Source organism: Klebsiella sp. C283 (assembly GCF_048822555.1).
Lineage (GTDB): Bacteria > Pseudomonadota > Gammaproteobacteria > Enterobacterales > Enterobacteriaceae > Klebsiella > Klebsiella quasipneumoniae.
Genome location: NZ_JBMEZS010000010.1, coordinates 1 through 54,925 on the forward strand (window position 1 = coordinate 1; position 54,925 = coordinate 54,925).

At 58.6% G+C, this 54,925-nt stretch carries 57 protein-coding genes, 1 tRNA gene and 1 other annotated feature (1 of these 59 cut by a window edge); of the genes, 33 read left to right on the forward strand and 25 right to left on the reverse strand.

Going from position 1 to position 54,925, the window contains the following annotated elements:
* From ACOI7Z_RS19390 to ACOI7Z_RS19405, 4 genes are all read left to right on the forward strand, one after another.
* Positions 1–197: TraR/DksA C4-type zinc finger protein (locus tag ACOI7Z_RS19390; RefSeq protein WP_420702434.1), on the forward strand; the 197-nt coding region annotated here is incomplete at its 5' end.
* The gene (locus ACOI7Z_RS19395; protein WP_042935469.1) at positions 197–436 is read left to right on the forward strand and encodes a DUF4222 domain-containing protein; all 240 of its coding nucleotides are present in this window, start codon (positions 197–199) and stop codon (positions 434–436) included. The genes ACOI7Z_RS19390 and ACOI7Z_RS19395, both read left to right, overlap by 1 nt.
* Before the next feature lie 12 nt (positions 437–448).
* The gene (locus tag ACOI7Z_RS19400) at positions 449–784 is read left to right on the forward strand and encodes a helix-turn-helix domain-containing protein (RefSeq protein WP_074428891.1); all 336 of its coding nucleotides are present in this window, start codon (positions 449–451) and stop codon (positions 782–784) included.
* The gene (locus tag ACOI7Z_RS19405) at positions 667–1,824 is read left to right on the forward strand and encodes a tyrosine-type recombinase/integrase (protein WP_223168401.1); all 1,158 of its coding nucleotides are present in this window, start codon (positions 667–669) and stop codon (positions 1,822–1,824) included. Before ACOI7Z_RS19400 ends, ACOI7Z_RS19405 begins: the two co-directional genes overlap by 118 nt.
* A gap of 15 nt (positions 1,825–1,839) precedes the next feature.
* Here ACOI7Z_RS19405 and ACOI7Z_RS19410 read toward each other — a convergent pair.
* Positions 1,840–1,916, reverse strand: a tRNA-Arg gene (locus ACOI7Z_RS19410).
* A 340-nt stretch (positions 1,917–2,256) separates the two neighbouring features.
* On the opposite strand from ACOI7Z_RS19410, the gene folD reads away from it, so the two are divergent.
* Positions 2,257–3,123 carry a bifunctional methylenetetrahydrofolate dehydrogenase/methenyltetrahydrofolate cyclohydrolase FolD gene (gene folD, locus ACOI7Z_RS19415; protein ID WP_004143017.1) on the forward strand — a complete coding sequence of 289 codons (867 nt, stop codon included), beginning with the start codon at positions 2,257–2,259 and terminating at the stop codon, positions 3,121–3,123.
* 1 nt (position 3,124) lies between these two features.
* Complete coding sequence (ybcJ, locus tag ACOI7Z_RS19420; protein WP_004143016.1) at positions 3,125–3,337, forward strand: ribosome-associated protein YbcJ; 213 nt, start codon at positions 3,125–3,127, stop codon at positions 3,335–3,337.
* 45 nt (positions 3,338–3,382) lie between these two features.
* Here the strand turns inward: ybcJ and cysS are convergent, their stop codons facing one another.
* Positions 3,383–4,768, reverse strand: coding sequence for a cysteine--tRNA ligase (gene cysS / locus ACOI7Z_RS19425; RefSeq protein ID WP_004204706.1), 1,386 nt, complete (start codon positions 4,766–4,768; stop codon positions 3,383–3,385).
* Between the two features lie 175 nt (positions 4,769–4,943).
* On the opposite strand from cysS, the gene ppiB reads away from it, so the two are divergent.
* The 6 genes from ppiB (at position 4,944) to mnmH (ending at position 9,468) form a co-directional block, all read left to right on the forward strand.
* The gene (gene ppiB / locus ACOI7Z_RS19430) at positions 4,944–5,438 is read left to right on the forward strand and encodes a peptidylprolyl isomerase B (RefSeq protein ID WP_004151319.1); all 495 of its coding nucleotides are present in this window, start codon (positions 4,944–4,946) and stop codon (positions 5,436–5,438) included.
* Positions 5,439–5,441: 3 nt separating this feature from the next.
* Positions 5,442–6,164 (forward strand): UDP-2,3-diacylglucosamine diphosphatase, encoded by a 723-nt coding sequence (gene lpxH / locus ACOI7Z_RS19435; protein ID WP_087849739.1) that lies wholly within the window; start codon positions 5,442–5,444, stop codon positions 6,162–6,164.
* Between the two features lie 107 nt (positions 6,165–6,271).
* On the forward strand, positions 6,272–6,610 hold the full coding sequence (locus tag ACOI7Z_RS19440) for a hypothetical protein (protein WP_087849738.1): 339 nt from the start codon (positions 6,272–6,274) through the stop codon (positions 6,608–6,610).
* Positions 6,611–6,706: 96 nt separating this feature from the next.
* A complete protein-coding gene (gene purE, locus ACOI7Z_RS19445; protein ID WP_004151322.1) occupies positions 6,707–7,216 on the forward strand; it encodes a 5-(carboxyamino)imidazole ribonucleotide mutase in 510 nt (169 codons plus the stop codon).
* Positions 7,213–8,280, forward strand: a complete 1,068-nt coding sequence (gene purK / locus ACOI7Z_RS19450; protein ID WP_087849737.1) for a 5-(carboxyamino)imidazole ribonucleotide synthase — start codon at positions 7,213–7,215, stop codon at positions 8,278–8,280. Before purE ends, purK begins: the two co-directional genes overlap by 4 nt.
* Before the next feature lie 111 nt (positions 8,281–8,391).
* Positions 8,392–9,468: a tRNA 2-selenouridine(34) synthase MnmH gene (gene mnmH, locus ACOI7Z_RS19455; protein WP_087849736.1), complete on the forward strand. Its 1,077-nt coding sequence runs from the start codon at positions 8,392–8,394 to the stop codon at positions 9,466–9,468.
* 117 nt (positions 9,469–9,585) lie between these two features.
* On the opposite strand, the gene ACOI7Z_RS19460 is transcribed toward mnmH, so the two are convergent.
* Positions 9,586–10,731, reverse strand: a complete 1,146-nt coding sequence (locus ACOI7Z_RS19460; RefSeq protein WP_087849735.1) for a porin — start codon at positions 10,729–10,731, stop codon at positions 9,586–9,588.
* Positions 10,732–10,822: 91 nt separating this feature from the next.
* Between ACOI7Z_RS19460 and ACOI7Z_RS19465 the strand changes: the two genes are divergently transcribed.
* Positions 10,823–10,936 (forward strand): hypothetical protein, encoded by a 114-nt coding sequence (locus ACOI7Z_RS19465; RefSeq protein WP_032428640.1) that lies wholly within the window; start codon positions 10,823–10,825, stop codon positions 10,934–10,936.
* Here the strand turns inward: ACOI7Z_RS19465 and ybbP are convergent.
* Positions 10,913–13,327, reverse strand: a complete 2,415-nt coding sequence (gene ybbP, locus ACOI7Z_RS19470; protein ID WP_087849734.1) for a putative ABC transporter permease subunit YbbP — start codon at positions 13,325–13,327, stop codon at positions 10,913–10,915. The genes ACOI7Z_RS19465 and ybbP overlap by 24 nt on opposite strands.
* The gene (gene ybbA / locus ACOI7Z_RS19475; RefSeq protein WP_032454210.1) at positions 13,324–14,010 is read right to left on the reverse strand and encodes a putative ABC transporter ATP-binding protein YbbA; all 687 of its coding nucleotides are present in this window, start codon (positions 14,008–14,010) and stop codon (positions 13,324–13,326) included. The genes ybbP and ybbA overlap by 4 nt, the downstream gene beginning before the upstream one ends.
* On the opposite strand from ybbA, the gene tesA reads away from it, so the two are divergent.
* The 3 genes from tesA to ACOI7Z_RS19490 are packed head-to-tail and all read left to right on the forward strand — an operon-like array spanning position 13,981 to position 16,316.
* Entirely contained in the window at positions 13,981–14,604 is a 624-nt protein-coding gene (gene tesA / locus ACOI7Z_RS19480) for a multifunctional acyl-CoA thioesterase I/protease I/lysophospholipase L1 (RefSeq protein ID WP_170927865.1), read from the forward strand. The genes ybbA and tesA overlap by 30 nt on opposite strands.
* Positions 14,594–15,403 carry an SDR family oxidoreductase gene (locus ACOI7Z_RS19485; RefSeq protein WP_009484702.1) on the forward strand — a complete coding sequence of 270 codons (810 nt, stop codon included), beginning with the start codon at positions 14,594–14,596 and terminating at the stop codon, positions 15,401–15,403. Before tesA ends, ACOI7Z_RS19485 begins: the two co-directional genes overlap by 11 nt.
* 58 nt (positions 15,404–15,461) lie before the next feature.
* Positions 15,462–16,316 (forward strand): co-chaperone YbbN, encoded by an 855-nt coding sequence (locus tag ACOI7Z_RS19490; RefSeq protein WP_023288662.1) that lies wholly within the window; start codon positions 15,462–15,464, stop codon positions 16,314–16,316.
* Positions 16,317–16,397: 81 nt separating this feature from the next.
* Here the strand turns inward: ACOI7Z_RS19490 and fetB are convergent, their stop codons facing one another.
* Complete coding sequence (fetB, locus tag ACOI7Z_RS19495; protein ID WP_004204721.1) at positions 16,398–17,180, reverse strand: iron efflux ABC transporter permease subunit FetB; 783 nt, start codon at positions 17,178–17,180, stop codon at positions 16,398–16,400.
* Positions 17,167–17,844 carry an iron efflux ABC transporter ATP-binding subunit FetA gene (gene fetA, locus ACOI7Z_RS19500; protein ID WP_086075287.1) on the reverse strand — a complete coding sequence of 226 codons (678 nt, stop codon included), beginning with the start codon at positions 17,842–17,844 and terminating at the stop codon, positions 17,167–17,169. Before fetA ends, fetB begins: the two co-directional genes overlap by 14 nt.
* A gap of 140 nt (positions 17,845–17,984) precedes the next feature.
* Here fetA and ACOI7Z_RS19505 point away from each other — a divergent pair, with 140 nt between their 5' ends.
* Positions 17,985–18,902, forward strand: a complete 918-nt coding sequence (locus tag ACOI7Z_RS19505) for an SPFH domain-containing protein (protein ID WP_004204723.1) — start codon at positions 17,985–17,987, stop codon at positions 18,900–18,902.
* Complete coding sequence (locus ACOI7Z_RS19510; RefSeq protein WP_087849732.1) at positions 18,899–19,357, forward strand: NfeD family protein; 459 nt, start codon at positions 18,899–18,901, stop codon at positions 19,355–19,357. The genes ACOI7Z_RS19505 and ACOI7Z_RS19510 overlap by 4 nt, the downstream gene beginning before the upstream one ends.
* On the opposite strand, the gene cueR is transcribed toward ACOI7Z_RS19510, so the two are convergent.
* Positions 19,354–19,764 carry a Cu(I)-responsive transcriptional regulator gene (gene cueR, locus ACOI7Z_RS19515; protein ID WP_004204725.1) on the reverse strand — a complete coding sequence of 137 codons (411 nt, stop codon included), beginning with the start codon at positions 19,762–19,764 and terminating at the stop codon, positions 19,354–19,356. The two genes, ACOI7Z_RS19510 and cueR, sit on opposite strands and share 4 nt — an antisense overlap.
* A gap of 106 nt (positions 19,765–19,870) precedes the next feature.
* Here cueR and copA point away from each other — a divergent pair, with 106 nt between their 5' ends.
* The 3 genes from copA to ybaK all read left to right on the forward strand — a co-directional run bounded on the left by copA (position 19,871) and on the right by ybaK (position 23,978).
* The gene (copA, locus tag ACOI7Z_RS19520) at positions 19,871–22,372 is read left to right on the forward strand and encodes a copper-exporting P-type ATPase CopA (RefSeq protein WP_044521405.1); all 2,502 of its coding nucleotides are present in this window, start codon (positions 19,871–19,873) and stop codon (positions 22,370–22,372) included.
* Between the two features lie 130 nt (positions 22,373–22,502).
* Positions 22,503–23,297 (forward strand): TraB/GumN family protein, encoded by a 795-nt coding sequence (locus tag ACOI7Z_RS19525; RefSeq protein ID WP_023288658.1) that lies wholly within the window; start codon positions 22,503–22,505, stop codon positions 23,295–23,297.
* Between the two features lie 201 nt (positions 23,298–23,498).
* Positions 23,499–23,978, forward strand: a complete 480-nt coding sequence (ybaK, locus tag ACOI7Z_RS19530) for a Cys-tRNA(Pro)/Cys-tRNA(Cys) deacylase YbaK (protein ID WP_004204728.1) — start codon at positions 23,499–23,501, stop codon at positions 23,976–23,978.
* A gap of 89 nt (positions 23,979–24,067) precedes the next feature.
* Here ybaK and ushA read toward each other — a convergent pair whose 3' ends face one another.
* Positions 24,068–25,720 (reverse strand): bifunctional UDP-sugar hydrolase/5'-nucleotidase UshA, encoded by a 1,653-nt coding sequence (gene ushA, locus ACOI7Z_RS19535; protein ID WP_087849731.1) that lies wholly within the window; start codon positions 25,718–25,720, stop codon positions 24,068–24,070.
* A gap of 369 nt (positions 25,721–26,089) precedes the next feature.
* On the opposite strand from ushA, the gene ACOI7Z_RS19540 reads away from it, so the two are divergent.
* Positions 26,090–27,310, forward strand: coding sequence for an MFS transporter (locus tag ACOI7Z_RS19540; RefSeq protein ID WP_023288656.1), 1,221 nt, complete (start codon positions 26,090–26,092; stop codon positions 27,308–27,310).
* A gap of 224 nt (positions 27,311–27,534) precedes the next feature.
* Entirely contained in the window at positions 27,535–29,211 is a 1,677-nt protein-coding gene (ybaL, locus tag ACOI7Z_RS19545; RefSeq protein ID WP_023288655.1) for a YbaL family putative K(+) efflux transporter, read from the forward strand.
* Between the two features lie 34 nt (positions 29,212–29,245).
* Here ybaL and ACOI7Z_RS19550 read toward each other — a convergent pair whose 3' ends face one another.
* From ACOI7Z_RS19550 to ACOI7Z_RS19590, 9 genes are all read right to left on the reverse strand, one after another.
* Positions 29,246–30,550 (reverse strand): inosine/guanosine kinase, encoded by a 1,305-nt coding sequence (locus ACOI7Z_RS19550; protein WP_087849730.1) that lies wholly within the window; start codon positions 30,548–30,550, stop codon positions 29,246–29,248.
* A 63-nt stretch (positions 30,551–30,613) separates the two neighbouring features.
* Positions 30,614–31,576, reverse strand: a complete 963-nt coding sequence (gene hemH / locus ACOI7Z_RS19555) for a ferrochelatase (RefSeq protein WP_023288653.1) — start codon at positions 31,574–31,576, stop codon at positions 30,614–30,616.
* Between the two features lie 128 nt (positions 31,577–31,704).
* Positions 31,705–32,349, reverse strand: coding sequence for an adenylate kinase (gene adk / locus ACOI7Z_RS19560; protein ID WP_002892184.1), 645 nt, complete (start codon positions 32,347–32,349; stop codon positions 31,705–31,707).
* Between the two features lie 222 nt (positions 32,350–32,571).
* On the reverse strand, positions 32,572–34,446 hold the full coding sequence (htpG, locus tag ACOI7Z_RS19565; protein ID WP_023288652.1) for a molecular chaperone HtpG: 1,875 nt from the start codon (positions 34,444–34,446) through the stop codon (positions 32,572–32,574).
* 111 nt (positions 34,447–34,557) lie between these two features.
* On the reverse strand, positions 34,558–35,163 hold the full coding sequence (gene recR / locus ACOI7Z_RS19570; protein WP_002892177.1) for a recombination mediator RecR: 606 nt from the start codon (positions 35,161–35,163) through the stop codon (positions 34,558–34,560).
* Complete coding sequence (locus ACOI7Z_RS19575) at positions 35,163–35,495, reverse strand: YbaB/EbfC family nucleoid-associated protein (RefSeq protein ID WP_008805448.1); 333 nt, start codon at positions 35,493–35,495, stop codon at positions 35,163–35,165. The genes recR and ACOI7Z_RS19575 overlap by 1 nt, the downstream gene beginning before the upstream one ends.
* 57 nt (positions 35,496–35,552) lie before the next feature.
* Positions 35,553–37,460, reverse strand: a complete 1,908-nt coding sequence (dnaX, locus tag ACOI7Z_RS19580; protein ID WP_087849729.1) for a DNA polymerase III subunit gamma/tau — start codon at positions 37,458–37,460, stop codon at positions 35,553–35,555.
* Positions 36,156–36,220, reverse strand: a sequence feature (DnaX frameshifting element). It overlaps the preceding gene by 65 nt.
* 92 nt (positions 37,461–37,552) lie before the next feature.
* Positions 37,553–38,104, reverse strand: a complete 552-nt coding sequence (gene apt / locus ACOI7Z_RS19585) for an adenine phosphoribosyltransferase (protein ID WP_023288650.1) — start codon at positions 38,102–38,104, stop codon at positions 37,553–37,555.
* Between the two features lie 150 nt (positions 38,105–38,254).
* On the reverse strand, positions 38,255–38,632 hold the full coding sequence (locus ACOI7Z_RS19590) for a DUF454 family protein (RefSeq protein ID WP_004204740.1): 378 nt from the start codon (positions 38,630–38,632) through the stop codon (positions 38,255–38,257).
* A gap of 68 nt (positions 38,633–38,700) precedes the next feature.
* Here ACOI7Z_RS19590 and priC point away from each other — a divergent pair, with 68 nt between their 5' ends.
* From priC to ACOI7Z_RS19605, 3 genes are all read left to right on the forward strand, one after another.
* Positions 38,701–39,228 (forward strand): primosomal replication protein N'', encoded by a 528-nt coding sequence (gene priC / locus ACOI7Z_RS19595; protein ID WP_048296890.1) that lies wholly within the window; start codon positions 38,701–38,703, stop codon positions 39,226–39,228.
* A 12-nt stretch (positions 39,229–39,240) separates the two neighbouring features.
* Positions 39,241–39,414: a pleiotropic regulatory protein RsmS gene (gene rsmS, locus ACOI7Z_RS19600; protein WP_086075279.1), complete on the forward strand. Its 174-nt coding sequence runs from the start codon at positions 39,241–39,243 to the stop codon at positions 39,412–39,414.
* Positions 39,415–39,481: 67 nt separating this feature from the next.
* A complete protein-coding gene (locus ACOI7Z_RS19605; protein WP_087849728.1) occupies positions 39,482–40,381 on the forward strand; it encodes an Rpn family recombination-promoting nuclease/putative transposase in 900 nt (299 codons plus the stop codon).
* Positions 40,382–40,416: 35 nt separating this feature from the next.
* Here the strand turns inward: ACOI7Z_RS19605 and mscK are convergent, their stop codons facing one another.
* Positions 40,417–43,764 carry a mechanosensitive channel MscK gene (mscK, locus tag ACOI7Z_RS19610; protein ID WP_087849727.1) on the reverse strand — a complete coding sequence of 1,116 codons (3,348 nt, stop codon included), beginning with the start codon at positions 43,762–43,764 and terminating at the stop codon, positions 40,417–40,419.
* A gap of 129 nt (positions 43,765–43,893) precedes the next feature.
* Entirely contained in the window at positions 43,894–44,544 is a 651-nt protein-coding gene (acrR, locus tag ACOI7Z_RS19615) for a multidrug efflux transporter transcriptional repressor AcrR (protein ID WP_023288646.1), read from the reverse strand.
* A gap of 142 nt (positions 44,545–44,686) precedes the next feature.
* Between acrR and acrA the strand changes: the two genes are divergently transcribed.
* The 5 genes from acrA to maa all read left to right on the forward strand — a co-directional run bounded on the left by acrA (position 44,687) and on the right by maa (position 50,874).
* Entirely contained in the window at positions 44,687–45,880 is a 1,194-nt protein-coding gene (gene acrA / locus ACOI7Z_RS19620; RefSeq protein WP_023288645.1) for a multidrug efflux RND transporter periplasmic adaptor subunit AcrA, read from the forward strand.
* 22 nt (positions 45,881–45,902) lie between these two features.
* Positions 45,903–49,049, forward strand: coding sequence for a multidrug efflux RND transporter permease subunit AcrB (acrB, locus tag ACOI7Z_RS19625; protein WP_023288644.1), 3,147 nt, complete (start codon positions 45,903–45,905; stop codon positions 49,047–49,049).
* Positions 49,050–49,529: 480 nt separating this feature from the next.
* Positions 49,530–49,904: an Hha toxicity modulator TomB gene (tomB, locus tag ACOI7Z_RS19630; RefSeq protein WP_002892066.1), complete on the forward strand. Its 375-nt coding sequence runs from the start codon at positions 49,530–49,532 to the stop codon at positions 49,902–49,904.
* Between the two features lie 26 nt (positions 49,905–49,930).
* Complete coding sequence (locus ACOI7Z_RS19635; RefSeq protein WP_002892050.1) at positions 49,931–50,149, forward strand: HHA domain-containing protein; 219 nt, start codon at positions 49,931–49,933, stop codon at positions 50,147–50,149.
* Positions 50,150–50,307: 158 nt separating this feature from the next.
* Complete coding sequence (gene maa / locus ACOI7Z_RS19640; protein ID WP_023288643.1) at positions 50,308–50,874, forward strand: maltose O-acetyltransferase; 567 nt, start codon at positions 50,308–50,310, stop codon at positions 50,872–50,874.
* On the opposite strand, the gene ACOI7Z_RS19645 is transcribed toward maa, so the two are convergent.
* Complete coding sequence (locus ACOI7Z_RS19645) at positions 50,846–50,977, reverse strand: hypothetical protein (RefSeq protein WP_032428629.1); 132 nt, start codon at positions 50,975–50,977, stop codon at positions 50,846–50,848. The genes maa and ACOI7Z_RS19645 overlap by 29 nt on opposite strands.
* A 33-nt stretch (positions 50,978–51,010) precedes the next feature.
* Here ACOI7Z_RS19645 and ACOI7Z_RS19650 point away from each other — a divergent pair, with 33 nt between their 5' ends.
* A complete protein-coding gene (locus ACOI7Z_RS19650) occupies positions 51,011–51,481 on the forward strand; it encodes a YlaC family protein (protein WP_023288642.1) in 471 nt (156 codons plus the stop codon).
* Here ACOI7Z_RS19650 and ACOI7Z_RS19655 read toward each other — a convergent pair.
* On the reverse strand, positions 51,450–52,907 hold the full coding sequence (locus ACOI7Z_RS19655; protein WP_087824767.1) for a PLP-dependent aminotransferase family protein: 1,458 nt from the start codon (positions 52,905–52,907) through the stop codon (positions 51,450–51,452). The two genes, ACOI7Z_RS19650 and ACOI7Z_RS19655, sit on opposite strands and share 32 nt — an antisense overlap.
* Positions 52,908–53,007: 100 nt before the next feature.
* On the opposite strand from ACOI7Z_RS19655, the gene ACOI7Z_RS19660 reads away from it, so the two are divergent.
* A complete protein-coding gene (locus ACOI7Z_RS19660) occupies positions 53,008–53,706 on the forward strand; it encodes a GNAT family N-acetyltransferase (RefSeq protein WP_087849726.1) in 699 nt (232 codons plus the stop codon).
* Here ACOI7Z_RS19660 and ykgO read toward each other — a convergent pair.
* The 3 genes from ykgO to ACOI7Z_RS19675 all read right to left on the reverse strand — a co-directional run.
* Entirely contained in the window at positions 53,703–53,843 is a 141-nt protein-coding gene (ykgO, locus tag ACOI7Z_RS19665) for a type B 50S ribosomal protein L36 (RefSeq protein WP_002892018.1), read from the reverse strand. The genes ACOI7Z_RS19660 and ykgO overlap by 4 nt on opposite strands.
* A complete protein-coding gene (locus tag ACOI7Z_RS19670) occupies positions 53,843–54,106 on the reverse strand; it encodes a type B 50S ribosomal protein L31 (RefSeq protein ID WP_004204754.1) in 264 nt (87 codons plus the stop codon). Before ACOI7Z_RS19670 ends, ykgO begins: the two co-directional genes overlap by 1 nt.
* A gap of 116 nt (positions 54,107–54,222) precedes the next feature.
* Positions 54,223–54,925, reverse strand: the 3' portion of a protein-coding gene (locus ACOI7Z_RS19675; protein WP_023288639.1) for a LacI family DNA-binding transcriptional regulator. 368 nt of this gene lie beyond the right edge of the window; 703 of the gene's 1,071 nt are visible here — the last part of the coding sequence; the start codon falls outside the window, past its right edge; the stop codon is at positions 54,223–54,225.

Sequence of the window (54,925 nt, forward strand, 5' to 3'; positions counted from 1 at the left end):
CCAACGAGCTGGCAGAGCGCCGGCTGGAAATGACCATCCAGAACATGCGCATCAACCATAACGCAGTTTCAGCTACTCACTGCCGCGACTGCGGGGAAGAGATACCCGAGCGGCGCCGGGAACTGGTGGCGGGCTGTCAGCGCTGCGCTGATTGTCAGGAAGATGAGGAATTACGCGGTAAACACCGGAGGCCGTGATGTTCAAACTAATTCAGAGAGGTCAGCTCTTTGCCGATTGCCACGGATGGCCGGTAATTATCGCCAGCAGCGACGACAAGACGGTTCGCTACTGGCGCCAGGGGCGGGTCAACACCGCAAGCATAGACCGCTTTAACAATGACTTCGAGCCGCTCTCTCACGAAGAGGCCCAGCAGATAAAGGCAGAGCTGGAGCAGAGCGAACACATTAAGAAACTGCGCGCCCAGCGGGCGGCGTAACCGGGAGGAAATATGGCGTCTGACAAACCGATAACAGCACAGCAGGCCGCCGATTTGCTCATCGTGTCGGCGCGGGTGATCTATCGTCTCATTGAATCTGGGGAGCTCGCCGGCCGCAAGGTCGGCAACAAGTACAGAACGACCGAGGCGGCGTGTATTGCATATTTGAAAACCCCGCGCGATCCTGTCATCGCGAACGCGGGTGAACATAAAGGAGAAGTTTTATGTCAATCACCCTCAGGGGCGGCGTGTGGCACTGTCATTTCTTTACGCCGTCAGGAAAAAGAGTTAGGCGATCTCTTGGCACGGGGGACAAAAAGCAGGCTCAGGAGCTCCACGACAAACTGAAGGCGGAAGCGTGGCGGGTTGACCAGATCGGCGACCTTCCCGTCAGAACCTTCGAAGAGTGCTGTATCCGGTGGTTGCGGGAGAAAGACCATAAGCGATCGCTGGATGATGACAAAACCAAGATTGAGTTTTGGCTGCAGCATTTTTCCGGCCGTGATGTCTCGAAGATAACAGCTGAGGAAGTCCACGAAGCCGTTAACGGGATGATCAACCGTAAACACCTGCAGGTGTGGGAGAGTAAGCGTGATGCCGCGCTGAGGAAGGGTAAGCCTGTTCCGGAGTACAAACCACGGCAGGTTTCGCAGGCGACGAAGGCGCAACACCTTTCCTTCATTCGTTCCCTTCTCAGGGCCGCGGCGAATGACTGGGGCTGGATAAAAACAGCTCCTGTTATCAAAACCCGCAAGCCGATCAGTAAGCGGATACGGTGGCTGACCAGAGAAGAAGCTGAGCGGCTGATCGAGTGCATGCCGGAGAGCATTAAGCCAGTGGTGATATTTGCACTGGCAACCGGCCTGCGCCGCTCAAACATCATCGGGCTTGAGTGGCAGCAGGTCGATATGCAGAGAAAGGTTGCATGGGTAAATCCGGAGAACGCAAAAGCGGGCAAGGCGATTGGCGTAGCTCTGAATGATACCGCATGCAGGGTATTAAGGGATCAGATAGGGAAGCACTCCCGGTGGGTGTTCGTTCACACGACGGCAAAGCATCGCCCTGATGGGACACTGACGCCCGCGGTTAGAAAAATGCGGGTGGATGACAATAACGCCTGGCGCGCCGGGTTGAAAAAAGCGGGTATTGAGGATTTCCGTTTTCATGACCTCCGGCACACCTGGGCGAGCTGGCTGATCCAGTCCGGCGTCCCGCTTTCTGTTTTACAGGAAATGGGAGGATGGGAGAGCATCGAGATGGTACGTCGCTATGCTCACCTGGCACCGAACCACCTGACCGAACACGCACGGAAAATTGACGCCATTTTTGGCGCTAGCGACACAAATACGACACAAGGAGGAAATCAGGCTGGTTTAAAACTGGCGTAAGTGCTTGTTTCTTAATGGCACGCCCTACAGGATTCGAACCTGTGACCTACGGCTTAGAAGGCCGTTGCTCTATCCAGCTGAGCTAAGGGCGCCCTGAGAAGCGAGTGCTTCGCGGAGTGAAACGCCTGGAATTATACGGTCCACGTCGGTTGAGTCAATCCATTTTGCCAGGAAACTGCGGGGCTTATACGACGCTGGCGAAATATCCTCCGCCAACTGTACAAGAAGCATACCACCGGGGCTCTTACGCCAGTAAATCGACTGAGTGGCCAGGCGCAATACACCAATAACCATGCAATGAAAAGGGTCAAAAACTGGCTAAATTTGCCCCAGACAGGATAAAACAGCAAACGAGGACTGACAGCGAGGCCGGCTTCTGACAAAATATCCTCATCCCCCTTTCGTAAAGATACAGATGGAATCCTCTCTCTGATGGCAGCAAAAATTATTGACGGTAAAACGATTGCGCAGCAGGTACGCTCTGAGGTTGCGGAAAAAGTGAAGGCTCGCGTTGCGGCCGGAAAACGCGCCCCTGGGCTGGCCGTCGTGCTGGTCGGCAGCAACCCGGCCTCGCAGATTTATGTCGGCAGCAAGCGCAAAGCATGTGAAGAAGTGGGCTTCGTCTCCCGCTCTTACGATCTCCCGGAAACCACCAGCGAAGCCGAGCTGCTGGAGCTTATCGACACCCTGAATGCCGATAAGACCATCGACGGTATTCTGGTTCAGCTGCCCCTGCCGGCAGGGATCGATAACGTCAAAGTTCTCGAGCGCATCGCGCCGGATAAAGACGTCGATGGCTTCCATCCTTACAACGTTGGCCGCCTGTGCCAGCGGGCGCCGCGCCTGCGTCCGTGCACCCCGCGCGGTATCGTGACGCTGCTGGAGCGCTACAATATCGACACCTACGGCCTGAATGCGGTGGTCATTGGCGCGTCCAATATCGTCGGCCGCCCGATGAGCATGGAGCTGCTGCTGGCCGGCTGCACCACCACCGTCACCCACCGCTTTACCAAAAACCTGCGCCATCATGTCGAAAACGCCGACCTGCTGATCGTCGCGGTGGGTAAACCGGGCTTTATTCCTGGCGAATGGATCAAAGAAGGGGCGATTGTGGTCGATGTCGGCATTAACCGTCTGGAAAGCGGCAAAGTGGTCGGCGACGTGGTGTATGAAGATGCCGCTGAACGCGCATCCTACATCACCCCGGTTCCCGGCGGCGTTGGCCCGATGACCGTCGCCACCCTGATTCAGAACACGCTGCAGGCGTGCGAAGAGTACCACGACGTTGAGGAGGCCTGAGATGGCGACATTTTCCTTAGGAAAACACCCGCACGTTGAGCTGTGCGATCTGCTGAAGCTGGAAGGCTGGAGCGAAAGCGGCGCCCAGGCGAAGATTGCCATCGCCGACGGGCTGGTAAAAGTCGACGGCGCGGTGGAAACCCGCAAACGCTGCAAAATCGTCGCCGGTCAGACGGTGAGCTTTGAAGGCCAGAGCGTAACCGTCACGGCCTGACCGCGAAAAGGAAAACGCCCGCTTAAGCGGGCGTTTTTTTATGACTTACTTCCGGCGCCAGGTGGTGCCCTGCGGGCCATCTTCCAGCACGATCCCCATCTCGTTAAGACGATCGCGCGCCGCATCCGCCGCCGCCCAGTCTTTCGCTTTACGCGCGTCCAGACGCTGCTGGATAAGCGATTCAATTTCCGCTACTTCCGCGTCGTCAGCCTGCGCGCCGCTCTGCAGGAAGGCGTCCGGCTCCTGCTCCAGCAGCCCCAGCACCGACGCAAGCTTACGCAGGTGGGCCGCCATGGCGTTCGCCGCGGCCGCGTCCTCGGTTTTCAGGCGGTTTACTTCGCGCGCCATATCGAACAGCACCGAGTAGGCTTCCGGGGTGTTGAAGTCATCGTCCATCGCCTCGATAAAGCGTGCTTCGAAGGCTTCGCCGCCCGCCGCGTCGACGGATTTGTCGGTACCGCGCAGCGCGGTGTACAGACGCTCCAGCGCCGAGCGCGCCTGCTTGAGGTTCTCTTCGCTGTAGTTCAGCTGGCTGCGATAGTGGCCGGACATCAGGAAGTAGCGAATGGTCTCCGCATCGTAATACTTCAGCACGTCGCGGACGGTAAAGAAGTTGCCCAGCGATTTCGACATCTTCTCGCGGTCGACCATCACCATGCCGGAGTGCATCCAGTAGTTAACGTACTCGCCGTCATGGGCGCAGGTGGACTGAGCGATTTCGTTTTCGTGATGCGGGAACATCAGATCGGAACCGCCGCCGTGGATGTCAAAATGGTTGCCCAGCTGTTTGCAGTTCATCGCCGAGCACTCGATATGCCAGCCCGGACGGCCCGCGCCCCACGGCGACGGCCAGCTTGGCTCGCCCTCTTTCGACATCTTCCACAGAACGAAGTCCATCGGGTTACGCTTGACGTCAACCACGTCGACGCGCGCCCCCGCCTGCAGCTGATCGAGATCCTGACGCGACAGCAAACCGTAGTTCGGGTCCGTCGGCACATCGAACATCACGTCGCCGTTATCCGCCACATAGGCATGGCCTTTGGCGATCAGCTGCTCGGTAATCTCGATGATTTCCGCAATATGATGCGTCGCGCGCGGCTCGCTGTCGGGACGCAAAATATTCAGGGCGTCAAAATCCTTGTGCATTTCGGCGATCATCCGATCGACCAGCGCGACAAAGCTTTCACCGTTTTCATTAGCGCGCTTAATGATTTTGTCATCGATATCGGTGATATTGCGCACGTACTTCAGCTTATAGCCGAGAAAACGCAGATAACGCGCCACAACGTCAAAGGAGACGAAGGTACGCCCATGGCCGATGTGACAGAGATCGTAAACGGTAATACCACACACGTACATGCCGACTTCCCCGGCATGGATAGGTTTAAATTCCTCTTTCTGGCGCGTCAGTGTATTAAAAATTTTTAACATCGAAGATTCCGTGTAGACGTGTGTGGGTAATGAAGCCTCTATAATACCCATAATTCACACAGGACGCAGCACACATTGCAAGGTGCATCGACCCCCGCGGTTATGCTATAACACCCCCCTATATCTCACCCGACACCGGGTGCTGGCACCACACTCATCGGAACAGGATGCAAAAATGGTTACTTTCCACACCAATCATGGCGATATCGTAATCAAAACGTTTGACGACAAAGCGCCGGAAACAGTTAAAAACTTCCTGGACTACTGCCGCGAAGGTTTCTACGACAACACCATTTTCCACCGTGTTATCAACGGCTTCATGATTCAGGGCGGCGGTTTTGAACCTGGCATGAAACAAAAAGCGACCAAATCTCCGATTCAGAACGAAGCGAACAACGGTCTGAAAAACACCCGCGGCACGCTGGCGATGGCCCGTACTCAGGCGCCGCACTCTGCAACCGCGCAGTTCTTCATCAACGTGGTTGACAACGACTTCCTGAACTTCTCCGGCGAAAGCCTGCAGGGCTGGGGCTACTGCGTCTTCGCGGAAGTGGTTGAAGGCATGGACGTGGTTGACAAAATCAAAGCGGTTGCCACCGGCCGCAGCGGCATGCACCAGGATGTGCCGAAAGACGATGTGATCATCAAAAGCGTCACCGTCAGCGAGTAATTCGTGGCGACACTTTTTATTGCAGATTTGCACCTGCAAACAGAAGAACCGGCGATCACCGCCGGTTTTCTGCGTTTTTTACAGGGGGAAGCCCGTCAGGCGGACGCCCTGTATATCCTTGGCGATCTGTTCGAGGCATGGATCGGCGATGACGATCCGAACCCGTTGCATCAGCAAATCGCTACGGCAATCAAAGCCGTCGTCGACGCCGGCGTGCCCTGCTACTTCATTCACGGCAACCGCGATTTTCTCGTCGGCCAGCGCTTCGCCCGCCAGAGCGGGATGATCCTGCTCGCCGAAGAAGAGCGACTGGACCTCTATGGCCGTGAAGTCTTGATTATGCATGGCGACACGCTGTGCACCGATGACCCGGGCTATCTGGCGTTTCGCGCGAAAGTCCACATCCCGTGGATCCAGCGCCTGTTCCTGGCCCTGCCGCTGTTTATCCGCCGCCGTATTGCCGCCCGCATGCGCGCCGACAGCAAAGCCGCCAACAGCAGCAAATCAATGGAAATTATGGATGTGAATCCGCAGGCGGTGGTTGACGCGATGGAGCGGCATCACGTGCAGTGGCTGATCCACGGCCATACCCATCGCCCGGCGGTCCATGACCTGATGGCCAACGGCCAGCCCGCATGGCGCGTGGTGCTTGGCGCCTGGCACAGCGAAGGATCGATGGTCAAGGTGACACCGGACGACGTCGAACTGATCCACTTCCCGTTCTAATTCCTGCGCGAGCATAATTCCGAAACCGCCTTTTGCCCGGGCGGAGGTATGCGCCTCCCGGCATTCCGCATGCTAGTCTTCCTCGACATCACTCTCAAGGAACGAGCATGAACAGGAAAAAGTGGAGCCAGCCGCTGATCTGGGGAATGATCATCGCACTCCTCAATCCGTTAGGGATAAGCTATATCGCCTTAATCGGCGTCGCTCTCGGCAACACGCTGACGTTTGTCTGGTGTGCGATGCTGGCGTGGGCTATTTATTTCTATGCCATTTATTTGCTCTGTACCCGCCCTCACGAGAGCCGGTCAGTACAAATCTATTTACTGATGATGGGCACCCTGATGCTCCCCTGGGGGTTAGTACTGCTTATCACTTGTTGCATGAATGAGATCAAGGCCAATAAGCCGCGATCGTCGTCATCGCAGAGCGAGACAAAAGACGGCTAACCATGCACACGCAACCGTTTTCCTTGCCGGCAGTTCATGCTATTCTCTGTGCCCTCTAAAGCAGTGTGAAACACACCCACAGGAGTTTTAAGACGCATGTCTTCCCGCAATAATTCGGCGCGTATCGCCATCGTGATGGGGTCCAAAAGCGACTGGGCTACCATGCAGTTTACCGCAGAAATCCTTGATGCCCTGAACGTTCCGTACCATGTCGAAGTGGTCTCCGCCCATCGCACGCCCGATAAGCTGTTCAGCTTCGCTGAAAGCGCCGAAAGCCACGGTTATCAGGTGATTATTGCAGGGGCAGGCGGCGCGGCGCATCTGCCGGGCATGATTGCGGCGAAAACCCTGGTGCCGGTGCTCGGCGTACCGGTTCAGAGCGCGGCCTTAAGCGGTGTCGACAGCCTCTACTCCATTGTGCAGATGCCGCGCGGTATTCCGGTCGGTACCCTGGCCATCGGCAAAGCCGGGGCTGCAAACGCCGGTCTGCTCGCCGCGCAGATCCTCGCCCAGCATGATGCTGAACTCCACCAGCGCCTGAGCGCCTGGCGTCAGGCGCAAACCGATGAAGTGCTGGATAACCCGGACCCGCGGGGTGCGGCATGAAACAGGTATGCGTGCTCGGTAACGGCCAGTTAGGCCGTATGCTGCGCCAGGCCGGCGAGCCGCTGGGTATCGCCGTCTGGCCGGTGGGGCTGGAAGCCGATCCGGAAGCGGTGCCGTTCCAGCAGAGCGTCATCACCGCAGAAATTGAACGCTGGCCGGAAACCGCCCTCACCCGCGAGCTGGCCCGCCACCCGGCGTTCGTCAACCGCGACGTCTTCCCGATTATCGCCGATCGCCTGACGCAAAAGCAGCTGTTCGATAAGCTGGGCCTCGCCACTGCCCCGTGGCAGCTGCTGGCGGATAAAAGCGAGTGGCCGGCGGTGTTTGCCCGCCTTGGCAAACTGGCGATCGTTAAGCGTCGCGTCGGCGGCTACGACGGCCGCGGCCAGTGGCGTCTGCGGGAAAACGAGATCGATCAGCTACCGGACGATAACTACGGCGAGTGCATCGTCGAGCAGGGGATTAACTTCTCCGGCGAAGTGTCGCTGGTAGGCGCCCGCGCCCAGGACGGCAGCACCGTCTTCTACCCGCTGACCCGCAACCTGCATCAGGACGGTATTCTGCGCGCCAGCGTCGCCTTCCCGCAGGCCAATGCCCGCCAGCAGGAGCAAGCGGAAAGCATGCTGACGGCGATCATGAACGAGCTGAACTACGTCGGCGTGATGGCGATGGAGTGCTTCGTCACCGCCGAGGGGCTGCTGATTAACGAGCTGGCGCCGCGCGTACACAACAGCGGCCACTGGACGCAAAATGGCGCCTCCATCAGCCAGTTTGAGCTGCATCTGCGAGCGATGACCGGCCTGCCGCTGCCGCCGCCGGTGGTTAACAGCCCGTCGGTGATGATCAACCTGATCGGCACCGATCTCAATTACGACTGGCTGAAGCTGCCGCTGGTCCACCTGCACTGGTACGATAAAGAAGTGCGCCAGGGTCGTAAAGTCGGCCACCTGAACCTGACCGACAGCGATACAGACCGTCTGAGCGCGACGCTGGAAGCGTTGAAGCCGCTGCTGCCAGCGGAATACGCCAGCGGTATCGTCTGGGCGCAGGCGCAGCTCAGCTAAGCCCTTCGTGCCGGGGATTTGATCTATCCCCTTCCCCGGCACACCTTGAGGCGCGTACAATCCCCCCCTTGCTGTAAAGCCCATTTCTGTTTTGACTTCAGAGGATACCCCATGACCAATGGGACGGATTATCGCGCCATTCTCGCCAGCGATACGCCACTGATTGACGTGCGCGCCCCGGTGGAGTTTAGCCAAAGCGCGATGCCGGCGGCGATCAACCTGCCGCTGATGAATGATGAAGAACGCGCCGCGGTCGGCACCTGCTACAAGCGCCAGGGGCCGGAAGCGGCGCTGGCGCTCGGCCATAAGCTGGTCCAGGGCGACCTGCGCGCCAGCCGGATCCAGGCCTGGCTGGAAGCGTGCGCCCGTTACCCGCACGGTTTCCTGTGCTGCGCTCGCGGCGGCCAGCGCTCGCATATCGTCCAGCAGTGGCTGAAAGAAGCTGGTGTGGATTACCCCCTGATCGTCGGCGGCTATAAAGCGCTGCGCCAGGCGGCGATCCAGGCCATCGACGCGCTGGTACAGCGACCGATCGTGCTGATTGGCGGCTGCACCGGCAACGGCAAAACCCAGCTGGTTTGCTCGCGACCGGACGGTATCGATCTGGAGGGCCATGCCCACCACCGCGGCTCTTCGTTTGGCCGCACGCTACAGCCGCAGCATCCGCAAGCCACCTTTGAAAACCACCTTGCGGTCAGCCTGCTCAAAAAAGCCGAACAGCAGACGCGCTGGGTGCTGGAAGATGAAGGCCATATGATCGGCGCCAACCATCTGCCGGAGTGCCTGCGCATCCGCATGGCGCAATCGCCGCTGGCGGTGGTGGAAGATCCGTTTGACGTTCGCCTCGAACGGCTGCGCGAGGAGTATTTCGATCGCATGTATCGCGACTTTATCGCCGCCTATGGCGAAGAGAAAGGCTGGCAGGCATACGGCGAGTATCTGCATCACGGCCTGTTTGCCATCCGCCGTCGCCTGGGGCTGCAGCGTTTTGCCCAGCTCACTGAACGCCTCGATGAGGCGCTGGCGCAGCAGCAGCGCACCGCCAGCACCGAGGCGCACTTCGCCTGGCTGGTGCCGCTACTGGAAGAATACTACGACCCGATGTATCGCTATCAGTTGGGGAAAAAAGCCGGGAAGATTATTTTTCGCGGCAACTGGCAGGAGGTCGCTGCCTGGCTGGCGGAGTAATCACACCCTCTCTTGTCCCGGCTTGCGGCGTAAACGCCTTAGCCGGGCTACGGGTCCGCAGACGGCGGTGAACCTGTAGCCCCGGTAAGCGCTGCGTCACCGGGGAATGGTTACCGCTTAGAAGTCGTAGCGCAGACGCACCAGGTTCATATCGCCCAGGTTGTCGGTGCTGGAGGTAAACACGTGCTCGTAGTCAACGCGGAAACCATAATCCAGCTGGAAGCTGATCCCCAGACCGTTATCAATACGCTGGTAGTTACGGCCGTTCACATATTCCAGGCGGTCGCCCATAAAGTACGGCTGAATAGATTTAACGGCATATTGATTGATCGGGAATTTATAGCCCGCAAAATATTCAATCCCCCAGGCGTCGCCGGCGAAGTAATTATGGACATCGGTTTTTTTGGTAGTGAGGAAGTTCTGATACCAGCCGCCGCCGAAGGAGAAAGTCCAGTTATCCGGGGTCCAGCTCAGCGCGGTACCGACGATGTTCTGGTCATAGGTTTTGCTGTCGGAACTTGACGGGTCGCGCATTTCGGCGCGGGTGTAGTTCCACGCGGTCCCCCAGGTCAGATCCTTCATGATGTGGTAGTCCGCGCCAATAGAACCGCCGCCTTTACGTTTATAGCGCAGACCATTACCCGGCAGGTATTCGCTGTCTTCGAACAGATAGGAGCCGTAAAGATCGACATCGCCAACGGTTTTCTTATATTTCAGCATATTACGTGAACGATAAGAACCATCATAATCGCCGTTAATACCGTTGCCCGGCGCCTGGGCAATCATATCGTAGTCCCAGATATCGGTTTTCACCCCGACCACATCATAGTAAATACTGTTTTGCTGACCGTAGGTTAACGTCCCCCAGGTATCGCTTTTCAGGCCGGTATACAGCATGCGGCGGGTGGTATTGTTCGCCCCTTCCGCGTAGTGATTATCCCAGTCGAACAGCGCCGGAATATTCACCCCCAGTTCGTAGTAGCTGATCCAGCTAATATCATCGAACAGATAGTAGTCCGCGGCGAAACGAAAGCGGGTGCCGCCGTCGAAACCGTTGCGCTTATAGGAGCCTTTATCCCCGTCGCCGGTCATCATATTGAACTGCGGGCGGATACTTCCGCCGACGGTAAAGTTAAGCCGGCTTAACGGATCCCCCGCCTGCGGATCCTGTTTTAGCAGGGTGATTTCCGCGTGGGCAGCCAATGACGTTAACGCTAATGTTGCGCCGATCGAGATCGCCAGCGTTTTTATTGTGTGTGCCATAGTTTTTCCTTGATTAATAAGCAACCTTATATTTTCCAGTTGAATATTAACCGCGAATCAGCACAGCGTGTTGCTGGGTTTTTAATGTTTCGTGCGCTTAAAAATCAATGGTTTATCAATTTGTGCGCTTAAAATAAAAGCGCCGCCAAAAACGGCGGCGCATCATCAACATGTAATATTCTTACTGGCTAAACTGACGGAATAGCGCTTTCCCTTTTAATAAACGCAGCCCCAGCCCGCCGCCGCACAAGGATAACAACACCGCTCCCGTCAGCGGCAGCATCACCCACAGCCGCCAGTCCGGCGCCCAGGGAAAATCAAAGACTTTAGTCTGCAGCATCGCCAGCGCCACTTCGGCGCCTATCGCCGCCACCAGGCCGGAGACCAGCCCCAACAGGGCAAACTCCGCCCACAGCGTGGCGCGCAGCAGCGATTTCCCGGCCCCCAGCGTGCGCCAGACCACCAGCTCCTGATGACGCTGACGCATACCGACCTGCACCTGCGCCAGCAACAGCAGCACGCCGCAGGCCGTCACCAGGCCTACCATCACCTCCAGCGCCCGGCTGACCTGGGAGAGCACCTGGCCGACCTGACGCAGGATAGCGCCAATATCCAGCAGACTGACGGTGGGAAACTCGCGGTTCAGCTGGGTCAACATCGCAGGACCATTATCCCAGCGGAAGCTGGTGAGCCAGCTCTGCGGCTGCCCGTCCAGCGCCCCGGTGGGGAAAATAAAGAAGAAGTTTGGCCGCAGGCTCTCCCAGTCGACTTTGCGCACGCTGCTCACCTTCGCGCTGAACTCCTGCGTATCGCCGGTAAAGGTCACCGTATCGCCGATTGTCACTCCCAATCGCTGCGCCAGCCCCTCCTCAATCGATACCTCGCCCTGCTTCGGCGGCCAGCTGCCGGCCACCAGCGGATTATGATCCGGACGCTGTTCGCTCCAGGTGAGATTAAGCTCGCGATTCAGCGCTTCGTCTTTATTCCCGTCCGTGGACTGGCCGTTGATCTGCGTCAGACGAGCCCGGACGATCGGATAGAATTCCGCCGCCCGCGTCTGATGTTCGGCGAGGAAGGTCTTCACCGGCATTATCTGCTCAGGGGCGATATTGATCAGGAAGTAGTTCGGGCTCTCCGGGGGCAGCTGCTGCTGCCAGCGGTCGAGCAGATCGCCGCGCAGCACCAGCAGGAGCGCCAGCAGCATAAACGACAGGGAAAACGCCGCCAGCTGGCTGAGGGTCGACCACGGCTGGCGAAGCAGGCGATTCACCGCCAGACGCAGCGGCAAGGCTCTGAGCGTCAGGCGTTTGAGCAGCCACAGCAATCCCCAGCCCACCAGGCCGCACAGCAGCGCCAGCACCACCGCCCCGGCCAGCACTGACCACAGCAGCGGACTGCCGCCCATCAGCCACGCCAGCAGGCCCACCACCACGGCGCTGACCGTCGGGATCCAGATTTTTAACGGCCAGACGCTGGCCACCACGTCCTGGCGCAGCACTCGCAGCGGCAGGGTCGCCAGCAGCAGCCGATACGGCCGCAGGCCCACCAGCAGGGAAATCACGCCGGTCGCGCCCACCGCCCACAGCCACGGCCAGCCGCTGGCCGGCGGGAGCGCGGCGGGAAGAACCGGTTTGAGCACCAGCAGCAGCAGGCGCTCCAGCGCCAGCCCCGCCACCCCGCCGGTTATCACCGACAGCGCCAGCAGCAGCAGCCACTGACCGACAATCAGCTTGCGCAGCTGCGCCCGTCCGGCGCCCAGCGTCTTGAGTATGGCGACCAGATCGTAGCGGCTGCGGCAGTAGTGGCCCATCGCCACGGCCACCGCCGCGACGGCCAGCAGCAGCGTCAACAGCGCGGATAACAACAAGAATTGCTGCGAGCGTTCGAGGGATTTGCCCAGCGCGCTGTCGTCTTGTTCAAGACCAATCCAGCGATGCTCCGGGCCGAGTTTCGGCAGCAGCCACTGCTCATAACGGGCCAGCTGTTCAGCGTCGCCGGCGAACTTATAACGCCATGCGACGCGACTGCCGGGCTGCACGGCGCCGGTCTTTGCCACGTCGGCCATATTCATCATCAGCCGCGGCGCCATCTGGAAGGGGTTAAACCCCGCATCCGGCTCCTGAATCACTTCCCCGGCAATGCGCAGCGTGGCGTCGCCAACGTCAATCGTATCGCCGGTTTTCAGGTTCAGCAGCGCCATCAGCCTTGGCGCCAGCAGGACGCTGCCCGCCCGGGGCTTCAGCCCCGGCGGCTGCGTCTCGAGAGTGCCATACAGCGGATAGCGGTCATCCACTGCCTTGACGTCCGCCAGCTGCGGCGTATCGCCCGCAAAGGTCATGGTGGCGAAGCTCAACTGTTCGCCGACGCTCAGCCCTGAATTCCGCGCTTGCGCGATCCACTCAGCGGGCACCTCGCGCGAACTGCGCAGCGTCCGGTCGCCCGCCATAAACTCACGGCTTTGCTGGCTGAGGCCTTTCTCCATTCGATCGCTTATCGACCCCAGGGCCAGCACGCAGGCCACGGCGAGGCTTAACGCCAGCCAGACGATCAGCAGCGACGGCGAGCGCCATTCGCGCCAGAACCAGCGGGCGATCATGCTTCCTCCCGCAGCTGGCCATCCACCAGGCGCAGACGGCGGTCGCAGCGCGCCGCCAGCAGCGGATCGTGAGTGACGAGGATCAGGGTGGTGCCGTGTTCGCGATTAAGCGAGAACAGCAGATCGGCAATTTTGTCCCCGGTCTGGCGATCGAGGTTGCCGGTGGGCTCATCGGCGAACAGAATGGCCGGACGCCCATTGAAGGCCCGGGCCAGCGCCACCCGCTGCTGTTCGCCGCCGGAGAGCTGCGCCGGCAGGTGGTGCAGGCGTTTGCCAAGCCCCAGCTGCTCAAGCAGCGCCCGGGCATCGCCCCGGCTCTGGCTATCGCTGGCGCCGCGCAGCAGCGCCGGCAGCTCGACGTTCTCCAGGGCGTTGAGCGTTGGGATCAGCATAAACGACTGAAATACAAAACCGACGTGCTGCGCCCGCAGCGCCGCCCGCGCCTCCTCATCCATCCGATGCAGCGGTTTGCCCAGCATCGATACTTCCCCGCTGCTGCCATCGTCCAGGCCGGCGAGGATCGCCAACAGGGTCGATTTACCGGAGCCCGACTCGCCGATCAGGGCGATGGTCTGCCGCGGTTTGACAACCAGCTCAACTCCGGTAAGGATGGTGAGCTGATGCTCCCCCTGACCGACGGACTTCTTAAGATGATGAACTTCAAGTATGTTTTCCGCTGGCATGTGCCTTTCCTGTTTTTGTTCCTGTTTACCTGCCGCGCGATGGCGGCGGACACGCTGCTGATCCTCGGCGACAGCCTGAGCGCTGGCTATCGGATGGCGGCCAACGCCGCGTGGCCTGCGCTGCTCAATGATAAGTGGCAGGCGAAAACGCCGGTGGTGAACGCCAGCATCAGCGGCGATACCTCCCAGCAGGGACTGGCCCGTCTGCCAGCGCTGCTTAAGCAGCATCAGCCGCGCTGGGTGCTGGTTGAGCTCGGCGGCAACGACGGGCTGCGCGGCTTTCCGCCGCAGCAGACCGAGCAGACGCTGCGCACCATCATTCAGACGATCAAAGCGGCCAACGCCGAGCCGCTGCTGATGCAAATTCACCTGCCGGCGAACTATGGCCGCCGCTATAATGAAGCCTTCGGCGCGATTTACCCGGCCCTGGCCAAAGAGTTCGCTATTCCTCTCCTGCCCTTTTTTATGGAGGAGGTGTATCTGAAACCCCAGTGGATGCAGGACGACGGCATTCACCCGAATCGCGACGCGCAGCCGTTTATCGCCGACTGGATGGCGAACCGGCTGGCTCCCTTAGTTAATCATGACTCCTGAACGCCAGGGGTCGCTGACAGGTAAAGTTATGCAAAAAACGGTTTTAGTGACAGGCTGTTCCAGCGGAATTGGTCTGGAAAGCGCGCTGGATTTAACCCGCCAGGGCTTTCGCGTGCTGGCGGCCTGCCGCAAAGCGGAGGACGTGGCGCGAATGCAGGAGCTGGGGCTAACCGGTATTTTGCTCGATCTGGACGACCCGCAGAGCGTGGAGCGCGCGGCGGCGGAGGTGATTGCGCTGACCGATAATCGTCTCTACGGCCTGTTCAATAACGCCGGATACGGCGTCTATGGCCCGCTGAACACCATCAGCCGCCAGCAGATGGAACAGCAGTTTTCCGCCAACTTTTTTGGCGCCCATCAGCTCACCATGCTGCTGCTGCCGGCGATGACCCCGCACGGCGAAGGGCGCATCGTGATGACCTCCTCGGTGATGGGGCTTATCGCCAGCCCCGGCCGCGGCGCCTACGCCGCCAGCAAATATGCCCTTGAGGCATGGTCCGATGCGCTGCGCATGGAGCTGCGCCACAGCGGTATTCAGGTCAGCCTGATTGAACCGGGCCCGATCCGCACCCGCTTTACCGATAACGTCAACCAGACGCAAAGCGACAAGCCCGTTGAAAACCCGGGCATCGCCGCCCGTTTTACCCTCGGGCCGGAGGCGGTGGTGGAAAAAGTGCGCCACGCTTTTACCAGCGATAAGCCGAAGCTACGCTACCCGGTCACCCTGGTCACCCACGCGGTGGCGCTGCTCAAGCGCCTGCTGCCAGCTCGCGCGATGGACAAAATTATCCACGGCTGAGTTGAAGCGCGGAATGCCGCCCCCATGTAAAACAGAAATCGACTAACGAGAAATGCCCATGTCCGAACAGAATATTGTCAACATTAGCGAAGCGAACCTGCAGCAGACGCTACAGCAGTCTATGAACGTCCCGGTGCTTTTTTACTTCTGGTCTGCCCGCAGCCAGCACTGCGAACAGCTGACCCCGGTTCTTGAGCGTCTGGCCGCGCAATACAATGGCCAGTTTACGCTGGCGAAGGTCGATTGCGACGCTGAGCAGATGCTCGCTTCACAGTTTGGTCTGCGCGCCATCCCTACGGTTTATCTGTTCCAGAACGGCCAGCCGGTGGACGGTTTTGAAGGCCCGCAGCCGGAAGAAGCGATCCGCGCCCTGCTGGATAAAGTCCTGCCCCGCGAAGAGGAGCTGAAAGCTCAGCAGGCGCTGGCCCTGATGCAGGAAGAAAAATACGCCGATGCCCTGCCGCTGCTGAAGGAAGCCTGGCAGCTGTCGAATCAGGAGAGCCAGATTGGCCTGCTGCTGGCGGAAACGCTGATTGCCCTGCACCGTTCCGATGAAGCGGAAAGCGTGCTGAAAACCATCCCGCTGCAGGATCAGGATACCCACTATCAGGGTCTGGTGGCGCAGATTGAGCTGCTCAAACAGGCCGCCGACACGCCGGAAATCCAGCAGCTGCAGCAGCAGGTGGAACAGAATCCGGAGGATGCGCTGCTGGCCTCCCAGCTGGCGCTACAGCTGCATCAGGTCGGGCGTAACGAAGAAGCGCTGGCGCTGCTGTTCAGCCATCTGCAGAAGGATTTAGGCGCCGGCGACGGCCAGGCGCGCAAGATGCTGCAGGAGATCCTCGCCGCCCTCGGTACCGGCGATGCGCTGGCCGCCAAATACCGCCGTCAGCTCTATTCGCTGCTGTACTAATTCGTTGCCTGCCCCGGATAGCGCTGCGCTATCCGGGCTATGCGAACGAGGCGCAACGTAGCCTTAGCAACCCGGGATCGTTCACGGGCGTTTTTTCAGCTGCGTCACCACCAGCTGATGGCGGGCGTTGAAGAACTTCCGGTAGGTCAAATAGCCGGCGATAATCGTCGACAGGCTGGCGGTCGACAGCAGCATAAAAGTTACCATGATCTGGTACTTAATCGCCTTCACCGGGTCAATACCGGCAAAAATTAGTCCCGACATCATCCCTGGCAAACTCACCAGGCCGACCGTTTTCGCTGAATCGACGGTGGGAATCAATGACGCGCGGATGCTGTCGCGGATCAGCCGCGCCGAGGCCATCTTCGGCGTCGCGCCGAGGCTGAGCTTCTCCTGAATCTGCTGCTGCTCGCTGCTGAAGCGCTGGCCCATATTGTTGTAGCACAGCCCCACCGCCACCATGGCGTTCCCGGCCACCATCCCGGCAATCGGGATCACCTGCATCGGCACGAAGGCTATCGAGCCAGAGAACACCAGCACCGCCAGCGTCAGCCCGGCGCCGGTGGTGATGGCGATAAATGACGAGACAAACGCCTTATCGATATATTTACTGCGCTTTTTGGCATTCCACGCCGCGTTAAAGCAGATAAACAGCACCATCAACAGCGTCAGAACCGCATGGTTGACGTTAAAGATATATTTCAGCACATAGCCGACGATAATCAGCTGCACGATCGCCCGGCAGATGCTCCAGAGAATATCTTTTTCCAGCGCCAGCTTTTCCCGATAGCTCACCAGAATAGCGATCAGCACCAGCACCATCGACAGCGCCAGCGATTCGTTCGTAATGTTATGCCCGTTCATGCTGTGCCTCCCGCATGTTTCCGCCGGCAGGTTGCAGCGTAATTACTTCATCGGCATGCGAAATTTCATTGCGATCGTGGGTGACCCAGAGAACAGCGACCTGTTTTTCCGTCGCGTAGCCATGAATAATGTCATTCACATTCTGTTTATTACTGTCATCCAGCGCGCTGGTAATTTCGTCCAGCAGCAGCACGCGCGGCAGAAATTGTAAATTGCGGATCAGCGATACGCGCTGCTTTTCACCGCCCGACAGTTCGTTAATCGATTTTTCCAGCATATTTTCGCCAAGACCAAAGCGCTGCAGATCGGCCACCAGCGCCTGCGGATCCGGTTGTTTATTACGGATCTGCCACGGAAAAATCAGGTTATCGTAAACCGAATCCCCGAACAGCGCCGGCGTCTGCGCACAATAAGAGACCTGCTGGCGATACCTTTCCGGCGACAGCGTCGCGACATCGGCATCATCGAAAAACAGACGTCCGGAGGTCGGGCTGAGCAGCGAGGCGATAATTTTCAGCAAGGTGCTTTTCCCGCAGCCGGAAGGCCCGGTAATCAACTTGAATTCCCCGGGTCTGAGCTGAAGGTTGATATTATGTAAAATAACTGCGTCGTCGGTCTTAAATCCCACATCCTCGAGACGCAAAAGCGCGTTATTTTCCTTCATGAGTCTTCCTGATTATTTTCTGAAACACCGCTAGTTTACCCCACTTTCCTTTCTCCAGGATGAGGAGAAAGATATACTCAATTTAAACATGCGCTATTTCCTTGTAGCGCCCCACCAGGCAACAAGACAGGAGGTTTTTGATGCTGATTTTTATTCCTATCCTTATTTTCGTCGCGCTGGTCATTGTGGCCGCGGCGGTGAAAATCGTCCCGCAGGGCTACCAGTGGACGGTGGAGCGCTTCGGGCGTTTTACCCAGACGCTGCAGCCGGGATTAAGCTTAGTCGTGCCGTTTATGGACCGCATCGGCCGCAAAGTGAACATGATGGAGCAGGTGCTCGACATCCCGTCACAGGAGGTGATCTCCCGGGATAACGCCAACGTCACTATCGACGCCGTTTGCTTTATTCAGGTGGTTGACGCGCCGAAGGCCGCCTACGAGGTCAGCAATCTTGAGCAGGCGATCGTCAACCTGACGATGACCAACATCCGTACCGTGCTCGGCTCGATGGAGCTGGACGAAATGCTCTCCCAGCGCGACAGCATTAACACCCGCCTGCTGCATATCGTTGACGACGCCACCAACCCGTGGGGGGTGAAAATCACCCGCGTCGAAATTCGCGACGTTCGCCCACCGGCGGAACTTATCGCCTCGATGAACGCCCAGATGAAAGCCGAACGAACCAAGCGCGCTTATATTCTCGAGGCCGAAGGGGTGCGTCAGGCGGAAATACTGAAAGCGGAAGGGGAAAAGCAGTCGCAGATCCTCAAGGCGGAGGGCGAGCGGCAGTCCGCGTTCCTGCAGGCGGAGGCCCGCGAGCGTTCCGCTGAAGCGGAAGCCCGCGCCACCCAGATGGTCTCCTCGGCGATCGCCTCAGGCGATATTCAGGCGATCAACTACTTCGTGGCGCAGAAATACACCGATGCGCTGCAGCAGATTGGCGCCGCCAACAACAGTAAAGTGGTGCTGATGCCGCTGGATGCCAGCAGCCTGATGGGATCGATCGCCGGGATCAGCGAGCTGATCAAAGAAGGCGCTGGCGATCGGAAAAAATCATGATCGACATGATCCTCGCCCACCCCCATCTGTTCTGGCTAAGCCTCGGCGGGCTGCTGCTGGCGGCCGAGATGCTGGGCGGCAGCGGATACCTGCTATGGAGCGGCGTCGCCGGCGTGGTGACCGGCGCCCTGACCTGGCTCCTGCCGCTGAGCTGGGAATGGCAAGGCACGCTGTTTGCCGTCCTCACTCTGCTGGCGGCGTGGCTGTGGTCGAAGTGGCTGCGCAAGCGCGTCAAACTGCAGCGTCCTGCCGATGCTCAACTCAACCAGCGCGGGCTACAGCTGATTGGCCGCCGTCTGACGCTGGATGCCCCGCTGGTAAACGGCCGCGGCCACGTGCGCGTGGGCGACAGCTCCTGGCCGGTAATTGCTGACGAAGACCTCGCGGCGGGCAGCAAGGTCGAAGTGGTCGCCGTGGAAGGGATTACGCTGCGGATCAGACCCGTTGTTCGTTAAGCCTGCGCCTTGCGATGACAACAGCCGGAAAGATTATCGATAATCGGGCACTCCGCGCTGTCGTCGCCGGGGCAGGATTCAGCCAGCGCCAGCAGGTGCGCGCGCATATTTTGCAGCTCGCGGATATGGTTCTCGATATCCGCCACTTTCTCCAGCGTGCGTTTTTTCACATCGGCGCTGTGCCGTGACGGGTCGTTGAATAGCGCCACCAGCTCGCGGCACTCTTCCAGATTAAACCCCACCTGCCGCGCCTGACGCAGCAGCGTGAGCTCATCGAGATGCTGCTGACCGTAGGTGCGGTAACCGTTTTCGCTCCGCAACGGCGGCGTCACCAGCCCCTTCTCTTCGTAAAAACGAATCGCTTTGCTGGTTAAACCGGTTTTTTTCGCCACATCGCTGATATTCATTTTTTCTCCTTGACCTTCCCCTTGCTGGAAGGTTTAACCTTCTTAATACTCGATGAAAGAGTGGTTCTGGTCAATCGTTGACCGGAAAATTATTCAGGAGTTATTTATGTCTAACACTATCGACCTGACGCTGGATGGCCTCTCCTGCGGCCACTGCGTTAAACGCGTGAAAGAGAGTCTGGAGCAGCGTCCTGACGTTGAGCAAGCGGAAGTCACCCTCACTGAAGCCCATGTGACGGGCAGCGCCAGCGCACAAGCGCTGATTGAAACCGTTAAACAAGCCGGATACGGCGCGGAGCTCAGCCACCCAAAGGCTAAACCGCTGGCAGAATCATCAATCCCGTCGGAAGCACTGACAGCGGCCACTCCTGAGCTTCCGGCAGCCCATGACGAAGATGACAGTCAACAGCTGCTGATCAACGGCATGAGCTGCGCCAGCTGCGTCTCCCGGGTACAGAACGCGCTTGCCGCGGTGCCGGGCGTCTCACAGGCGCGGGTTAACCTGGCGGAACGCACGGCGCTGGTGATGGGCAGTGCGTCCGCCGCAGAATTAGTGCAGGCGGTGGAGAAAGCGGGCTACGGCGCGGAGGCGATCGAGGACGATCTGGAACGCCGCGAACGGCAGCAGGAAACCGCCATCGCCACCATGAAACGTTTTCGCTGGCAGGCGATTGTCGCCCTGCTGGTCGGCGTGCCGGTGATGGTCTGGGGCATGATCGGCGATAACATGATGGTCAGCGACGACAACCGTTCGCTGTGGCTGGTCATCGGCCTCGTCACCCTGGCGGTGATGGTCTTCGCCGGCGGCCACTTCTACCGCAGCGCGTGGAAAAGCCTGAAAAACGGCACTGCCACCATGGATACGCTGGTGGCGCTCGGTACCGGCGTCGCCTGGCTGTACTCGATGAGCGTCAACCTGTGGCCACAGTGGTTCCCGATGGAAGCCCGCCATCTCTATTACGAAGCCAGCGCAATGATTATCGGCCTGATTAACCTCGGCCATATGCTGGAGGCCCGCGCCCGCCAGCGCTCCTCAAAAGCGCTGGAAAAACTGCTCGACCTGACGCCGCCTTCGGCGCGGGTCGTTACGCCCGAGGGCGAGAAAGATCTGCCGCTCGCTGAAGTTCAGGCCGGCATGACGCTGCGCCTGACGACCGGCGACCGCGTCCCGGTCGACGGCGTGATAAGCCAGGGGGAAGCCTGGTTTGATGAAGCGATGCTCACCGGCGAACCGGTACCGCAGCAAAAAGGCGACGGCGACGCCATTCACGCCGGCACCGTAGTGCAGGACGGCAGCGTGCTGTTCACCGCCAGCGCCGTCGGCAGCCAGACCACGCTGGCGCGTATTATCCGCATGGTGCGCCAGGCGCAGAGCAGCAAGCCGGAGATCGGCCAGCTGGCGGATAAAATCTCCGCGGTGTTTGTCCCGGCGGTGGTCGCCATTGCGCTGATTAGCGCTGCGATCTGGTACTTCTTCGGCCCGGCGCCGCAGATCGTCTATACCCTGGTGATCGCCACCACGGTACTGATTATCGCCTGTCCGTGCGCCTTAGGCCTGGCGACGCCGATGTCGATTATCTCCGGCGTTGGCCGGGCGGCGGAATACGGCGTGCTGGTGCGCGACGCCGATGCTCTGCAGCGCGCCAGTGAACTCGACACCCTGGTGTTCGATAAAACCGGCACCCTGACCGAAGGCAAGCCGCAGGTGGTGGCGGTGAAAACTTTCGCAGACGTTGATGAGATGACCGCGCTGCGTCTTGCCGCCGCGCTTGAGCAGGGTTCAAGCCATCCGCTGGCGCGAGCGATCCTTGATAAAGCCGGAGACAGCCCGTTGCCGGAAGTGAGCGGCTTCCGCACCCTGCGCGGCCTGGGCGTCAGCGGCGAAGCGGAAGGCCATCGCCTGCTGCTCGGTAACCAGGCGCTGCTCAACGAGCAACATATCGCCACCGGCGATATAGAAAGCGAGATGATGGCGCAGGCCTCGCGCGGGGCTACGCCGGTGCTGCTGGCGGTAGATGGTCAGGCGGCCGCGCTGTTCGCCATCCGTGACCCGCTACGCGAAGACAGCGTCGACGCTCTGGCGCGCCTGCATCGTCAGGGCTACCGCCTGGTGATGCTCACCGGGGATAACCCCACTACCGCGAATGCTATCGCCAAAGAAGCCGGCATTGATGAGGTGATTGCCGGCGTGCTGCCGGACGGTAAAGCCGACGCCATTAAGCGTCTGCAGAGCCAGGGGCACAAAGTGGCGATGGTGGGCGATGGGATTAACGACGCCCCGGCGCTGGCGCAGGCGGATGTCGGGATCGCCATGGGCGGCGGCAGCGATGTCGCCATTGAAACGGCGGCGATCACCCTGATGCGCCATAGTCTTCACGGCGTGGCCGATGCGCTGGCGATTTCGAAGGCGACCTTACGCAATATGAAGCAGAATCTGCTGGGGGCCTTTGTCTACAACTCGCTGGGCATCCCGATTGCCGCCGGGATCCTCTGGCCGCTGACCGGCACGTTGCTCAATCCGGTGGTCGCCGGCGCGGCGATGGCGCTGTCGTCGATTACCGTGGTGAGTAACGCTAACCGCCTGCTGCGCTTTAAACCAAAAGCGTAAGCGTTGTCGAGGAAAGCGGGCGCTGACAGGGTCGGCGCCCGCTTTTTTACCGGGACAAGAAAAGCCCGCCGGAAGGGTGACGTGTATCACCATATGCGCTAGCATGAATGCCTCACACTTCGGAGCGCGTATGGGCCTGTTAAACCGGATAAAAATGCTGTGGCGAGCCGCCGTCGGCTCGTCTTATTCCTGGCCTGCGATGGATATCGTCCTGCCCGGCGAACGCTATCTGCACCTCGTCGGCAGCATCCATATGGGCACCCGCGATATGGCGCCGCCGCCAGCGAAGCTGCTGAAAAAAATACGCCAGGCCGATGCGTTAATCGTCGAGGCCGATATCAGCGGCAATGAAACCCCGTTTAGCCATCTCCCCGCTTATCCGCCGCTGGCGGAGCGCCTGAGCGACGCGCAGCTGAGCGAGCTACAGACGCGAGCCGGTGAACTCGGCCTGTCGGTCGCGCTATTCGACAGCCAGCCGCTGTGGCAGGTGGCGATGGTTCTGCAGGCCACCCAGGCGCAGAAGCTGGGGCTGCGGCCGGATTACGGTATCGATTATCAGTTGCTGATGGCCGCCCGCGAGAGCAACATAGCGGTGATGGAGCTGGAAGGCGCCGACAGCCAGATCGCGCTGCTGCGCGACCTGCCCGATGGCGGAATGGCGCTGCTGGAGGATACGCTGACCCACTGGCGCACCAACGCCCGTTTACTGCAGGTCATGATCGGCTGGTGGCTGGAGCAACCGCCGTCGCGCGGCGCGGTATCGCTGCCGACGACCTTCAGCCAGTCTTTATATGATGTGCTGATGCACCAGCGCAATCTCGCCTGGCGCGAGACGCTGCTGGCCCTGCCGCCGGGGCGCTACGTGGTCGCCGTCGGCGCGCTGCATCTGTATGGCGAAGGGAATCTGCCGGATATGCTGACATAAAAAAATGGCCAATATTGCTATTGGCCCGTCAAAGAGGAATTTCATCATTATTATTATCCCGGGATTTGCATCCCGGATCGTCTGATTGTCGCTCAAAGTGACCATCACTGCCAACACTATTGCGCAAGATGGTACTATTTTTTAGACAACCTGCGGGCGTATTCTGACGTCACGCAAAACCGGTTGGTAAGAAGGATAGCTATGACTCCCGCCGTTAAATTACTCGAAAAAAACAAAATCCCCTTTCAGATCCACAGTTACGATCACGATCCCAATGAGACCAACTTCGGTGATGAAGTGGTGCGCAAGCTCGGCCTCAATGCCGACCAGGTTTACAAGACCCTGCTGGTCGCCGTAAATGGCGATATGAAGCATCTGGCGGTCGCCGTCACCCCGGTCGCCGGGCAGCTGGATTTGAAGAAAGTGGCGAAAGCGCTGGGCGCCAAGAAAGTCGACATGGCCGACCCGATGGTGGCGCAGCGTATCACCGGCTATCTGGTGGGCGGTATCAGTCCGCTGGGGCAGAAGAAGCGCCTGCCGACGGTGATTGACGCCCCGGCGCAGGAATTTGCCACCATTTACATTTCCGGCGGCAAACGCGGGCTGGATATTGAGCTGGCGGCCAGCGATCTGGCGCAGCTGCTGGATGCGAAGTTCGCCGATATCGCCCGCCGCGATTGATGACGCGCCCCGTGCCCGGTGAGCGCAGCGCCACCGGGAAAGCGCCCGGATAGCGACGCAGCGCGCTTTATCCGGGCTTCCCCTCAGGGTTACTGCCAGCTCACCTCGCCTTTCGGCTCATAGGCGGCGGCATCCAGCGGCGAGTTCTTCTCGATATACTCTTTCAGCACTTCGGCATCGATAAAGCCGGTATTCACATACCCGGGTTTATCGGCGATGTTCGGATAGCCATCGCCGCCGGTGGCGTTAAAGCTCAGCGTCGCCATCCTGTAGGTCTTCGCCGGATCCACCGGTTCGCCTTTGATTTTCAGATCGTTCAACTTGCCGTCTTTGGCCACAAAGCTGACGTTCGCAAACTGCGGATAGGCGCCGGAATCCGGCTTCATCTGCGCGACGGCGGTCAGGTAATCCACCACCTCTTTGCCGCTCATATCGACATAGGTCAGCACATTGCCGAACGGCTGGACCTTCATCACATCCTTGTAGGTGATATCGCCCGCCTCGATGGAGTCGCGGATCCCGCCGCCGCTCATCACCGCGAAATCCGCGTTACTGCGCGCCATCTGCGCCGCCAGCAGCAGGTGGCCCATATTGGTCTGTACGAAGCGCACTTTACTGCGATCGCCCTCCAGATGACCATTCACGCTGCCGATCTTGACCTGCAGTTGCGCCTTACCTTTGTTCTGGAACGGCGTCAGCAGCGACATCATCTGCGGGTTCTCCGCGATCTGCGGCGTATACAGCACCCGCTCGCTTTGGCCGTTATCGTATGTCACTTTTTTCTTCAGGTTGACCGGGATCAGCTGATAGTGCACCAGCTTCATCTCACCGTTGCGGAACTCAAAATCGGCGCGGCCGACGTATTTGCCCCACTCATGCGCCTGGACGATCCAGATACCGTTCTGACGATCCGGGGCGCACGGCGTCCCCGGCACATAGTCGACCTGTTTTTTATTTTCCGACGCCATGCACACCGGATCCTGCGAGTGACCGCCGACGATCAACGCCAGCGAGCCCGCGGGTAAACTGCGTGCCATCTCGACATCCCCCGGCGCGTTAGACCCGTGGTTGCCGTTGTCATAGTGGCCCATATGGGTGGTGGCCAGGATCACGTCCGGCTTTTCATTCTGCTGCAGCTCCTGGATCACCAGCTTCGCCTCTTCCGCCGGTTTGCGGAATTCGATATCGGTGAAATATTCCGGATTGCCAATCTTGGCCGTATCGTCAGTGGTTAAGCCAATTACCGCGATTTTTAACCCGCCGCGTTTAAACAGCGCCCAGGGTTTGAACAGCCGTTCGCCGGTGCTTTTCTGATAAATATTGGCCGACAGGAACGGAAACTTCGCCCACTTTTCCTGCTGGCGCAGCACGCTCAGCGGATTATCAAACTCATGGTTCCCCACCGCCATCGCGTCGTAGCCGATCAAGTTCATGCCGCGAAAATCGGGCTCTGCATCCTGTAAATCAGACTCCGGCACCCCGGTATTGATATCCCCGCCGGACAGCAGCAGAACGCTACCGCCTTCGGCCGCCACCTCTTTACGAATACCGTCCACCAGCGTTTTTTGCGCCGCCAGGCCATATTCGCCGTAGTCATTGCGCCAGAAATGGCCGTGGTGATCGTTGGTGTGCAGGATGGTAATTTTATAGGTTTTATCCTGCTCATAGGCCTGCGCGGACAGGCTGCCCAGCGATAAAGCGGCGAATAACGCCAGCGCCACGCTGTGTTTGAAATAATGCATGCTTCACTCCCTGACTTAATCCCAAGTGCCGAAAGTATAGCGAGTTAGCCGCGTTGACAAATATGTTTTCAGAATTGCGACTTCCTTCAAACCTTATCAACAGGTATGTTAGTCGGATAATAATTCTACCCGTCATACTTCAAGTTGCATGTGCGTTGGCAATAACTCGGCCCATCCCTGGGCCTCGCCCTTACGGGCGCAGTGAACTGCGTTCAAATTCGTTCCTGACGAATTTGTCCTCGCTCACCCCAGTCACTTACGAGAGTAAGCTCCTGGGGATTCGCTGCGTCGCCGCCTGCCTGCAACTCGAATTATTTAGGGTAACAACCTGCATTCTCTACAACAAATCGAACTCGCTGAAGTGAACCTATGACAACCAACCAATCCGCTCAGACCTTACCCAGTACCGACGCGCCGCCGCAAAAAGCGCGCACCTCGTTTGGCATCTTAGGCGCGATCAGCCTGTCCCATTTGCTTAACGATATGATCCAGTCGCTCATACTCGCTATCTACCCGCTGCTGCAAGCCGAGTTCTCCCTTACCTTCGTGCAGATTGGGATGATCACCCTCACCTTCCAGCTCACCTCATCGCTGTTCCAGCCGGTGATTGGCTACATCACCGATAAACGATCGATGCCGTGGTCGCTGCCGGTGGGCATGTGCTTTACCCTCTGCGGTTTGATCCTGCTGGCGCTGGCCGGTAGCTTCGGTATGGTGCTGCTGGCCGCCGCGCTGGTGGGTACCGGCTCCTCGGTTTTCCATCCGGAATCATCCCGCGTGGCACGGATGGCCTCCGGCGGCCGTCACGGCCTGGCCCAGTCGCTGTTCCAGGTCGGCGGCAACTTCGGCAGTTCGCTTGGCCCGCTGCTGGCGGCGGTGATCATCGCCCCGTATGGTAAAGGCAACGTCGCCTGGTTCGTGCTGGCCGCCCTGCTGGCTATCGTCGTGCTGTCGCAAATCAGCCGCTGGTACGCCGCGCAGCACCGGATGAATAAGGGCAAACCGAAGCCGGCGATCGTCAATCCGCTGCCGCGCAATAAGGTGATTCTGGCGGTAGGTATTCTGCTGATGCTGATTTTCTCGAAATACTTCTATATGGCGAGCATCAGCAGCTATTACACCTTTTATCTGATGCATAAGTTCGGCTTATCGGTGCAAAATGCCCAGCTGCACCTGTTTGCCTTCCTGTTCGCGGTGGCCGCCGGGACGGTGATTGGCGGGCCCGTTGGCGATAAGATTGGACGAAAATATGTTATTTGGGGCTCTATCCTCGGCGTGGCGCCTTTCACCCTTGTTTTACCCTATGCCAGCCTGGAATGGACCGGAATTTTAACGGTGATCATTGGTTTTATCCTCGCCTCGGCCTTCTCCGCTATCCTGGTCTATGCCCAGGAGCTGCTGCCGGGACGTATCGGCATGGTTTCTGGCCTGTTTTTCGGCTTCGCCTTTGGTATGGGCGGTCTTGGCGCCGCGGTCCTGGGCCTGCTGGCGGACCATACTAGCATCGACCTGGTGTACAAAATCTGCGCCTTCCTGCCGCTGCTGGGATTCCTGACGATATTTCTTCCTGATAACCGGCAAAAAGCCTGATTAACCGGCGGCCAAAGTGTAACGCTGGCCGCCGTTACCCCTTGCGCCATCGGCCTGATGCGCGCATTCCTACCTCGATTTTCCCTTCTGTGCCTTTTTATCCCCTAATTGCATTTTTTTGCACAATTCAAGAATTATTCATAAACAAAGTGAACGTTTTTGTCATAAACTATTACGCGGACAGGGTAGAAAATGGACCGATTCACCACTGGAAAGGAGACGGAATGCACCACGCAACACCGCTAATCACCACCATTGTCGGCGGCCTCGTGCTCGCCTTTATTCTCGGCATGATTGCCAATAAGCTACGTATTTCTCCTCTGGTGGGATATCTCTTAGCGGGCGTGCTGTCCGGACCTTTCACCCCTGGCTTTGTTGCTGACACCAAACTGGCTCCGGAACTGGCGGAGCTCGGCGTGATCCTGCTGATGTTCGGCGTCGGCCTGCATTTCTCCCTCAAGGATCTGATGGCGGTAAAGTCGATCGCCATTCCCGGGGCCATCGCCCAGATAGCCGTGGCGACGCTGTTGGGTATGGCGCTCTCCGCCGCCCTTGGCTGGTCGCTGATGACCGGCATCGTCTTTGGTCTGTGCCTCTCCACCGCCAGTACCGTGGTGCTGCTGCGCGCCCTGGAGGAACGACAGCTGATTGACAGTCAGCGCGGGCAGATCGCCATCGGCTGGCTGATTGTGGAAGACCTGGTGATGGTCCTGACGCTGGTCCTGCTGCCGGCGGTGGCCGGTATGGCGGAGAAAGGCAACCTCGGCTTCGCTTCCCTGGCCCTCGACCTCGGGATCACCATTGGCAAAGTGGTGGCCTTTATCGCCATCATGATGCTGGTCGGCCGGCGGCTGGTGCCGTGGATCATGTCGCGCAGCGCGGCCACCGGCTCGCGCGAGCTGTTCACCCTGTCGGTGCTGGCCCTGGCGCTGGGCATCGCCTTCGGCGCCGTGGAGCTGTTTGATGTCTCCTTCGCCCTCGGCGCCTTCTTTGCCGGCATGGTGCTTAACGAATCCGAGCTGAGCCACCGTGCCGCTCATGACACCCTGCCGCTGCGCGACGCCTTCGCGGTGCTGTTCTTTGTCTCCGTCGGCATGCTGTTTGACCCGATGGTGCTGGTCCAGCAGCCGCTGGCGGTGCTGGCGACGCTGGCGATCATTATCTTTGGTAAATCCGCAGCCGCCTTTTTCCTCGTGCGTATGTTTGGCCACTCGCCGCGTACCGCACTGACCATTGCCGCCAGCCTGGCGCAGATTGGTGAATTTGCCTTTATTCTCGCCGGCCTGGGGATGGCGCTTAACCTGCTGCCGCAGGCCGGGCAAAACCTGGTGCTGGCCGGAGCGATCATCTCGATTATGCTCAACCCGGTACTGTTCACTCTGCTGGAGAAATATCTCGATAAAACCGAAACCCTCGACGAGCAGACCCTGGAAGAGGTGCTGGAAGACGAGAAGCAGGTGCCGGTCGATATCTGCAACCACGCGCTGCTGGTCGGTTTCGGCCGCGTCGGCAGCCTGCTGGGCGAGAAGCTGATGGCCCAGGGGATCCCGCTGGTGGTGGTTGAAACCTCGCGCACCCGCGTGGATGAGCTACGCGAGCGCGGGATCAGCGCGGTGCTGGGCAATGCCGCCAATGAAGAGATCATGGAGCTGGCGCATCTCGACTGCGCCCGCTGGCTGCTGCTGACCATTCCCAACGGCTATGAGGCCGGCGAGATTGTCGCTTCCGCACGGGAAAAATGTCCGCATATCGAGATTATCGCCCGCGCCCATTATGATGACGAAGTGGATTACATTATCGACCGTGGGGCCAATCAGGTGGTGATGGGCGAGCGGGAAATTGCCCGCGCCATGCTGCAGCTTCTGGAAACGCCACCCGCCGGTGAAGTGGTCACCGGCTGATGTTCTGCCCTCTCCCGTCGGGAGAGGGACTCGCTTACCGATCCCAGTACGCCTCTTCCAGGCTGTCCTCACGTTCCGGCAGGCCGCGGGTTAAGCGCGGCGAGTGCTGGTTCAGCACCTGATAGCTCACGCGGTTGGCATATTTACACACCTGCGCCAACGAGGAGTAGGTCAGCCATTTGCATTTGTGTTTGCTGGAGTTGGGGACGTTATTGCGATGGTAGTTATTGGCGGTGATGTCATGCAGCAGCGCCGCCAGCGCGCCGTCCCCTGCGCCGTTGGTGTTCATGATCTTCTCCGGGCCGCCCATATACGGCGCAATGTGCGAATAAATCCGCAGCGGATTGACGCAGTCCTGGTGACGCATCGCGCGACTGAATTCGAACTGGTTAAATTCCGGGATCGCCCCCGGCAGCAGCGGATGCTGGGTCTTACGCTTCGCCTCTTCTTCAGTGAAGCCCGCCATATACAGCCCCGCCGGTCCGGCGGTGCACAGCACCAGGTCGACCCAGTCCAGCGCTTTATCCGCCGCCGTCAGCGGATCGGCAAATCCGGTCAGTGCTTCCCCTTCCTCTTCATTCATCGCCAGAATCGAGACATGCTCCTGCAGGAACTGCTGCCACCACGCCGGGTTATCGGCAATCACGTATTTGGTTCCAAGAGTTAACACCACCGGCACATCATGCTTTTTGGCATACTCGATGGCTTTCATCGTCGCGTCCGGCATCGGCTCGCCCGGCTTGCAGCGTACCAGGTAGGAGGTCAGCACCAGCGCCGAGGCGCCGGCGATCACCGCTTCCGGAATGCTTTCCGGGCGCAGCTTGTTCATATGACCCGGGCTGATGGCGAAGGTGCGCTCGCCGCTGTCGCTGATCAGGGTGAAGCAGCGGCCAATGGCGCCGTCGACGCCCTGCAGATAGTTCAGATCGGTACGGCTGGAGGTATTGCACAGGTAGCGATAGGCATAGCCGCCGATTTCGATATTGCTGCACATGACGCCAAGCAGCACCGAGCGATCGTCCGCCAGCACCGAGTAGTTGTGCATGGTATTGCCGATCGTGCCGCCGGCAAACTGATGGGTAATAAGATTATTGCGCACCAGCTCCTGGTACAGCGCCTCGGCGACGTCATCTTCAATCACCAGCGAGTGGCCCGCGCTCAGGCCGTAGCGCACGATAAACGACTCATCCACTTTCGCTTCGATATCCACCAGCGTCTGGTCGATACCCACCACCCAGGAGACGCTGGATTCATTCTCCGGCTGAATTTGCTGCAGCAGCGGGTCGCGGGCGTTAACGGGAAAATAGTGTTTGGATTTGCGTTTACCGGGAAATTTCATAGTGGCGCTTAAATAACAGGGAACAAGCGGGAAATAGTAGCATATTCCCCGCCCTGCGCGCGATCAGCGATAAGGCGCCGTCAGGTTGACCATCATCTCAATATGCGCGGCGTCCGCGTTAAGCGCCGGAATGTATTCATATTGCTTTCCGCCCGCTTCGAGGAATATTTCCCGGTTCTGGACGGCGATCTCTTCCAGCGTTTCGAGACAGTCGGCGGCAAACCCCGGGCACAGCACCTGAATATGCTTCGTCCCTTTCTCGCCGAGCATCTTCAGCGTCTCATCGGTGTACGGCGTCAGCCAGGGTTCCCGACCAAAGCGCGACTGGAAGGTCATCATCACCCGCTCCGGCGGCAGCCCCAGCGCGGAGACCAGTTCCCGCGTGGTATCGCGACAGCGCTGAGGATAATCATCCCCCTGATTGGCATAGCGCTGCGGGATCCCATGATAGGAGAGCAGCAGCAGATCCGGTTCCCCATGAACGGCAAACGAGGCGCGCACGCTGGCCGCCAGGGCATGGATATAGTCCGGGTGCCCGGCGTAATCGCGAATAAACGAGATACCGGGAATGGCGCGTTTCTTCGCGAGGATCCGCGCCAGCTCATCCCAGACGGCAGCCACCGTCGAGCAGGAATATTGCGGATACAGCGGCAGCACTACGATGTGCCCCACCCCCTGCGCCAGTAAATCATCCACCGCGCTGGCCAGCGACGGCGATCCATAGCTCATGCCCAGCGCCACCGGGGTATCCGGCAGTCTGGCGGCCAGCGCCTGCTGCTGGCGACGGCTGTATACCATCAGCGGCGACCCCTCTTCCATCCAGACGGACTGATAGAGTTTAGCCACGCGGGGAGAGCGAATCGGCAGTATGACGCCGCGCAGCAGCGGCCACCATAGCAGACGAGACGTATCCACCACCCGTTTGTCGCTGAGGAATTGTCGCAGATAGCGCTTCACCGCACCGGGGGTGGGCGCATCGGGAGTGCCTAAATTGGCCAGCAAGATACCTGTTTTCGTCTGATGCATTACCGCCTCTTAACCATTTGAATCGCAGCCAATTGTAGCTGAAATGGCGCTAAACGGAACCAATCATAGCAAAAGGTAGGAATGAGAGAAGTTCTCATCCTGCCGCAGCAGGATGAGAAAAGGCTTTATCAGCCGAGGATTTTTTCCAGTTCGGCGCGCACGTCAGCCACCGCTTTGGTGCCGTCGACTTTGGCGTATTTGGTGTTGCCCGCCTGCGCTTCTTTGGTGTAGTAGCCGATCAGCGGCGCCGTCATCTGATGATATTCCACCAGACGCTTACGCACGGTCTCTTCCTGGTCGTCTTTACGGGTGGTCAGCTCTTCGCCGGTCACGTCGTCTTTGCCTTCCACCTTCGGCGGATTAAATTTGATGTGGTATACGCGACCGGATGCCGCGTGAACGCGACGGCCAACGATGCGGTCGACAATCAGTTCGTCCGGCACATCGAATTCCAGCACGTAATCAACGGTAATGCCCGCTTCTTTCATGGCGTCAGCCTGCGGAATAGTGCGCGGGAAGCCGTCCAGCAGGAAGCCGTTACGGCAATCTTCCTGGGCGATACGCTCTTTAACCAGCGCGATAACCAGCTCATCGGTCACCAGCTTGCCGGCGTCCATGATGTCTTTCGCTTGCTTACCGAGCTCGGAGCCGGATTTTACCGCAGCGCGCAGCATATCGCCGGTGGAGATTTGCGGAATACCGTATTTCTCCATGATGAACTGAGCCTGAGTTCCTTTACCCGCGCCCGGAGCGCCAAGCAGAATAATACGCATTACGAAAATCCCCTCAAAAGTCGATTCAATTTTTCAAAAACGCTAAACCATACCACCAGAACGGCGATGGCTCAAGGAAGGCGGTGCGGCTGAAACGGTTAATGGTGAGATATTTTATGCCATCCAATGTGAAATGCCCCGCCGGAGCAAATCGCTCAGACGGGGCATTTATACCGTTCCCGGCGTCGCGTCGCTCGGCCGGGCTACTCGTTCAGGTTCGCGTCAGGAAGCCAGCAGCTGGTTCATACGGCGGATAAACTGGTTCGGATCTTCCAGCGTGCCGCGCTCGGCCAGCAGCGCCTGATCCAGCAGCAGTTCCACCCATTCGCCGAACTGCGCGTCATCCTGGGTATCGGCTGCGCGTTTCACCAGCTGATGCGCCGGGTTCAGTTCGAAGATGTATTTCACTTCCGGCGCCGCCTGGCCCGCAGCCGCGAACAGCTTCGCCATCTGGGTGCTCATCTCGTCGGCATCGGTGGTGACAATCGCCGGGGTGTCGGTCAGACGATGGGTCAGACGCACCTCTTTGACCCGGTCGCCAAGCAGGTTTTTCACACGCTCAACGAACGGCTCCAGCGCTTTTTCGGCTTCTTTGGTGGACTCGTCCACTTCGTCCGCCAGTTTGTCCAGCGACTCGTCGGCTTTAGCGACAGACTGGAACGCTTTGCCGTCGAATTCGGTCAGGTAGCTCATCATCCACTCGTCGATGCGATCGGAGAGCAGCAGCACTTCGATCCCTTTCTTACGCAGCAGTTCGAGGTGTGGGCTGCTTTTCGCCGCCGCATAGCTGTCGGCTGTGATGTAGTAGATCTTCTCCTGACCGTCTTTCATACGCGAGACGTACTCTTCCAGCGACACGGTCTGCGCGGAGGAGTCGGTATGGGTGGTCGCGAAGCGCAGCAGTTTGGCGATCGCCTCCTGGTTGCTCGGATCTTCCGCCGGGCCCTCTTTCAACACTAGGCCGAACTGTTTCCAGAAAGTCTGATATTTTTCGGCGTCGTCTTTCGCCAGCTTATCCAGCATCTGCAGCGCGCGTTTGGTCAGCGCGGTGCGCAGGTTACGGGTCACGCTGCTGTCCTGCAGGATTTCACGGGAGACGTTCAGCGGCAGATCGTTGGAGTCTATCAGGCCGCGTACGAAGCGCAGGTAGTTCGGCATAAACTGCTCGGCGTCGTCCATAATGAACACGCGCTGGACGTACAGCTTCAGGCCGTGTTTATGATCGCGGTTCCACATATCCCACGGCGCCTGCGACGGGATATACAGCAGGCTGGTGTACTCCTGCTTACCTTCCACGCGGTTGTGGCTCCAGGTCAGCGGGTCGCTGTAGTCATGGGCAATGTGCTTGTAGAACTCTTTGTACTCGTCGTCGTTAACTTCAGACTTGCTGCGGGTCCACAGGGCCTGCGCCTTGTTGATTTTTTCCCAGCTGATAACGGTTTCGCCGTCTTTCTCTTCCTGTTTTTCAATCTCAACCGGCAGCGCGATGTGGTCGGAATACTTGCTGATGATGGAGCGCACGCGCCAGTCGTTGAGGAAATCGTCCTCACCTTCGCGCAGATGCAGGGTGATTTCGGTCCCGCGATCGGCTTTGGTGATGTCGGCCACGGTATATTCCCCTTCGCCGGCGGATTCCCAGAACACGCCGTTTTCAGGTTTATCGCCTGCCGCACGGGTGCGCACGGTCACTTTGTCCGCCACGATGAAGGCCGAATAGAAGCCGACGCCGAACTGGCCAATCAGCTGGCTATCTTTTGCCTGGTCGGAACCCATGGATTCCAGGAACGCTTTGGTGCCGGATTTGGCGATGGTGCCGAGATGATCGATAACCTCTTCCCGGTTCATGCCGATACCGTTATCGGCGATGGTCAGGGTACGGTTGTCTTTATCAAACGAAACCCGCACGCGCAGCTCGCCGTCTCCCTCATACAAATCCGGCTGCGACAGCGCGCGGAAACGCAGCTTATCGGCCGCATCAGAGGCGTTGGAAATCAGCTCACGCAGAAAGATTTCTTTGTTGGAATAGAGGGAATGGATCATCAGGTGCAGAAGCTGTTTTACTTCTGACTGAAAACCACGAGTTTCTTGTCCTTTCATCTGATTCAACCTCAACAATGCCATTTTAAATGGGTAAAAAACCGTTGAGTGGGAGATGGGGACAGCGGGGAAATTTTTCAAGCGGAGGCGGCGATGGCCGCCTCCATTTGTTCAGAAAGTAATCTTGTGGCGACCGGCCAGCGAGTGGGACAGCGTAGTGCCGTCGACCATCTCCAGCTCGCCGCCCACCGGCACGCCGTGGGCGATTCGGCTGGCGTCGACGCCATACTGCGCGCACAGCTCTGCGATGTAGTTGGCCGTCGCCTCGCCCTCAACGGTCGGGTTAGTGGCAAGGATCACCTCGGTGATCGACTCCGCCTCCAGCCGTTGTTCCAGGCGATCGAGCCCGATGTCGTCAGGCCCGATGCCGTCGAGCGGCGACAGGTGCCCCATCAGCACGAAGTAGCGGCCGGAATACTGCCCGGTCTGCTCAATGGCGTAGATGTCCGCCGGACTCTCCACCACGCAGATTTGGCCGTTTTCCTGGCGACGCGGGTTGCTGCAGATATTGCACACCTCCTGCTCGGTGAAGGTGCGGCAATCGGCGCAGTGGCCGATCTCCGACATCGCGCGCGTCAGCGCCTGCGCCAGACGCATCCCGCCGCTGCGATCGCGCTGCAGCAGGGTAAACGCCATGCGCTGCGCGGACTTAGGGCCGACGCCCGGCAGACAGCGCAGCGCTTCCATAAGCTGAGTTAACAGCGGGCTGGTTTGCATCAGAACGGCATCTTGAAGCCTGGCGGCAGCTGCATACCGGCAGAGACGGAAGCCATCTTCTCTTTCTGGGTCTCTTCGATACGGCGCGCGGCGTCGTTGAACGCGGCAGCCACCAGATCTTCCAGCATCTCTTTGTCATCTTCCAGCAGGCTTGGGTCGATCTCCACGCGGCGGCAGTTGTGCGCGCCGTTGATGGTCACTTTCACCAGACCCGCGCCGGACTCGCCGGTCACTTCCAGCTGAGCGATCTCTTCCTGCATCTTCTGCATTTTGTCTTGCATCTGCTGGGCCTGCTTCATCAGGTTACCCAGGCCGCCTTTTCCACCAAACATAGGCTTCTCTCTCAGTCAGTCATCATTAAAGGTACTGACTGCAAGTCAAACTTGCAGTCAAATGGGGCGGATACTCTCTTCATCCAGATCGGCGTCGAAGAAACGACGCAGGGTCTGAATGTTATTATCCGCAATAATCGCGTCGCGCGCCTGCGCGAGCTTCTCTTCATAAATAGCCTGCCGCCACTCCAGCGGCGTGCGCATCGCGGGATTATCGTCTTCCACGATGGTCAATTCAACCGGCGTACCGTACAACACCCCCAGCGCTTCAGCCAGCTTTTGCTGCGCGCCGGCGGAATTGAGGTGGCGCTGACTGGGGCGCAGATGCAGACAGACGCGATTGCCCTCCTGCTCTTTCCACGCGTTGAGCGCCACCTGCTCGACCAGCTTCGGTACCGCCAGCTGGCTCACTTCCGCCGCCCAGCTGTCGCGCTCGACCGCTTCAACGGCAAGTTTAGCCGCCAGCTCCGGCGTTTTTTCATGCTCCAGCGCTTTTTTCAGCGCTTTAGGCGTGGCGACTTCGACTTTGGTCTCTTCAACCACCGTCGTCGCCTTCCAGCGATAGGCCTCTTTCTTCGCCGGGGCCTGCTCCAGCGCCGCCGCGGCCGGACGAGCCTGGACGCGCTCGGTAATCGAACTCAGTCGCTCCAGCGCAGCGTTATTCACCGGCCGCGCGCGGGAAGCGGCTGCCGGTTCACTCTTTTTTGGGGTGGTTGCTCCCTGGCTGCGCTGCAGGTGGCTGCGGGCCGCCAGCACCTGGCTGGTGGTCGGCGGCAAACTCTGCGACGGCTGCGGCGGCGTCGCTGCGGGGGAAACCGGCTGGCGCGGCGCGGGCGCGGCGGCCAGTGCCGGCTGCACCTCCGGCTCGGGCAGCGGCTTACGCGGATGAAACGCCAGGGCGCGCAGCAGCGTCATTTCGACGCCCATCCGCCGGTCCGGGGTATAGGGCAGCTCTTTGCGGCCAATCAGCAGCGTTTGGTAGTAGAGCTGAACGTCGCCCGGCGGTACGGTGCGCGCCAGTTCGCGCATTCGCACTTCGACCGCGGCCATGTCGGCGCCCAGCGCCGAAGGGGACAGCTGAACCATGGCGATGCGGTGCAGCAGGCTCTGCATCTCCACCAGCAGCGCCTCCCATTCAACGCCGCGCGCGGCGGCGTCATTGACGCCCGCCATGACCCGCTCGCCATCGGCGGCGACCAGGGCTTCAATCAGCGACAGCGCCTGATCGTCATCGAGGGTGCCGAGCATGGCGCTCACCGACGCCGCCGTCAGTTGCCCTTCTCCACTGGCAATAGCCTGATCGGTCAGACTTAATGCATCACGCAGACTGCCGTCGGCGGCGCGCGACAGAAGCTGCAGCGCGCGGGGCTCGAAGGCAATCTGCTCTTCGCCAAGAATATGCTCCAGCTGATGGCGGATCTGTTCAACGTCCAGCGCCTTCAGGTGGAACTGCAGGCAGCGGGATAAGATCGTCACCGGCAGCTTCTGCGGATCCGTCGTCGCCAGCAGGAATTTGACGTGCGCCGGCGGCTCCTCCAGCGTCTTTAATAACGCGTTGAAGCTGTGGCGCGACAGCATATGGACTTCGTCGATGAGATAGACCTTAAAGCGGCCGCGGGCCGGCGCGTACTGGACGTTATCCAGCAGGTCGCGAGTATCTTCGACTTTGGTTCGCGAGGCGGCGTCAATCTCAATCAGATCGACAAAGCGCCCCTGTTCTATTTCCCGGCAGTTATCGCACACGCCGCAGGGGGTGGCGGTGATGCCGGTTTCACAGTTTAACCCTTTCGCCAGCAGGCGGGCGATGGAAGTCTTACCGACACCGCGGGTACCGGAAAAGAGATAAGCGTGATGAATGCGCCCTAACGACAAGCCGTTCGCCAGTGCGGTCAGCACATGTTCCTGGCCGACGACGTCAGCAAAGGTTTGTGGGCGCCATTTACGGGCTAAGACCTGATAACTCATGGGCTGGCTCTGAAACGCTGGAAGGTGAAATCACGAAGGGGTCATGCTATCACAGCCCCGCCCGATCGGCGAGGCTATGTGGAGGGATTTGCTTAGTGGCCCGGGAACGGCACCAGACTGTAGCAGTGGACCCCCAGCTTCTCCAGGCGCTGTTCGCCGCCCAGATCGAAGAGATTGATAATGAAAGCGGCATCCTGTACTTCGCCGCCGAGACGGCGGATCAGTTTGACCGTCGCGTCGATGGTTCCGCCGGTCGCCAGCAGATCGTCCACCACCAGCACTTTGTCGCCCGGTTTGATGGCGTCAACGTGGATCTCCAGCTGATCGGTGCCGTACTCCAGCTCATAGCTCTCAGCGATGGTTTCACGCGGCAACTTACGCGGCTTGCGTACCGGAACAAAGCCCACGCCCAGCGCCAGCGCAACCGGTGCGCCGAAAAGGAAGCCACGCGCCTCAGTCCCTACCACTTTGGTAATTCCCGCGTCTTTGTAGCGCTCGGTCAGCAGTTCAATGCTGAGCGCGTAAGCTTTCGGGTCTTCCAGTAAACTGGTGACATCGCGGAAAAGAATGCCAGGTTTTGGATAATCCTCGATACTCTGGATGCTGTTCTTCAGATATTCAAGCTGCTGTGCAGTTGCGGTCATAAGTGTATGCCTGATTGAAACGGTGTTACCCACGGGCGTGCAAAAGGGGCCAAAGAAACATTTGTTTAACCTTTGACCAGGCTTACCCGCGCTCGAAAACGCCAGAATTTACTGGCTGTCAGCAACAATTGCAACAGGCATTATTGCGCATCAGTGCTTTTGTTGCTTTGCGTCAACCACCGGAATGCGCCACATAAAGATCAGCAGACAGGCCAGAATGACCAACAGCATGATGCGCACCCACGTAAGCTTAACCAGCCACAGCGAAATAGCAAAAGTCGCCACGATCATGGCAATGGCGCGCGGTTTGGCGCCGCGGGGCATGGCGCGGTACTGCTGCCAGTGGCGAAGATAGCCGCCGAACCATGAGCGATACAGCAGCCACTGGTGAAAGCGTGGCGATGAGCGGGCAAAGCACCAGGCGGCGAGCAGAATAAACGGCGTCGTCGGCAGCAACGGTAAGAAGACGCCCAGCGTACCCAGCGCTACCGCCAGCCAGCCGATAATGGTTAAAATAACAGGTGGCATAATGCGAATCGTTATCAACAGATACGGCTACTGTAGCACAGTTGGCTGATGGAAAATGGAGGGGGTGGGTGAAAACAGCTCAACTTTTACAAACGCTGAACAATCAGCTCAGCGAGCTGGCCGCGCTGGTGGCGCCGCTGGCGGAGCACGCGACCCTCAGCCCGCGCTTTGACCGCCAGCTCTTCCACACCCGCAGCACGCTGATGCAGGCCTATCTGGCGGAAGCCCAACACAACTTCAGCCAGCTCCGCCAGGCCGTCGAGCGCCAGCAGCTGCCGCAGGTAGCCTGGATCGCCGAGCGGCTGGCGGCGCAAATCGCCGCGCTGCGTCGCGAAACCGCCACCTGGTCGCTGCGCAGTTGGGACCATGCCTCGCCAACGCTGAGCCGCTGGCAGCGCCGTCGCCTGCAGCATCAGGAGTATGAGCGCCGCCTGCTGGCGATGCGCGACCAACGCCAGCGCCAGCTGACGCAGGCTACCAGCCTTGACGAGCAGCAGCGGCTGGCCAGCGAAGTCGAGGTCTACAGCGGACGGCTGGCGCGCTGTAGACAGGCGCTGGACAAGATTGAAAACGTACTGGCGCGGCTGACGCGCTAACAGGAGAGTCCGATGTCGCTGGAAAATGCCCCCGATGAGGTCAAACTGGCCGTCGATTTAATCATGTTGCTGGAGTCGCATCAGATCCCGGCGCAAACGGTGCTGGACGCGCTGGAAATTGTCAGGCGGGATTATGCAAACAAGTTAAAAAACGCGGAAAGCGCCTCGCAAACGCCGGAGAAGTAAGATGTTGCCCACGACGACGTGCTGGCAGAGTGCTCCTCTGCGCATAACGCCGATGGAGGCAATATTGATGGAAAAGGTCAGTCAAACCCCGCACGATGCGGTTTTTCGCCAGATGCTGATGCATCAGGCGGTGGCGAAGGATTTCCTGCAGCTGTATCTGCCCGCGCCGTTTCTGGCAATTTGCGAGCTGGATTCACTGCAGCTGGTCTCCGGTAGCTTTGTTGAAGAGGACCTGCGCGCCAGCTATTCCGATATCCTTTACTCACTGCGCACCCGCCACGGACCGGGCTATGTTTACGCGCTGATTGAGCACCAGAGTACCCCGGACAAGCTGATGGCGTTTCGCCTGCTGCGCTACGCGCTGGCCGCCATGCAGCGTCATCTGGACGCTGGCCACGACACGCTGCCGCTGGTGGTGCCAATTCTGTTTTATCACGGCAAGGTCAGCCCCTGGCCCTGGCTCCGCAACTGGCAACAGCTATTCGCCGAACCGGCGCTGGCGAAGGCGCTCTATAGCGGTGATTTTCCGCTGGTGGACCTCACCGTTATGCCAGATAATCAGATCGTCCGTCATCGGCGTATGGCCATGCTGGAGCTGTTGCAAAAGCATATCCGCCATCGCGATCTGGCCGAGCTGCAGGTGCCGCTGATTGCGCTGATGACGCAAGGCTATCTGACAGAAGCGCAGTTAAATACGCTGCTGCGCTATATGTTGCAGGCGGGTACCACGGAACATCCGGGGGCGCTGATCCGCGCGCTGGCGGCGCAGTCGCCCAGACATAAGGAGCTGATGATGACCATTGCCGAATGGCTGGAAGAGAAAGGCCGTAAACAGGGGCAGCAGGAGGGCGAGCAGGAAGCCACTCGCAGCATCGCCGCCAGAATGCTGGCGCGCGGCCTCGAACGTCAAATCGTGCGGGAACTCACCGGGCTTAGCGACGAAGAGCTCGCCGCGCTGACGCCCTGATGCAGCAGGGGCGGCTTTGCGCCGCCCCTTTTCAGTTAAGACGCGACGGAGGGAGCTAAATCGTCACCCTTTCCGTCCCGCTTCACTTCCGTGACCTCGTCGCCCTTTTCATTTCGCAGATGGACTTCCAGCTGGTTAAAGGCAATGTTGATGTCATTCTCCCGGCACAGACGGTCGATGGCGCGGTTGAGCTCATCCACCGTGTAGCTGCGATCGCGCAGTTCACGGACATACAGACGCAGTTCATGATCCAGGGTACTGGCCCCGAAGGTGGTGAAGAAGACCGCTGGCGCTGGCTCCTGCATCACTTTCGGATGATCGTGCGCGACCTTCAGCAGCACCTCCTTCACCTTATCCAGATCGGAACCGTAGGCGACGCCGAGGCGGATCACCACGCGGGTCACGGTGTCGGAGAGCGACCAGTTGATCAAGCGCTCGGTAACGAACGCCTTGTTCGGGATGATCACCTCTTTACGATCGAAGTCGGTGATGGTGGTGGCGCGAATACGGATTTTGCTTACCGTACCGGAGAAGGTGCCGATAGTCACCGTATCCCCAATGCGCACCGGACGTTCGAACAAAATAATCAGGCCGGAGACGAAGTTACCGAAGATCTCCTGCAGACCAAAACCTAAACCAACCGACAGCGCGGCCGCCAGCCACTGCAGTTTATCCCATGAGACGCCCAGCGACCCGAATACCGTCATCGCCCCGATGGCGATAATCGCATAGTTAAGAATGGTGGTGATGGCGTAGGAAGTCCCCTGGCGCATGTTGAGCCGCGACAGGACCAGCACCTCCAGCAGCCCCGGCAGGTTGCGGATCAGCGCCCAGGCAACCATCGACGCCACAATGGCAAACAGCAGGCTGCCCATCGTGACGCTGCGCACCACGCTGGCCCCTGCCTCGGTGCCGTTGTAATGCCAGAGAGTAATGCTGTCGAGGTAGGCGAAAACGGTGATCAAATCCGACCAAATCGCCCAGAACATGACCGCGAACAGCGCGATCATCACCAGCATGGTGATGCGTAACGTCTGCTGGTTGACCTGCTCGAGGGCGATAGTCGGCTCCTCCTGCGGCTCGGCGCCTTCCGCGCCCTCCTTCACCAGATGCTGACGGCGCGCCAGCGCCCGGCGCCAGGCGATGCGCCTCGCCGCCACGCTCAGGCCGCGCAGTACAGTCTGGTACAGCAGGTTCCAGATCATGACCAGATAGACGGTCTCGATCCAGCGTCCCGCCAGGCGCAGCGTGGTGTAGAAGTAGCCGGTCGCCGTCAGCACCATCAGGGCCACCGGAACGATAGACAGCACTGTGATCGTCAGCAGGCGCAGGCTGTGCGACTCTTTATCGCGCCAGCTTTCCCGGCACATCGGCCAGACCAGCACCGCTATCAGCAGTAAGTTGAAGAAAATCACCAGCTGCCCCAGCACGTCGTCCATCAGGTTCAGCGGCGACAGCTCGGAAATCACCGACCAGAAATTCAGCGGCAGCAGCGCCAGGCTGACGCGAACAATCTGCCGTCGCCAGTGGCTGGTCAATTGCGCCGGCATATTAAAGTGGCTGACCGCTACGCCGTTCTTTTCCAGCACTTTCCAGCACAGGCCAAACACCAGCCAGAACATCGCCAGCTTTTTACTGTATGCCCACAGTAGAGCACTGATATTGAGCTGCATGGTGAGTAAGATCAGGCCAATCGCCAGAATCACCAGCACCACCGGTAAGGCGCGGATCAGGTCGATAAGGATCGCCTTCGGCGTATGCAGTTGGGTATCATTGCGCAGCTGGCCTACCTGGGAAGCAAGCTTTGCCTGATAATCCTTGAGCCACTGCAAACGCCAGCGGATCAGGCCGGCAATCAGCAGCAGCGGTAATCCGGCAAGAAAAGCGACAAACACCGCCGGCCACGCTTTTTCCCAGTTCACGGTGATTTTCATCGCCTTAAACTGACCTTTCAGCGCTTCCGGGAAGGCCTTAATCCACTCCCAGTCCATCGGTTTATTGCTGTTCACCCAGAAAATTTGCTGGGTCAGAATTTCTTTCAGGCTGCTCGAGACGCTCATCAGCTGCTGCTGGTTGATCTGCAGGTTGATGGCAATCATCAGCTGATTCCCCAGCTGTTTATTGAACTGGTCGAGCAGCTCCCGGCGCATGTCGATCACTTCCAGCAGCGCGGCGTGCACTTCATCGTTTACTTCGGCGCTGTGCCCCTCTTCCAGCTTAGCGACATAGGCATCGCTCTGGAACAGCGCGTCGCGTTTCTGATTCACCTCGAACTGTTCGAGCCGCAGATCGGCAATGCGATTGGTCATATCCTGCAGCTCATCCGCCGACGGCAGCGTCTGCTGCTGCTGGTAGAGAATGCGCGACAGCAGCAGGCTGCCCTTGAGCACGGAAATTTGCTCTTTAATATCCCGCTCAGACTGCAGGGCGCGGTCGAGCCAGTTCTTCACCTGAATATTGCGCTGCACCAGCTGGTTGCCGTTCTCCGTCGCCTGAATCAGTTTCTCGCTCAGCTGGTGGTTGATATCCAGCTCCTGCTTGACCAGCGGGTTGGCCTGAATACGCGCCGTTTCGTCGGGCGTGACCGCCTCCTGGGCGGTTTTCTCAGTCAGCGTCAGCCGCTTGCTGTTCACCGCCTCCTGCAGCAACTGCAGCTGATGCTCCAGCCGGTTGCTCCAGGCGGTGACGTAGTCACGCTGCTTCTGCAGGGTATCCTGCAGCACCGTATTGCCTTCGAGGCTCTTGCGCTGCTGCTCGATCTGCGCGTTAAGCAACGCCTGCTGGGCCTGCAGCAGCACCAGCTGGGTCGGACGCAGAGTCTCATCCCCCACCGAGGTGCCATTCAGACGATTGCGGATCTGCTGCAGCTGCTGGGAGGCTTTGTACATCGCATTTTGCACGCGTTCCGGCTGCGTTTGCAGGGAAACCAACTGGCTGTTGTAGGTCGCCAGGTCGTTTTGCGCATTCTGCAGATCGTCCAGCGTTTGGGTGACGCGCGATTCCAGCTGACGCAGGGAGAGCGTGCTCAGCGTTTTGCGCGTCGCGTCGTCGTTCGGGACATCACTCAGATTGTTAAGGCTGTCCACCGCCTGGCGCAGCTTCGCCGGGGCTTGCTCGACCTGCTGGCGGAGCTGCGTCGTCTCGCTCTTGATGCGATCGATTTTATCCAGCGTTTCCAGGGTCTGGGTCAAATCCTGCTGGACCAGTTTGTCCTGCGGAGTCAGTTCTTTTTGCTTGTTTAATGTATTGAGCTGACTCTGCACTTCCGCCCGGTCAGGGAGGTCCGCGGCGCGGCCCTGAACTGGACTGAAAAGGCCAATAAAACAGAGCAGCATAATGATAGTGATGAACGTGGCGCGTTGCCTGGAGATCGTGTGCAGCATAGTTAATATGAATGAATGCAAATGCCGGAGAATACCGGGGGTCGTCGCAAGCGCGAAGAATAGCACTTCTCATCGCTGGCGAATAGCGGCGAACGGCGCTAAAAATTCACGTCCCCCCGCGCGCGACGTTTACGCTGACAGGTTCTCCGGGCCGCGCAGCGTGGGGCAGAACTGATACATCTCCAGCAGGATGGCGACATAGTCGCGCGCTTCCGCATGCAGGTCGAACGAGTCGGGGGCAAACAGCCAGTTCTCCATCAGGCCGGAAAGATAGCTGCGCATTAAAATCGCCGCTCGCCGGGTGAGTAAATTGGCGGGCAACAGCTTCGCGGCGATGCACTCTTTCAAGGTCTGCTCGATGCGTTCGTAGCTCGCCAGGGATAACTGCCGCTGGGCCTGCTGCACCACGGTCATTTCACCGACGAATTCACACTTATGGAAGATAATCTCCATCATCAACCGACGGCGCTCCTCTGTCACCGTCGCTTCAAGAACATAGACTAATATCTCCCTGATAACTGAGAGTGGATCGTTAGGGAATTTTGCCCGATACTCAATTTCGAGATCGCTAATACTGGCGTCTGACAGCTCCCAAATTTCGTTGAATAAATCTGATTTATTCTTGAAATGCCAGTAGATAGCCCCCCTCGTTACACCCGCAGCTTTTGCAATTGTTGCCAACGAGGTAGATGATACGCCTTGCTGCGAAAACAGACGCAGAGCAACATCCAGAATCAGTTGCCGGGTTTCACGTGCCTGTTGTTTGGTTTTTCGTGCCATAGGTTAATGACTTTACAGAGGTTACGTTTACATACATTTGTGAATGTATGTACCATAGCACGACCATAATAGAAAGACTGTAGTGGGTTTGTGGTTGTTTGAGCCACTGAACATTTTGAAATTGGACACTCGAGGTTTACATATGAACAAAAACAGAGGGTTAACGCCTCTGGCGGTCGTTCTGATGCTCTCAGGCAGCTTAGCGCTAACAGGATGTGACGATAAACCGGCTCAACAGGGAGCCCAGCACATGCCGGAAGTCGGTATTGTGACGCTCAAATCCGCACCTCTACAAATGACCACCGAACTGCCAGGCCGCACCAGCGCCTATCGCATTGCGGAAGTCCGCCCTCAGGTCAGTGGCATTATTTTGAAACGTAACTTCGTCGAAGGTAGCGATATCCAGGCCGGCGTCTCCCTGTATCAGATCGATCCAGCCACCTATCAGGCCAGCTATGACAGCGCCAAAGGCGACCTGGCAAAAGCCCAGGCGGCGGCAAACATGGATCAACTGACGGTCAAGCGTTATCAGAAACTGTTAGGCACTAAGTATATCAGTCAACAAGACTACGATACCGCCGTCGCGACGGCGCAGCAGAGCAATGCGGCCGTGGTCGCGGCGAAAGCGGCCGTGGAAACCGCGCGCATCAATCTGGCCTACACCAAAGTCACCTCGCCGATCAGCGGCCGCATTGGTAAATCCGCGGTGACCGAAGGGGCGCTGGTGCAGAATGGTCAGTCAACCGCTCTGGCAACCGTTCAGCAGCTGGATCCGATCTATGTTGACGTCACCCAGTCGAGCAATGATTTCCTGCGCCTGAAACAGGAGCTGGCCGATGGCCGTCTGAAACAGGAAAACGGTAAAGCGAAAGTGGAGCTGGTGACTAACGACGGTCTTAAGTATCCGCAGTCCGGCACCCTGGAGTTCTCGGATGTGACCGTCGACCAGACCACCGGCTCTATCACGCTGCGCGCCATTTTCCCCAACCCGGATCACACCCTGTTACCGGGGATGTTTGTCCGCGCGCGTCTGGAAGAAGGGGTTAACCCTGACGCCCTGCTGGTGCCGCAACAGGGCGTGACCCGTACGCCGCGCGGTGACGCCAGCGTCATGGTAGTGGGTGAAGGCGATAAGGTCGAAGTCCGCCAGGTCACTGCTTCTCAAGCGATTGGCGATAAATGGCTGGTCACTGACGGTCTGAAATCCGGCGATCGCGTTATCGTCACCGGCCTGCAAAAAATCAAACCAGGCGTGCAGGTAAAAGCGCAGGAAGTAGCTTCTGATGATAAACAGCAAGCCGCAGGCAACGCGCCATCAGAACAAACCAAGTCTTAACTTAAACAGGAGCCGTTAAGACATGCCTAATTTCTTTATCGATCGCCCCATATTTGCATGGGTGATCGCCATCATCATCATGCTGGCTGGGGGATTATCGATCCTCAAATTGCCGGTGGCGCAATATCCGACGATTGCGCCGCCAGCAATTTCCATTACCGCCATGTACCCCGGTGCTGACGCCGAAACCGTGCAGAACACCGTGACTCAGGTTATCGAACAGAATATGAACGGTATCGATCACCTGATGTACATGTCCTCGAATGGCGACTCCACCGGTACGGCGACCATCACCCTGACCTTCGAATCCGGTACCGATCCAGACATCGCCCAGGTTCAGGTTCAGAACAAGCTGGCCTTGGCCACCCCTCTGCTGCCGCAAGAAGTACAGCAGCAAGGGATCAGCGTTGAGAAAGCGTCCAGCAGCTTCCTGATGGTTGTCGGCGTTATTAACACCAACGGCACCATGAACCAGGACGACATTTCGGACTACGTGGCGGCCAACATGAAGGACCCGATCAGCCGTACCAGCGGCGTCGGCGACGTTCAGCTGTTCGGTTCCCAGTACGCGATGCGTATCTGGATGGATCCGAATAAACTGAATAACTTCCAGCTCACGCCGGTGGACGTGATCAGCGCGCTGAAAGCGCAGAACGCCCAGGTCGCCGCTGGTCAGTTAGGCGGTACGCCGCCGGTGAAAGGCCAGCAGCTCAACGCCTCCATCGTCGCACAGACGCGTCTGACCAATACGGAAGAGTTTGGCAACATTCTGCTGAAGGTGAACCAGGATGGTTCCCAGGTTCGTCTGCGTGATGTCGCCAAAATTGAACTGGGTGGCGAAAGCTATGACGTGGTGGCGAAGTATAACGGCCAGCCTGCGTCCGGTCTGGGTATTAAACTGGCTACCGGCGCGAACGCGCTGGATACCGCCAACGCGATCCGCGCTGAACTGGCGAAGATGGAGCCGTTTTTCCCGTCGGGGATGAAAATCGTTTACCCGTATGACACCACCCCGTTCGTGAAAATCTCTATTCACGAAGTGGTTAAAACGCTGGTGGAAGCGATCATCCTGGTCTTCCTGGTGATGTATCTGTTCCTGCAGAACTTCCGCGCCACCCTGATCCCGACCATCGCGGTGCCGGTGGTCCTGTTAGGGACCTTCGCGGTGCTGGCGGCGTTTGGCTTCTCGATAAACACCCTGACGATGTTCGGGATGGTGCTCGCCATCGGCCTGCTGGTGGATGACGCCATCGTGGTGGTCGAGAACGTCGAGCGCGTCATGGCCGAAGAAGGCCTGCCGCCGAAAGAAGCGACGCGTAAATCGATGGGGCAGATTCAGGGCGCGCTGGTAGGTATCGCCATGGTGCTGTCGGCGGTATTTATCCCGATGGCGTTTTTCGGCGGCTCAACCGGGGCCATCTATCGCCAGTTCTCCATCACCATCGTTTCCGCGATGGCGCTATCGGTACTGGTCGCGCTGATCCTGACGCCGGCGCTGTGCGCCACGATGCTGAAGCCTATTCAGAAAGGCAGCCATGGCGCGACCACGGGTTTCTTCGGCTGGTTTAACCGCATGTTCGATAAGAGCACGCACCATTACACCGACAGCGTAGGCAACATTCTGCGCAGCACCGGTCGTTATCTGGTGCTGTATCTGATCATCGTGGTGGGTATGGCGTGGCTGTTCGTTCGTCTGCCGAGCTCGTTCCTGCCGGACGAAGACCAGGGGGTGTTCCTGAGTATGGCCCAACTGCCTGCCGGCGCCACCCAGGAGCGCACGCAGAAAGTGCTGGATGAGATGACGAATTACTATCTCACCAAAGAGAAGGACAACGTGGAATCCGTGTTTGCGGTTAACGGCTTCGGCTTCGCCGGCCGCGGCCAGAACACCGGTATCGCGTTCGTCTCGCTGAAAGACTGGAGCCAGCGTCCAGGCGACGAAAACAAAGTTGAAGCGATCACCGGTCGGGCGATGGGCTACTTCTCGCAGATTAAAGACGCGATGGTCTTCGCCTTTAACCTGCCGGCTATCGTTGAACTGGGTACCGCGACCGGCTTTGACTTCCAGCTGATTGACCAGGGCGGCCTGGGACACGAAAAACTGACCCAGGCACGTAACCAGCTGTTTGGCATGGTGGCGCAGCATCCTGACGTGCTGACCGGCGTGCGTCCTAACGGTCTGGAAGATACACCGCAGTTCAAAGTCGATATCGATCAGGAAAAAGCCCAGGCGCTGGGCGTCTCCATCAGCGACATTAACACCACGCTGGGCGCCGCCTGGGGCGGAAGCTATGTCAACGACTTTATCGACCGCGGCCGCGTGAAGAAAGTGTACATCATGTCCGAAGCGAAATACCGTATGCTGCCGGAAGACATCGGCAAGTGGTATGTTCGCGGCAGTGATGGCCAGATGGTGCCGTTCTCCGCCTTCTCCACCTCGCGTTGGGAATACGGTTCGCCGCGTCTGGAACGCTACAACGGTCTGCCATCAATGGAAATTCTTGGCCAGGCAGCGCCAGGCAAGAGTACCGGTGAGGCGATGAGCCTGATGGAAGAGCTGGCGGGTAAACTGCCGTCGGGTATTGGCTACGACTGGACCGGGATGTCTTATCAGGAGCGGCTGTCCGGTAACCAGGCCCCTGCCCTGTATGCCATCTCGCTGATTGTCGTCTTCCTGTGTCTGGCAGCGCTGTATGAGAGCTGGTCGATTCCGTTCTCGGTCATGCTGGTCGTACCGTTGGGTGTGGTCGGCGCGCTGTTAGCCGCCACCTTCCGCGGTTTAACCAATGACGTTTACTTCCAGGTCGGCCTGTTGACCACCATCGGCCTGTCGGCGAAGAACGCGATACTGATCGTTGAATTCGCCAAAGACCTGATGGAGAAAGAGGGCAAAGGGCTGATTGAGGCGACGCTTGAAGCGGTACGTATGCGTCTGCGTCCAATCCTGATGACCTCCCTGGCGTTTATCCTTGGGGTTATGCCGCTGGTTATCAGCTCCGGAGCGGGCTCCGGTGCGCAGAACGCTGTAGGTACAGGCGTAATGGGCGGGATGGTGACCGCGACGATCCTGGCAATCTTCTTCGTGCCGGTGTTCTTTGTGGTGGTTCGACGCCGCTTTAGTAAGAAATCGGAAGATATTGAGCACAGCCATCAGGTTGAGCATCATTAATCTGCACTGATGAACAAAGGGCCGCTACCGCGGCCCTTTTTTTGATCATTACCCACAGGGCACATATTGCCATTGTTTATTTTTCGCGCTGCATTTAATATATATTGATGTGTTCCCGGCTATATCTATCACGCTGTTTAGCCCTTAGGATCCTCTTACGCTCATTTACCAGGAATAATCCTAATATCATCACGGCCGGCGGTTTCTGAACGCGACGACTGCCTGCCTTAAGCCAATGATTGATAAGACATCTCTATTTTTCAGGCTGCGCGCCCGGGCCGGAGAAATTAATTCGTCTCTTTTTAAGATAATTTCTCTCTGATAATTGTAATTTTTCGTAATAGCACGATGAAATCTGTTGGAGAGTGGATTATAGTTAAATCAGCAGGATTACTCAGTTAGTGTCAGGTCAGTTAGTCGTGTTCATCCCACAACGGTGTTTGTTAGTCGTCGTTTAAACCACTCAAAAGGGGATGCGTTATGGACGAATACTCGCCAAAAAGACATGATATCGCACAACTACGCTTTCTCTGCGAAACGCTGTATCATGACTGCCTTGCAAACCTGGAAGAGAGCAACCATGGCTGGGTCAACGACCCGACATCGGCTGTCAATCTCCAGTTAAATGAACTGATCGAGCACATTGCCACGTTCGCCCTTAATTATAAAATTAAGTACGCTGAGGATAATAAGCTGATCGCTCAGGTTGACGAATATCTGGACGATACATTTACGTTGTTCAGTAACTACGGCATTAACTCTACGGATTTGCAAAAGTGGAAAAAATCCGGTAATCGGTTATTTCGTTGTTTTGTCAACGCCAGCCGGGAAAATCCGGCCAGTCTTTCGTGTTAGGATTATTACAATCAAAAGGTGGAATTATGTCTGATAAGCCATTAACTAAAACAGACTATTTGATGCGCTTACGCCGTTGCCAGACAATTGACACGCTGGAGCGCGTCATTGAAAAAAACAAATATGAACTTTCTGATAATGAGCTGGCGGTATTTTACTCAGCCGCCGATCATCGTCTGGCTGAACTGACCATGAATAAGCTGTACGATAAGATCCCGACGTCCGTCTGGAAATTTATCCGCTAATTACCGCGCCCGACGCGGTCTGCTGACCGGACGGTCATCGCCAGCCTCAGCAGGGTATCTTTGTGATAGTCATCACATCATTTAGCCAACAGCAAACCTGTAACCGGTTTCTTTTTTATACTGCTTTGGCCATCTAACGTCAGGTATAAGGAAGACCAATGAGTGAAGAAAAACGCAAAATGATCGCCGGTGAGCTCTATTTATCTGGCGACCCAACGCTACGCGCCGATCGCCTGCGCGCCAGACAGCTGCTGCACCGTTATAATCATTCCGCCCCGGATGCGCAGGAAGAACGTCAGCGTATTCTCGCCGAGCTGCTCGGTCGCGCTGGCGATGCGTATATCGAGCCAAGCTTTCGCTGCGACTACGGCTACAATATCTTTCTCGGCGCCGGTTTTTACGCCAATTTTGACTGCGTGATGCTGGACGTCTGCCCTATCCATATTGGCGATAACTGCATGCTCGCCCCGGGCGTCCATATCTATACCGCCACCCATCCGCTGGATGCTGAGGCCCGAAACAGCGGCCAGGAATATGGCAAACCGGTGACCATTGGCCACAATGTGTGGATTGGCGGTCGGGCGGTGATCAATCCCGGGGTGACCATTGGCGATAATGCGGTCATCGCGTCCGGAGCGGTGGTCACTAAAGACGTCCCCGCCAGTACCGTTGTCGGCGGCAACCCGGCGCAGATCATCAAGCGCCTTCCGCCGCCAAATGCGTAACTGTTATGCTTTTCTGTAACTGATCTGTTACTTTCTCCGCAGAATACTGCAACATAAAATAGCCTTCAGGCTGAGCCTGCCACGCCCGAGCCACCGGGCGCACGGTGCAGGCTTATTGCAGAATTCGGGGACCAAGATGACAGAAATACAACGCCTGCTAACTCACACCATTGACGAACTGAACGTGCAGGAAAAACGCGATAATCGCCCGCGTTTTAGCATCAGTTTTATCCGTAACCATCCGGGCCTGTTTGTTGCCATGTATGCCGCATTTTTGGCGACGCTGGTGGTGATGCTGCGCTCTGAAACGCTGGTGGATTCGGTCTGGTTGTTGGTGGTGCTGTTCATCCTGTTCAACGCTTTTTTCTTCTTTGACGTCTATCCACGCTATCGTTACGAAGATATCGACGTCCTCGACTTTCGCGTGTGTTACAACGGCGAATGGTACAACACCCGCTTTGTCCCCCGACAGCTGATCGACCGTATCCTGCAGTCGCCGGACGTCGATAGCGAGCAGAAGGCGCAGCTTAAAAAAATGGTCGACACCAAAGGCGATCTCTCCTTTTACGATGTCTTTACGCTGACCCGAGCCGGTACTGCGCAATAAGACGATTCAGCGTCCGCAGCGCCAGCGGATAGCGGGAAGCAGAAGTATTGCCATACCCCAGCACCAGCCCGCTCCGCCCCCGCCGCGGGTCGAGATAGAAATGACTTAGCGCAGCGGGCGCCAGCTGAAACTGACGCGCCTGCTGCGCTATCGCGCGATCGTCGATCCCCTCTATGGCCAGCGTCAGATGGAGCCCCCCTTCCCCACCAAGGACTTCGCACGGCACGGTGATCTCTTGCGCCAGCGCCTCGCGCAGCAGCTGCTGACGTTTGCGGTACAGACGACGCATCGCCGCCAGATGACGCGCATAGTGCCCCTTCTCGATAAAACTGGCCAGCGCTCGCTGTTCAGCGCGGTGCCCTCCGCGCAGCAGCGCGCCAATGGCCTCCTGAGCGGCATCCGCCAGCGCGGGCGGCATTACCATAAAACCGATACGCAGCGCCGGAAAAAGGGTTTTGCTGAAGGTGCCGAGATAGACCACCGGGGCATCCGGGACCATTCCCAGCATCGCCGGGATCGGCTCTCCGCTGTGGCGAAACTCGCTGTCGTAGTCATCCTCCACAATCCACGCGCCGTGCCGATGGGCATACTCCACCAGCGCCAGACGCCGCGCGGCGCTCATAACGCTCCCAAGGGGATACTGATGAGAGGGAGAAGTGAAAATCAGCCGGGGTGGCTCTGCCGCGCCGTTGGCCATACACATCCCTTCATGATCGACGGCCATCCCGCAGACCTGCAGCCCCGCCCGCTGGAAACCACTCCTGGCGCCCAGGTATCCCGGCTCTTCCTGCCACACGGTGTCGCCCGGGTTGGTCAACAGCGAGGCGCATAAGTTGACCCCTTCCAGCGCCCCCTCGGTGATGACGATCTGCCGGATATCGCACTGAATACCCCGGGAGAGCGCCAGATGGCGAGCGATCGCCTCCCGCAGTTGGGGATCGCCCGCGGCCTCACCGTAACCCAGCAGCATGCTGCCCTCGTCGCGCAATGCTTTATCCATTAATCGCCGCCACAGCGGCAGCGGGAAATAGTTCACCGCCGGCATGCCAGGCGTAAACGGCAGCGCCGGCGAGTCACGGCGCATAGCGGCTGGCAGCCCCTGCAGCCGCTCAGACAGTACAACGGGTGGCGCGTTAACCTCCTGCCGGCGGCTGGCGGCGAGCGGCACAACCTGCGTCCCCTGACGGCTTCGCGTCAGGTATCCTTCCAGCGTCAGCTGCTCGAGTGCGGCATTCACTGTATTGCGCGACAGATGCAGTCGACCGGCAATCACGCGCGATCCTGGCAAACGGCAGCTGGCCGCCAGGGTTCCCTGCAGGATGGCATGGCGCAAAGTGTGGTAAAGGGCGCGCTGCAGGGTTTCGTCCGTTCGCTGCCGCATCCCCTGCGTCACCAATCCATAAAACGCATCGTCCGGTATGTTCATGTCACCTCCTCGTGGATCCATAAGAACATACTCTGGTGGCACTTTTTATGGAACCAGCCAGCGCGTACGCTGCCTATACATCCCCAATAAGGAAACCGCAATGTGTGAATACAATCAGTTTGGACAGGCGCTCGGCGCCGCGCTGCCCGACTGGCAACCCCGCCCCTGGCCAACTCGGCAGGTACTTCAGGGCAGCCGCTGTCGGCTCGAACCGCTCACCCTCGCCCACGCCAGCGATCTGTTTGCTGCCCACCAGCTGGCGCCCGACGCCCGCAGCTGGACGTGGCTGCTGCGCGAACCGGAAACCAGTCTGGCTGAATTTAGCGCCTGGGTGGCGCAGGTTGCGATGCTGACAGATCCTATCCATTTCGCCGTCGTTGACCAGCAGCGCGGGACGGCGGTCGGGTCGCTGGCGTTAATGCGCATCGATGCCAACCACGGCGTGGTCGAGGTGGGGCATGTCCATTTCTCTCCGTTGCTGAGCCGAACGGCTATGGCCACCGAAGCGCACTGGCTGTTGATGCAGTATGTTTTCGGGACGCTCGGCTACCGTCGCTATGAATGGAAATGCAATAGCCTCAATACGCCGTCAGGCCGGGCGGCAAGGCGACTGGGATTTCAGTACGAAGGACGTTTTCGTCAGGCGCTGGTGAGCAAAGGACACAACCGGGACACGGACTGGTTTTCAGTGATTGATGGCGAATGGCCGCAGCTGGATAGCGCCATGCGCCAATGGCTGGCCGCCGACAATTTTACCGCCGACGGCCAGCAGCGCCGTCCCCTGGAAAGCTTCCGTTAACGACGTTTTTTGCGCCCCTGCACCGCTTTAAAGCGGGGGTTGCTCTTACAGATCACGTACAGCCGCCCTTTGCGTTTGACCAGCTGGCAATCCGGGTGGCGCTGTTTGGCGCTGCGTAATGAGTTAACGACCTGCATCATGCCTTCCTTTTTGCATCAATAAAGCCGCCGAAGCGCTGGCGGAAACGGGCCGCGCTACCCTCGCTGGCGAACGTTTTTTGTTTGCCGGTGTAGTAAGGATGCGATTTCGATGAGACATCGATCGTCACATACGGATACGTCTCACCGTCGAGCTCAATCACGCGTTCGGTGCGGATGGTTGAGCCAACTTTAAAATATTCATTGGCGCTGGTGTCGTGAAACACCACCGTGCGATAGGGAGGATGGATATGGGCTTTCATGATGACCTCGTCATTATGTTATAACATAACAATTAAGTTACGCCGTTCCACGACAAAGATCAACCATGGTTATAGCAGGGGTAATAACAAAGAGGCGAGTTTCCTCGCCTTTGGCTTCAGGGCGCCAGACGGTGAGCGATTGCGCGAAGTTGCTCCGCGATGGCCTGCAGATCTTTCCCCTGCTCGACTCTGGCGCCGCTGGAATGGCGAATCACCAGGCGCGCCGGCAGGATGGATGAGGTATGCGCCGCGCCGCTGGTACTGGCGAGGATCCGCCGCACCGCCTCTTTACCCTGCAGGTCGAGGTCCAGCGATACCGTACTCAATGCCGGATAGAAAAAGGAGCTTTCGTAGGTATCGTCATAGCCAATCACCGATTTCTCTCCCGGCACCGCCACCTGATGCTGATGGAAGGCGCTGAGCACCCCCAGCGCCATCTGGTCATTGCCCACCAGCACAGCGCTGAAGTTCGGCGTTTCACGCAGCATCTGCAGCGCGCCGGCATAGCCGCTTTGCGCATCCCAGTTGCCGTGCAGGACGGTCACCGGCTTCAGACCGTAGCCATCCAGGGTCTCCAGCCAGCTTTTCAGCCGCAGTTTGGCCGATACGGAGCTGTCCGGCCCCGCCAGCAGCGCGATCTCCCGATGCCCCATCTCGTAGAGATATTTGACGCTGGCCCGGGTGCCGTCCGCCGGGTTAAACGAAACGTTAAACACGGAGCTGTAGGGATCAACATCGAGAAACAGGCAGACGATATCATCGTTGTCAGCGGCGATTTTCTGCGCCTGTTCGGTCTCCAGCGGCACGTTGATAATGACC

What these genes read in the sequence shown, in the direction of transcription:
- ACOI7Z_RS19670 (WP_004204754.1), bottom strand. Translation starts at nt 54,106, where the DNA reads ATGAAAGCCCATATCCATCCTCCCTATCGCACGGTGGTGTTTCACGAC.
- fetB (WP_004204721.1), bottom strand. Translation starts at nt 17,180, where the DNA reads ATGAACGGGCATAACATTACGAACGAATCGCTGGCGCTGTCGATGGTG.
- ACOI7Z_RS19395 (WP_042935469.1), top strand. Translation starts at nt 197, where the DNA reads ATGTTCAAACTAATTCAGAGAGGTCAGCTCTTTGCCGATTGCCACGGA.
- tesA (WP_170927865.1), top strand. Translation starts at nt 13,981, where the DNA reads ATGAACTTCAAGTATGTTTTCCGCTGGCATGTGCCTTTCCTGTTTTTG.
- ACOI7Z_RS19490 (WP_023288662.1), top strand. Translation starts at nt 15,462, where the DNA reads ATGTCCGAACAGAATATTGTCAACATTAGCGAAGCGAACCTGCAGCAG.
- recR (WP_002892177.1), bottom strand. Translation starts at nt 35,163, where the DNA reads ATGCAAACCAGCCCGCTGTTAACTCAGCTTATGGAAGCGCTGCGCTGT.
- ACOI7Z_RS19550 (WP_087849730.1), bottom strand. Translation starts at nt 30,550, where the DNA reads ATGAAATTTCCCGGTAAACGCAAATCCAAACACTATTTTCCCGTTAAC.
- acrR (WP_023288646.1), bottom strand. Translation starts at nt 44,544, where the DNA reads ATGGCACGAAAAACCAAACAACAGGCACGTGAAACCCGGCAACTGATT.
- purK (WP_087849737.1), top strand. Translation starts at nt 7,213, where the DNA reads ATGAAACAGGTATGCGTGCTCGGTAACGGCCAGTTAGGCCGTATGCTG.
- htpG (WP_023288652.1), bottom strand. Translation starts at nt 34,446, where the DNA reads ATGAAAGGACAAGAAACTCGTGGTTTTCAGTCAGAAGTAAAACAGCTT.
- ACOI7Z_RS19440 (WP_087849738.1), top strand. Translation starts at nt 6,272, where the DNA reads ATGAACAGGAAAAAGTGGAGCCAGCCGCTGATCTGGGGAATGATCATC.
- ACOI7Z_RS19590 (WP_004204740.1), bottom strand. Translation starts at nt 38,632, where the DNA reads ATGCCACCTGTTATTTTAACCATTATCGGCTGGCTGGCGGTAGCGCTG.
- ACOI7Z_RS19650 (WP_023288642.1), top strand. Translation starts at nt 51,011, where the DNA reads ATGACAGAAATACAACGCCTGCTAACTCACACCATTGACGAACTGAAC.
- mnmH (WP_087849736.1), top strand. Translation starts at nt 8,392, where the DNA reads ATGACCAATGGGACGGATTATCGCGCCATTCTCGCCAGCGATACGCCA.
- cysS (WP_004204706.1), bottom strand. Translation starts at nt 4,768, where the DNA reads ATGTTAAAAATTTTTAATACACTGACGCGCCAGAAAGAGGAATTTAAA.
- apt (WP_023288650.1), bottom strand. Translation starts at nt 38,104, where the DNA reads ATGACCGCAACTGCACAGCAGCTTGAATATCTGAAGAACAGCATCCAG.
- ACOI7Z_RS19485 (WP_009484702.1), top strand. Translation starts at nt 14,594, where the DNA reads ATGACTCCTGAACGCCAGGGGTCGCTGACAGGTAAAGTTATGCAAAAA.
- cueR (WP_004204725.1), bottom strand. Translation starts at nt 19,764, where the DNA reads ATGAATATCAGCGATGTGGCGAAAAAAACCGGTTTAACCAGCAAAGCG.
- fetA (WP_086075287.1), bottom strand. Translation starts at nt 17,844, where the DNA reads ATGAAGGAAAATAACGCGCTTTTGCGTCTCGAGGATGTGGGATTTAAG.
- tomB (WP_002892066.1), top strand. Translation starts at nt 49,530, where the DNA reads ATGGACGAATACTCGCCAAAAAGACATGATATCGCACAACTACGCTTT.
- ACOI7Z_RS19655 (WP_087824767.1), bottom strand. Translation starts at nt 52,907, where the DNA reads ATGAACATACCGGACGATGCGTTTTATGGATTGGTGACGCAGGGGATG.
- ACOI7Z_RS19525 (WP_023288658.1), top strand. Translation starts at nt 22,503, where the DNA reads ATGGGCCTGTTAAACCGGATAAAAATGCTGTGGCGAGCCGCCGTCGGC.
- purE (WP_004151322.1), top strand. Translation starts at nt 6,707, where the DNA reads ATGTCTTCCCGCAATAATTCGGCGCGTATCGCCATCGTGATGGGGTCC.
- maa (WP_023288643.1), top strand. Translation starts at nt 50,308, where the DNA reads ATGAGTGAAGAAAAACGCAAAATGATCGCCGGTGAGCTCTATTTATCT.
- ACOI7Z_RS19400 (WP_074428891.1), top strand. Translation starts at nt 449, where the DNA reads ATGGCGTCTGACAAACCGATAACAGCACAGCAGGCCGCCGATTTGCTC.
- ybbP (WP_087849734.1), bottom strand. Translation starts at nt 13,327, where the DNA reads ATGATCGCCCGCTGGTTCTGGCGCGAATGGCGCTCGCCGTCGCTGCTG.
- ACOI7Z_RS19605 (WP_087849728.1), top strand. Translation starts at nt 39,482, where the DNA reads ATGGAAAAGGTCAGTCAAACCCCGCACGATGCGGTTTTTCGCCAGATG.
- ushA (WP_087849731.1), bottom strand. Translation starts at nt 25,720, where the DNA reads ATGCATTATTTCAAACACAGCGTGGCGCTGGCGTTATTCGCCGCTTTA.
- adk (WP_002892184.1), bottom strand. Translation starts at nt 32,349, where the DNA reads ATGCGTATTATTCTGCTTGGCGCTCCGGGCGCGGGTAAAGGAACTCAG.
- copA (WP_044521405.1), top strand. Translation starts at nt 19,871, where the DNA reads ATGTCTAACACTATCGACCTGACGCTGGATGGCCTCTCCTGCGGCCAC.
- ybcJ (WP_004143016.1), top strand. Translation starts at nt 3,125, where the DNA reads ATGGCGACATTTTCCTTAGGAAAACACCCGCACGTTGAGCTGTGCGAT.
- ACOI7Z_RS19505 (WP_004204723.1), top strand. Translation starts at nt 17,985, where the DNA reads ATGCTGATTTTTATTCCTATCCTTATTTTCGTCGCGCTGGTCATTGTG.
- ybaK (WP_004204728.1), top strand. Translation starts at nt 23,499, where the DNA reads ATGACTCCCGCCGTTAAATTACTCGAAAAAAACAAAATCCCCTTTCAG.
- folD (WP_004143017.1), top strand. Translation starts at nt 2,257, where the DNA reads ATGGCAGCAAAAATTATTGACGGTAAAACGATTGCGCAGCAGGTACGC.
- ppiB (WP_004151319.1), top strand. Translation starts at nt 4,944, where the DNA reads ATGGTTACTTTCCACACCAATCATGGCGATATCGTAATCAAAACGTTT.
- rsmS (WP_086075279.1), top strand. Translation starts at nt 39,241, where the DNA reads ATGTCGCTGGAAAATGCCCCCGATGAGGTCAAACTGGCCGTCGATTTA.
- hemH (WP_023288653.1), bottom strand. Translation starts at nt 31,576, where the DNA reads ATGCATCAGACGAAAACAGGTATCTTGCTGGCCAATTTAGGCACTCCC.
- acrB (WP_023288644.1), top strand. Translation starts at nt 45,903, where the DNA reads ATGCCTAATTTCTTTATCGATCGCCCCATATTTGCATGGGTGATCGCC.
- mscK (WP_087849727.1), bottom strand. Translation starts at nt 43,764, where the DNA reads ATGCTGCACACGATCTCCAGGCAACGCGCCACGTTCATCACTATCATT.
- ACOI7Z_RS19460 (WP_087849735.1), bottom strand. Translation starts at nt 10,731, where the DNA reads ATGGCACACACAATAAAAACGCTGGCGATCTCGATCGGCGCAACATTA.
- ybbA (WP_032454210.1), bottom strand. Translation starts at nt 14,010, where the DNA reads ATGCCAGCGGAAAACATACTTGAAGTTCATCATCTTAAGAAGTCCGTC.
- dnaX (WP_087849729.1), bottom strand. Translation starts at nt 37,460, where the DNA reads ATGAGTTATCAGGTCTTAGCCCGTAAATGGCGCCCACAAACCTTTGCT.
- ACOI7Z_RS19540 (WP_023288656.1), top strand. Translation starts at nt 26,090, where the DNA reads ATGACAACCAACCAATCCGCTCAGACCTTACCCAGTACCGACGCGCCG.
- ACOI7Z_RS19510 (WP_087849732.1), top strand. Translation starts at nt 18,899, where the DNA reads ATGATCGACATGATCCTCGCCCACCCCCATCTGTTCTGGCTAAGCCTC.
- ACOI7Z_RS19660 (WP_087849726.1), top strand. Translation starts at nt 53,008, where the DNA reads ATGTGTGAATACAATCAGTTTGGACAGGCGCTCGGCGCCGCGCTGCCC.
- ykgO (WP_002892018.1), bottom strand. Translation starts at nt 53,843, where the DNA reads ATGCAGGTCGTTAACTCATTACGCAGCGCCAAACAGCGCCACCCGGAT.
- ybaL (WP_023288655.1), top strand. Translation starts at nt 27,535, where the DNA reads ATGCACCACGCAACACCGCTAATCACCACCATTGTCGGCGGCCTCGTG.
- ACOI7Z_RS19575 (WP_008805448.1), bottom strand. Translation starts at nt 35,495, where the DNA reads ATGTTTGGTGGAAAAGGCGGCCTGGGTAACCTGATGAAGCAGGCCCAG.
- ACOI7Z_RS19635 (WP_002892050.1), top strand. Translation starts at nt 49,931, where the DNA reads ATGTCTGATAAGCCATTAACTAAAACAGACTATTTGATGCGCTTACGC.
- acrA (WP_023288645.1), top strand. Translation starts at nt 44,687, where the DNA reads ATGAACAAAAACAGAGGGTTAACGCCTCTGGCGGTCGTTCTGATGCTC.